The following is a 53,418-nucleotide window of genomic DNA, read 5'->3' as shown; positions in this document are numbered from 1 at the left end:
ATATTGATTTCCTTAATTAAAATCTATTATTAAAAGAATAATTTTAATAATATGATTACTATTGTAACGATATGGTTAAAAATTTTCTCTTTATAAACACGCTGTATCATTTAAGTTCATCCGGATTATTAAAACCATTCCTGCGTTGTATTCTGTGTTAATCCGAAATTCAAAAACAGTGATGTTTAACCAAAAAATTTCCAAAATACATTTATTACACTTACATTTGTAGAAATGGAATTTGTAGTTTTAGTAACCCCTGAAGATAAAGTTCTCGGCTCTATGGAAAAGCAGCAGGCCCACGTCAACGGCCTGTTACACCGTGCTTTTTCCGTATTTTTATTTAACGGCAAAGGCGAAATGCTTCTGCAGAAAAGAGCTTCCGGAAAATACCATTCCCCTTTAAAATGGACCAATGCGGTCTGTTCGCATCCAAGAATGGAAGAAACCTACCTTGAAGGTGCCCGGCGCAGGTTGAAAGAAGAACTGGGAATTGAAGTAGAACTTTCAGAAAAATTCAGCTTTATATATAAGGCGGATGTGGGAAACGGCTTATGGGAACATGAACTTGACCATGTTTTCACAGGGATTTTTGAAGATGCATTTATGCTGAATGAAGATGAAGTGGATGAAGTAAAATATATCACCATGGAAAACCTTGATAAAGAAATGGCTGAACATCCTGAAAACTTCACCGAGTGGTTTAAAATTATTCTGGAAGAATATAAGCACCAACTTTAGCACGATGAAAAAAATACTGTCAGCCTTATTTTTCTGTATCGGTTTTTTCCTTTTTGCACAATCGGTCCCTACAAAAGTATATGAAAGCCCGAATTACTCGGTTACGCTCCCGGACGGATGGAAAGTGACCAATGATAATGACATCGTCAACATTTTTCCTAACAACCATATCGGGGCCATCACCATCTCAGAATACCACGGCCTGAACCTGCCGAAAACAGAAACCAAAAAATTTATTCTAGCGCTTTACCAGTCTCCGGACGATGAAAAAAAGGTAACCAGCAGAAACGGTAAAAAAGGCTACACGGAGTATTTTTACGAATATACGGACGAAAAAGAAAAGCTGGTCTGGCTTACCCGGGTTTTCCAGAAAGACAAGGACCTTTTCCTGATCTCGGTAAACTGTAAAAAGCAGTACTGGAACGGAAATTATATGAAGCTTTTCAGGGAGGCTTTTGAAAGTTTTAAAATTAAACAATAGAAATAAAAATTAAATATGAAGAAAACAGCACTGTACGACAAACATGTTTCTTTGGGAGCTAAAATCGTACCTTTCGCAGGTTTTGAAATGCCTGTGCAATATTCCGGAGTTACTGAAGAACACTTTGCCGTAAGGGAAAAAGCAGGTATTTTTGATGTTTCCCACATGGGGCAGTTTTTTATTGAAGGCCCGGGATCCAGAGAACTTTTACAGTTTGTTACCACCAACAACGTAGATGCTCTTGAAAACGGAAAAGCCCAGTATTCATGCCTTCCGAACGAAGACGGAGGTATTGTGGACGACCTTATCGTTTACAAAATGGAAGATGAGAAATATTTTGTGGTAGTGAATGCTTCAAATATCGACAAAGACTGGAATCATATTTTAAAATACAATACGTTCGGGGCAAAAATGACGAACGCTTCCGATGATATGTCATTACTGGCAGTTCAGGGACCGAAAGCGACTGAAATCCTTCAGAAACTGACGGAAACCAATCTTTCTGAAATTCCTTATTATAATTTTACCGTAGGTTCTGTTGCCGGAGTGAGCGATGTTATCATTTCAAACACAGGCTATACCGGAAGCGGAGGTTTTGAGATTTATTTTAAAAATGAATCTGCTGAAAAACTTTGGGATGCGATCATTGAAGCCGGCGAAACGGAAGGTATTGTACCTTGCGGACTGGCGTCAAGAGATACCTTAAGACTTGAAAAAGGATTCTGTCTGTACGGAAATGATATTGATGATACCACTTCACCGATTGAAGCAGGATTGGGATGGATTACAAAATTCGATAAGGATTTTGTTTCCAAAGATACCTTTGCCAAGCAGAAAGAAGAAGGCATTACCAGAAAACTGGTAGGCTTCGAGCTTACTGACAAAGGGGTTCCGAGACACGACTACCCTGTTGTGGATGCTGAAGGCAATGTGATTGGAAAAGTAACTTCAGGAACACAGTCTCCGATGAAAAAAATCGGGTTAGGGTTAGCGTATGTAGATAAGCCTCACTTTAAATTAGGTTCTGAAATCTTTATCCAGGTAAGAAACAAGAATATTCCTGCAAAAGTGGTGAAAGCTCCTTTTGTATAATTAAGTTATCCTGACTTACTAAAAGTTAAAGGGCTTGAAAGTATAAAAAATCCGTCTGCACTGCAAAGTGAGACGGATTTTGTTTTAGTTACAGTTTACTGAACTGTTTTCTTCCTCAGATCCTATGTCAAAATACAGGGTGTTTTCATTCTTATCCACCATTGAATCATCGTAATTATCATAATTTTTATAATCCAGCAGCCCCTGGTTATTTATATAGGTAATGCACTTATTGGTGCTTTCAAACTTCAGGATCACTTTCGCAACAACTGCACTGTTATTGGAAAAAGGCCTGATGATTCCATTTTCAGGACCATCACTGGTGAATGATTCCATTTCAGTCTGTTGAGAGTTTATCGCAATTGTTTTTATCAGGATGCTATTCTCATCATACAGAGCAATATTTACTTTGGAAGCAGTTGAATTTTTATACAGATATTCTGTCGTAATCAAATAATCCACCTGCGAGTCACATGAAACAGTTATGAATAAAGGTATTAAGATGAATAAAAGCTTTTTCATATTTTATTTTTTTGCGGAAACCAATAATTGAAAACTACATGCACTCTTTTCGATGTTAATTTACAGTTACCGGTTTCCTGTTATTAATTTAATGAAATAAAGGTACCACAAAAACTAAGTCTTATTTAAACTTTCTAAATAATATCTCAAAAACTGATTCTCAATAATTTACTTTTACCGATGCTGATGAAATCTTTATAATCTACATAACTCAAGAGAAATGCGTAAAGCAAAGGTATTACCACAGAAAAATGGTCAAGAAGCTGTTTCATAATCTGTTAAGTCTCCTTTAAATTTATTATAACCACATGCAGTGGCATTTTAATTGTAGTACCACATTTTAAATAAATACGTATGAACACCATAAAAAAAGCATTGGCAGTTTCGGTTTTTTTCATCGGTTTACATTGGGCAGGTGCCCAAACCGGGACAAGCAGCCAGAACGGGAAAAGTATTGAAGTTAACGGTGTAGGAAACACAAAGACCTATTCTTCAGATGGCGGAAATGCCGTGATTGCAGGCGTTGAAAATGCAATTACGATTAACGGCCAGGTAGCCAGGCTTACAGTATCCGGTTCCGGCAATAAGGTGTATACCGATAAGGTATCCCGTATCATAATTGAAGGAACAGATAATAAGGTATTTTATAACACAGCACCTACCAAAACAGGAAAACCTGCTGTTTCTATTACGGGAGTGGGCAACGGTGTACAAAAAAGATAGTGGACTTTTTACAGTCCACTTTATTTATGCCGGCACTTGATCAGATAAAGTAAAGTACAGTATGTACATCTTATCTTTCAGGCAGAATATTCACATGTATCAGGAGGAAACCGATTCATCTGCGGCCGTGCTTCATTGTAACCTCAGCTGTAACACACCTGCATACAACAAATAACCGGTTTACTGTTTCCTGCTACTCTGCGGTTCCTTTAGAAAAAAGCTTTCAGGGCTTCCAGGTTTTTTTTGTCGTTGCCGATAAAAATATGGTCATCCGTAAGAAATACAGGACGCTTTAAAAAGGTGTAATGGTCCAGAAGCATTTCTTTAAAATCATTTTCCTCCAAAGTCTTCAGATCAAGTTCCCTTAATTTAATCTGTGTTGATTTTTTATTGATCAGTGCTTCATAAGACTGCGTAATGCTGTGCATGGCCTCCAGTTCCTCTTTGGTAATCGGTTCTTTTTTAATTTCGCGAAGCTCCCAGCCCGTTAAATTGAACTGCCCAAGAATCTTTCTGCAGGTATCGCATGTATTGAGATAAAATACTTTTTTCATTGATAATGATTTAATTTCCAAAATTAAGCTTAAATATAGGATTTTGAAAATTATTAAATATCTTTATTGAAATTTAAAAAATGGACAACAAACCGATTACCTTCCAGTTTATTTCCGAACCTTCTGATGTGAACTACGGAGGGAATGTTCATGGTGGCAGTGTAATGAAATGGATTGACCAGGCCGGATATGCCTGTGCAACCACCTGGAGCGGCAATTATTCGGTTACGGTATATGTCGGTGGCATCCGTTTTTATGAGCCCATTAAGATCGGGGAAATTGTAAAAGTGGAAGCCCAGGTTATTTATACCGGCTCTTCGAGCATGCATATTTCGATCAATGTTTTTTCCCGAAACCTGAAACAGCCGACTTTTGATAAAAAAACCCACTGCATTATTGTTTTTGTAGCGGTGGATGAAAACGGCAAAAAGCTTCCGGTACCGAAATGGATCCCCGAAACTGAAGAAGACCGGCAGAACGAGCATTATGCCATCCGCCTGATGGAGCTCAGAACGCAGATTGAAGATGAAATGAAACCTTTTTTATAAATAAATGCACAGAAGAGATTTTATACAGCTGTCCTCGCTGGGATTCTTGGGCCTGTATTCCTGCGGGATCACAAATTTCAAAAACAGAAAAAAAACATTGGGAATACAGTTATACACCGTCCGGGATGCAATTTCGGAAGATCTGGAAAAAACACTGGAAAGATTGGCAGGTTCGGGCTTTACAACGCTTGAAATCTACGGATACAACGGAACCTTCTTCGGAAAAACCAAAAATGAATTTCAGGCCATTTTAAAAAATACAGGACTGAAGGTAGTCAGTTCGCACCACACGAGCGGGATTCTCCATTCCGAAAAGGGAACGCTTTTAAACAGCTGGGAACAGTCGGTGGAGGATCTGCAGGCAATCGGGGCAAAATATATGGTCTGCTCTTATCTTTTTCCTGAAGAGCGGACAGTAAATAATTACCGGAAACTCCCTGAACTGCTCAACCGGTCCGGTGAAATCACCAAACAGGCAGGAATCCAGATGGCTTACCACAACCATGATTTTGAATTTGAAAAGTTTGATGACCGGCAGGTTGTGTATGACTATATTCTGGACAGTTCATCCCCTGAGCTGGTAAAAATGGAGCTTGACCTCTACTGGATTTCAAAAGCAGGATTCGATCCGCTGGCTTATTTTGAAAAATATCCGAAAAGATTCCCCTTATGGCATGTTAAGGATATGAAAGCCGGGTCGAAGGATTTTGCCGAAATCGGAAAAGGAACCATTAATTTTAAAAGGATCTTTGAAGCCGGGGGAAAGGCAGGCCTGGATTACTGGTTCCTGGAGCAGGACTCGAGTGACAAAGATATTTTCGAGAGTATCAAAATAAGCCGTGACTACATTACAGAAAACAGCTTTTTCTATAAATAAACCTTTATGCTGAAAATTAAAATCATACTGTTCCTTCTTATTTCTCTGCAGTTTTACTCGCAACCGCCGGATTCAATTAAATTTGATCTTCTTGATGAAGAGAGCAACGCAAGAGAATTATTTATCCGTACAATAATTAACAATGATAATGCTCAATATAAACAGCAGGACAATACTATACTGACTTCACTACAGAATTTTGACAAAAATAAAACAACAAGATACGGTTCTGAATTTGATATACATTCCGGACAACCGGACGAAGAAAACAGACCGGTTATCGGGAAAGCCTATGCGTTGGAACTTTATTCTGATGGGGTGTATACTTTTGAAGACCTGCATTTTAAACGCTTTACACTTTTTTCTAACCTTAAGAATAATCTCATTGGCTATGAGCTCTTTAATGATGAGGTAAAGCAGAGTGATATCGACCATTTTATTAAGGATTATTCTAAAAAGTATGAGCATGAAACGGATGATAATAAAACCCGGATATTACATTTTTTCGGAATGAAGAACAAAGATTTAATTTTCATCATAGAGAAGAATTATACCAAAACAGCAGGTGTTGCACTACCCGGTGAAAAAAATGAGACCGGGCATTCTGAACCAGTTAGGATATTTACCCTGTTTAAAAATGCAAGTCCTGAACAGGAAGATTTTATCTGGAGGGTAATAAACCGTTAACATGTACCGGAATAAAAATAATTATTGTAAAAAGATTATCTTTGCAACACAGGGAAATGGTGTTCTTCCTTACCCAACCGCCCTGTTTCAACGGGACTGATGACGCCTGATTAAGAGATTATGAACAGTAATTGAATCAGGAAATTATGCCTAAACATCAGAAAACAGTAAGCCATAAAGCAAGATTCCATATCCGTTTTTTCTTCAGGAAATACCCGGCGCTGCCTTATGTCATTAAATGGCTCTTTATCAGCCTTATGATCGGGCTGTCCGTAGGATCGGCTTCTGCAGGTTTCCTGCTGTCACTGCAATGGGCTACGGATTTCAGGGAACATCACCTCTGGCTGATTGGTCTGTTACCGGTTGCGGGTCTGCTGACCGGGCTTCTGTATCATTATTTCGGACAAGAAGTCGAGGCCGGCAATAACCTGCTGCTTGACACCATCCATCATCCGGAAAAAACAATTCCGTTTAAAATGGCACCTTTTGTTTACCTGGGAACGATGGCCACCCATTTTTTCGGAGGCTCGGCCGGCCGTGAAGGTACGGCACTCCAGATGGCCGGAGCCATTGCCTTTCAAATCAGCAGGCCTTTAAGGCTAATGCGGGATGAAAGAAGAACCCTGATTATCGCTGCTGTTGCTGCCGGTTTCGGTTCTGTATTCGGGACTCCGCTGGCCGGTGCGGTCTTCGGGCTTGAAGTATTTCTCGCGGGAAAAATCCGCTACCGGGCTATTTTCCCGGCTTTTGCATCGGCAGTGCTTGCTGACATTACCACTGATTTCTGGGGTGCCCGGCACACGCATTATCACATTGACAAGATTCCTGACCTTGGATTTCTGCCTGTTGTATACAGTGTCCTGGCAGGGATTATTTTCGGGATCTGTGCGGCAGCTTTCAGTCAATCCCTTCACAGGATGAGTGCCTTTTTCAGATTAAAGATCAGTTATCCTCCGTTCCGTCCGGTTACAAGCGGAATTATTGTAGCCGTGTTGGTATTTGCCATGGGAACCACCCGGTATATAGGTTTGGGGATCCCGGTGATATCAGAATCCTTTGAAAAACAGCTTCCGCTCTGGGATTTTGCTTTAAAAATGATGTTTACCGTCGTTACCCTTTCTGCGGGCTTTAAGGGCGGAGAAGTGACCCCGCTGTTCTTTATCGGGGCTACTTTGGGCAGTGCGCTTTCGTTGTTTATCCCGCTTCCGTTCGGTTTATTGGCCGGAATGGGATTTGTTGCTGTTTTTGCCGGGGCTACCAATACGCCGCTTGCCTGCCTGCTGATGGGCATTGAATTATTCGGGGCAGAATGCGGCGTGTATGTGGGTATTGCCTGCGTAGTTTCTTATCTTTTTTCCGGCCGCAACAGCATTTATTCCGGACAGAAAATCGGTGAGGCGAAAAACAGCCGGTATGATGCTGACTGTGATCAAAGCTTTTCGGATGTGTGATCCTGTTTTCCTGAAAGAAGTATCATTCAGAATGGTTTTGATCCCACCCTACGCCTAGCCCCGATTGTAATGAAAATCCTTTTTTGAAAAAAAAGATTGCAATGGAAAGCGGGAAACAGCTCCCAAAAATAAACAGAAAATATAAATCTGTAAAGCGGTTAACTGCCCTGACAGAAATTACAAAAACCTCCCGGAAGATCCGAAAGGCTTTTGCGTATTAAATGTGGAAATGTTTATTTCTTGTTGAAATAATTCTGAATATTCTGTTAGCAGGTAATAACCTGTGGACAGGCGATATACGTTGAGCAGTACTTAGGTCCGGTAACGGCTCCTGTACAGCTGCATCCGCAAAGTGAAAGATCCGGCGTACCTAATGAACCTCCTTTTCCTACACCTCCTACAATATTTTTCAGATCTTCTTTTCTAAGTTTCTTGGCGTTCTTTAAAATGTTGTTCTGCATTGTGACTTGTTTTTGATTAATATTATAATTTGGTTATTTCAAAGTTAAACAAATATTAATTATTCAAAGCATAATTTAATGTAATTTTTATAATTTATTTATTTTGTTGAACTTATTCATTTATTAAACGCAGCATCGGCTTATTTATTTCTTAAACACCTGAAATTATTCTGTAAATTCAAGGTCTTTGTCATGGGTTTCGGAGATGGTGAGGGAAGCGTAAAAGGCCAGCCCGAAGACAACAGCCCCTACAATGGCCGCACTTACCACTACTGAAAAATTATGCTTAAAAAAATCAAATGCGAAGATCATGACTGGAACCAGGCCGCGCACCATATTGGGAACGGTAGTGGTTGCCGTGTTCCGGATATTGGTCCCGAACTGTTCTGCGGCCAGGGTAACAAACATCGCCCAATATCCTGTTCCCAGCCCCAGCCATACGCAGAAAAAGTAATATCTGGTTTCTGTGTCGGTATTGCCGAAAAGCATTACGCCTGCTCCTACAATGGTAAAAACCAACATATAGAAAATAGCCATTTTACGGGATTTTAAAGCATGGGAAATGAACCCGCTCAGCAAATCGCCTACTGAAATCCCTACATAGGCCCACATGATGGCTTTGCCGGGATCAAGGTCTCTGATTCCCAGTTCGGGAGCGAACTGATTGGCAAGAACGGCCAGAATCCCGATGCAGAACCAGGTCGGCAGCCCAACGGCAATGCATTTCAGGTACCGTACGAGGCGGTCTTTATTGGTAAAGAAGGAAAGAAAGTTCCCTTTGGAAACTGATTGGTACTCTATATTTTTATAAATCCCCGATTCTGAAACGCTGATCCTTAAGAACAGAAGCATAATCCCTAAAATTCCGCCGATGATGTATGAAATATTCCAGCCGCCGGCTAATTCTACGGTAAGCTGGGCAACCACGGCACCCATCAGTCCGAAACCGGCGACTACGGAAGTCCCGATGGCCCGCAGATTCTTCGGCAGGCTTTCGGAAACAAGCGTTATTCCGGCCCCGAGCTCCCCGGCAAGGCCAATGCCTGCAATGAACCGTAATCCGGCATACTGATACACCAGATGCTCCTCCGGAAAATACGGCAGGAAACCGCAGGCAATGTTGGCTAAAGAATACACCAGGATAGACCCGAAAAGCACGGAAAGCCTTCCCTTCTTATCGCCGAAAATGCCCCAGAACACACCGCCGATAAGCAGGCCGATCATCTGGCAGTTGAGAATAAACGTTCCGTCGGTATCCGGATTCAGGCCTAATGCTTTAAGGCTCGGGATTCTTACAATACCGAACAGCAGAAGATCATAAATGTCTACAAAGTATCCCAGAGCGGAAATAATAACGGGAATGGAAAAGATAAGCTTTGCTTTGGCAGCTAATGAAGGTTCTTGCATCTTGATTTTAAGTTTGGCTAAAAGTAAAAATTAATTTTAAGCCTGCCGTATTTTCATTCCCATTAAATTAATTTAACCAAAAATGACTATTCCATTTAATATTTTGATCTGTATATCAATATTTTAAAACGTTTTTTACTGCTTTATATACGATAAGGTTAATGCTACCCGAATATTTTCAAAAATATTTACAATCCTCTTTTTTAAACCAAAAAATATATTTAAAATTGTAAAAACAATGAATAGTTGTTTTTATTACAATAAGGACTTTCCTGTTCAGGTTGGGTTATCATTTAATGGAACTATAAACAGGGTCCGCATTTTATCCCGGAATACTGATTGGCCAGGAATCTAAAAGATTTAATCATGGAGTATTTTGTAGTACGTAATACAAACGAAAGATGAATAAATACGCTTGCAAGCAGCACCAACAGAGATCTGATGTGTTTAAACTCTGATCTGCATATTAATTATAAACATTAGCAAAAATGAAAAAACAGTTAAAGTCCCTACAGGACAAAAAGTTAAATAGCAATGATATGATTTCTCTGAAAGGAGGAAAAAAGCGTCAGGAACCTGTGAAGACGATGGTAATGACCAATAGTGGCGGACATACTTCTGATGATGGCAATACTGATGATTCAGACTGGGCAACCGGTTCAGATTTATAGAATATGTTTTTGAAAAAAACAGCAGAAAGCCAATTCTTATTGGCTTTCGTTTCTTTAGCCTTGCTGATCTCGTGCTCCGGTTATCACGCAACCGTTTCTGATTCAAATAAGGATGACGAAAGGTACAGGTACGTGTTCCAAAATACAGATTATGACATTAAATTTCACAGCTATGGCGGAAGGCGTTTATGCCACCGTATGTTTTACCGCAAGTACGGAGAGCTGGTTTTCACCTACTATGACCGGTTAAGACAGGTTAAAAAGGAAAAAGGCAATGACGTGTATTACAGCTTTTTTATCGTAAAAGATATTCCGGAAAAGATTCTTCGGAAAAAGGATACGATAACGGTGAAGCTCTATAATAAGGAAGTCACCTGCTTCAGTGAAAACTACCGAAAAGGAAAGAGAAAAATATACAAAAGGTATTTTACTTCCGGGGATACGAACTACCTGTTTATCGGGGAGTATAAAAGATTTTATAAAGATAAACCTGCGATTTATGAATATCACATGTCCCAGGAAATGGAAGGATTGGAATTATGACTGAAATTTTAATTATCTCAAAAGCAGATCTGGAACTGACAACCAACAGCGTCTGCGACTGGCTGAATTATTACGAGGTTCCTTTTATTAGAATAAATGTGGATCAGATCACCGATCCTGCCTGTTATGACGTGTTTTTTAATCTGAATGATCATGAACTGGAAATTTTTGATAGAGTGAATAATAAAAAAATCGATCTGAAGAATATAAAAGTTGTATGGTGCAGGAGATTTACAGATATGGTGTATGATGATATCATTAAGCAGGAACATAAGATTGACCAGAACTTAATAAAATTCGCCAAGTTCCACGCCGCTGAAAGGAACAGGTTCTTAAGAATACTGTATGATTTTTATCCGGAATGGAAATGGTTCGACTATTACAAAGACTCCCTGAAAATTGATAAAATAGAGGTTTTAAGGCTGGCAAAAATACATAACCTGAATATTCCTGAGACGTATATTGCCAACAGTAAGAAATCACTGTTAAGAATAAAAAACCTGCATAAAAATCTTATTACGAAGCCGATTTTCGAGGGCATTGCTTTCTCTGATCCTGCAGGCATGTACGGTACCCATACACAAAAAGTCAAAAACCGGATGACCAAAGAATTTACCCCTTCTTTATTCCAGGAAAATATTGAGAAGAAGTTTGAGTTGAGGATTTTTTATCTGAATAACGAGTTCTATCCGATGGCCATCTTTTCTTCTAAAAGCAGTAAAACAAAAACAGATTTCAGGAATTACGATATTTTTAATCCTAACCGGTGTGTGCCTTATCACCTGCCGCAGATCATAAAAGAAAGCCTGACCAAACTGATGGCCTATCTAAATCTTTCCTCCGGCTCAATAGATATGATTAAAGATATAAACGGAAGATATGTTTTTTTAGAAGTAAACACAGTAGGGCAATTCGGGATGGTTTCCCTGCCGTGCAATTACCATCTGGAAAAAAAGGTTGCAGAATTTTTAATACAGAAAAAAGAGTATGCCTGATCATTTAAAAAACATAATCAAAAGAAATAAAGGGTCTTACATTCTGAGAGATCTGGACCCATTGTTCAGCCCGAATGAGAAGCTTCCTGATTACCGGAATTTAAATATAAAATCTTCTTTCCGGAATGGATCAGGAATATACCTCAGCAAAAAATTTTATAAAAGAATATCCAAATTTTAAAATAAAAGAATGGTTTATAAGCTGTACGCTGATATTATTCCTGTAAAAGGATATACGCGCTCCCTGTTGTTTGATCTGACAAAAAATAATTACTGGTATATTTCCAGTGAACTGTACGGGATTCTTACCAAAGAAATTGATTTTGAAAAATTACAGGATTTATACCTTGATAAAGCTGACCTGTTGAAGTCATATAAAAAATTCTTAGAGAAAAACGATCTCATTTTTCAGGTATCCCCCGATGAAATAAATGCTTTTCCCTCCATCAGTATGCAATGGTACAGCCCGAGCAGGATCACAAACATGATTATTGATGTTGATGCTGAAACCTCACTTGCTTCACTCCCAAAAATAAACCGTGAAATAGGAACATTAGGTGTTGAGGCTATATTATTCCGCTGCTTCAGCGAAAAAAAGCTGCAGGAGCTGAAAAAATATATTGTTTACCTAAGTGATGATCCACACAACAGATTACGTGACATTCAGCTTGAAATCAGCATCCCGGAAAAATCAAATTCAAAAAAAACAACTGCCGGCTTGAGGGAAATTTCAAAGTTTCCCATGATCAGTACGGTTACCGTGTATACTTTAAATGAAGAATTATTAAGCGATCCGGCGGAAGACCATAAGATCCAGTATATCCGACAATCAGTAGAAGGTCCTGAAAACTGCGGGATCATACATGGAAATATTGATTCGATCAACCTGGAAATTATTTCAGAATCAATCCATCATAATTCCTGCCTCAACTGCAAACTGTCTATTGACAGTGTCGGGAATATAAAAAATTGCCCTTCTATGGCAGAAAGCTTTGGAAATATTGAAGATACGACCTTAGAAGAAAGTCTTCAGCATAAAGATTTCAAACGATACTGGAATCTTACCAAAGATGATATCGACGGCTGTAAAGATTGCGAATTCAGATATGTATGTACCGACTGCAGAGCTTATACCGAACGTTCTTATACAAATAGAGAAGGACTTGACATTTCAAAGCCTTTAAAATGCGGCTACAACCCATATACAGGCGAATGGGAAGAATGGAGCACAAACCCTTTAAAACAAAAAGCAATTCAATATTATGGAATGGAAAAATTTATTTAAAATACTCATCTTCGTAAGCATGTTTTCTAATATAACCTATGCACAAAGCTATAAGATTTCTTACCGGATGAATTATAAACCGGACTCATTGTCTGAAGAGATTCAGACTAAGGATATGATTCTGTTGATTAAGAATAACCAATCAAAATTTTATTCTAAAGATCAGTATCTGAATGATTCTATCGTGATTGAAAAAGAAAAAGCCGGAGCGAACGTTCATAAAAAATACGATTACCATTTTATGGTGATCAAAGATAACCGAGAGAAAAAAACCAACAGATTTACTGTTTTGCTCAGGGATCTTTATAAAATTTCAGGGGCAAACCCTCTTTTTAAATGGGAAATAAGTAAAGTCACCAAAAAAATAGGTGATTACAACTGCCAGAAGGCAATGCTTACCTATTCCGGCCGTACCTGGGAAGCATGGTTCACCAACGATATCGCTTTACAGAACGGACCCTATGTTTTTGACGGGCTGCCCGGATTGATCGTATATATGAAAGACAGCGGAAACAACTATGAGTTTTCATTTACCGGAATAAAAAAAGATGAAACCACCGATATCCGTTATCTGTCTGCCAAACCTCTGGATATTACGGCAAAACAATGGGTAAAAGTCCAGAAAGACCACTATAATGATCCGTACAGGGAAATGAAAACAGGAAATGTAAAAGTCCGCTGGCAGGATAAAGACGGAAAGGAATTTGTACCGGATTATAAAGAGCTAACGAAAAACGAACAGCAGTATATCAAAAAGCATAACAACCCGATAGAATTAGCCGGTGCTGTCCGGTATCCTTAAATAAGCCAACAGCAATTTAACTGTTGTAAACTAAATTCTACAATTACAATAAGCATCCTGATACGGTGCTTATTTTAGTTTACTGATGGTTTGCAGCCTCAACCGTCCTATGCATTGGTGATTCCTTCCTAAGGTTCTCATTTTAGGCTGTTCCTGTCTGCAGTTTGTTATCTATTCTGCTCACTATGGCCAAATAAAAAAACCTTCCAATTTCTTGAAAGGTCTTTTAAAATATGTTTTTTCAGTGATTGATTATCTTGCGATATTTACGGCTCTGGTTTCCCTGATTACCGTTACTCTTACCTGTCCAGGATAGGTCAATTCATTCTGGATTTTTTCTGAAATGTCATAAGACAGCTGGGAAGCCACTTCGTCATTTACTTTTCCGCTTTCTACCATTACCCTCAGTTCCCGGCCTGCCTGGATAGCGTAAGCCGATGAAACACCGTCAAAGCTTAATGCTGCCGCCTCAAGGTCTTTTAGTCTCTGGATGTAAGATTCCAAAACCTGTCTTCTTGCTCCCGGCCTTGCTCCTGAAATAGCATCGGCTACCTGGATGATCGGGGATAGCAATGAGGTCATTTCCACTTCGTCATGGTGAGCTCCGATGGCATTCACCACTTCTGCATTTTCACCGTATTTCTCTGCCCACTGCATTCCTAATAAAGCGTGAGGAAGCTCTGATTCCTGCTCCGGCACTTTACCGATGTCATGCAGTAATCCTGCTCTTTTCGCCAGTTTTACATTCAGTCCCAGTTCAGCAGCCATGGTTGCGGCGATGTTTGCCACTTCTCTGGAGTGCTGTAAAAGGTTCTGTCCGTATGAAGAACGGTATTTCATTCTTCCTACAATCTTGATCAGTTCAGGATGTAATCCGTGGATTCCCAAATCGATGATCGTTCTTTTTCCTACTTCAATAATTTCCTCTTCGATCTGCTTTCTTGTTTTTTCCACCACTTCTTCAATTCTTGCAGGGTGGATCCTTCCGTCTGTTACCAGTCTGTGAAGGGAAAGTCTTGCGATTTCTCTCCTTACCGGGTCAAAACATGAAAGAAGAATGGCTTCAGGGGTATCATCAACAATGATTTCAACGCCTGTAACAGATTCCAGAGCACGGATGTTACGTCCTTCCCTACCGATAATCCTTCCTTTTACCTCATCCGACTCAATGTTGAAAACCGATACGGAATTCTCAATGGCCTGTTCCGTCCCGATTCTCTGGATGGTCTGGATAATGATTTTTCTTGCTTCGCTTTTCGCATTAAGCTGGGCTTCTTCCATAATGCTCTGAACGTGTGCCTGAGCTCTGGTTTTCGCTTCTGCCTTCATGGTTTCCACCAATTCTGCTTTGGCTTCTTCTGCGGTATAATTGGCTATTTTTTCAAGGACCTCTACTTTCTTAGCGGTTGCAGAATCCAGTTCCTGCTGTTTTCTTTCCAGGATCTCTGTTTTCTTGGCGTAATCTGCAATCTGCCTGTCCAGATCTTTTTCAAGCTTTCCGGTCCTGCTGAGCTCGTCATTCAGCTTGTGTTCTTTGTCTTTGGTTCTTTTTTCAACCTCCTGCATTCTCTTTTCGCGTGCCTGGATATCGGCATCATGCTGGGATTTCAGCTCCAAAAACTTTTCCTTCGCCTGAAGGTTCTTTTCTTTTTTTATGGATTCGGCCTGTACGTTAGCTTTTTCTATAAGATTTTCAGCATTTTTCTGTGCATCATCTATAATAAATTTTGCTTTGGTATTGAGTGAGCTCCTGGAGAAAAACATCCCTACTGCTGCACCGATTACCAGGCAAATAATGCCAATTATAATTTCTATCATAATTTATATTAAGTTTTAATTGTCTTCATATTAAATAAAAAAAGCCTACAACAATTCAGTGATATAGAGTAAACTCCTAATCAACACGATTTGAACTGATTTCCACTGTCTGTAATCCGGACGGACCGGCACGCCATTCGATGGACATTTGTTCGGTAATTGTTTAGCGTTGAGTTTACCTTTAATGTGTTAGAATTATTGTAGGCAGTTTTTGCGGGAAAAAAAATCTATTTCCCTGTTTATTTCATTTCATTCACTTCACCCATAGACTTGCTGATCTGCATCAATCTGTCTCCGGCAGAATGTATTGTTTTCTCGTAGTTTGCAGACACCACCTCGGCATTGGTTCCCAGTTTAAGGGCACACATGGCCAAAGCATCCTGTTTGTCTCTTACATCGAAATTCTGTTCAAAATCTTTAATCATATTCTCAATCTGCTTCCCTACCTTACGCAGTGTTTCTTCTTCTGCTGCCGGTACGTTTAGCGGATACACCCTTCCTGCAATGTTGATGGTTATTCTTCTTACCTCCATTATAATCCGCTGTTTTGAAGCTGTGCAATACAGAAATCCACTTCTTTTACCAGCCTGTTGATGTGGTTCTTCATCAACCGGTTATGTTCAGGGTTTCCTGATATTGCTGAATAAAGCTTTATATTTTTTTGTTCTTCTGCTAATACCTGACTTTTTTTTCTCTCCTCATCATATTTCTTCTTCAGTTCTTCATGCTCCTGGTTCAGTTCAGAAAATTTTTCAGCAAGATTTTTGTAATTCTTTTGTAACAGCAAAATCTTTTTCTCTAATTCTGAAAAATGGTTTTCTAAATCTTGAAGCATTCAGGTTTTGTATATTCTAACTGTTAGCAAAAATAACAAAATATTAATACTAACAAAAATAAAACGCGCTATATTTTGATTCAAAACAAAAAGGAGACACAAAATGCATCTCCTTTTTTTATCTTAAAAATATTTTTTATTCAAATTTCAGCACGAAAAATATCGCTCTTGTCTGTAATGTAGACATCGCTGATGTCCAGTACGGCGGCGTGGTAGCATTATCTGCAACAATCTCGTTATTCATGATGAAGGTACCTCTGATAGCCGGTGTCAGCTTAAATTTATTAAAGTAGAACTGGATCCCCATTTCCGCAGACCAAGCAAAGTTATGCGTGGTAGACCTGAATACCTGCTGAAAGTTATCATCCGTAGAATCTGAGTTGGACTGAAGGTTGACAATGTAGTTCACCCCTGCTGCCACATACGGCCTGGAGTTGTACCATCTCATTCCGTGAAACTCCAACAGTACAGGAACATCTACCAAAGTAGTTTTAATCTCCCTTACGCGGTCTCTTTCCGTTAAAGGGATAGGAATAAACGGATCATTCGTCAAAGTTCCCGCAGCATACTGGTCGTTTGACTGTGTGTTGAAGGTAAGCTGTCTCTGCCCAAATTGTAACCCCGGTTCCAGTCTTACATCCAGATAGTCATTCAGCCTCCATTTGGCAATCAGTCCGGCACCGAAGCTGTAGCTCGCTTTGGATGTAATAAGATTCTGGTTATTATTCATACCGTATCTCGGATCGAGAACGATACGGTAGCCAAGCCTGTTTCCGTTCAGGTAAAACCCCCAGCTGAATTTCTGCTCGTCAAAGTCTTCCAGCTTATCCATTCTGTTTCGGGTTCTGAATTGCGCGTTTGATAACACGGCAACATTTACTGAGGCTAAAACCAGTGCTTTTAATAAAAATTTACTCATAGGTTACTTTGTTGCTTTATAAATTGTGGCTATACCTAAACTTAGTTTTTTATATTCAACTTTTTTAAATCCTGTATCTAAAAGAATTTGTCTCATCTTCTCCCCGAAAGGAAAAGCGTTTACAGAATCCGGAAGGTATGTGTATGCCCTATTATCCTTAGAGACCAGTCTGCCGATGGCAGGCAATATATTTTTAAAGTAAAACATATAAAATGGTGCTAAGAAACCCTCAACCTTTGAAAACTCCAGTATATAAACACTCTTGTTATCTTTAACCACTCTTCTTAATTCTGCCAAACCTTTGGTAAGGTTTTCAAAATTCCTCACTCCGAATGCAACGGATACCGCATCGAACCTGTTATCCTCGTAAGGTAAGTTCTCCGCATCTCCTTTTTGCATGGAAATTTTGCCGTCTAATTTAAGTTTTTTTATTTTAATAACGCCAACATTTAACATTTGTTGCGATAAATCCAAACCAATCACTTTGGAGCCTGTTCCCTTTTCAATGGTGATGGCAAGATCGCCCGTTCCCGTAGCCACATCCAGCACTTCCTGCGGGTTATCATTTTTCATCCACTTCACCAGCGTATTCCTCCACAAAACATCAATTTTCATGGACAGTACATGATTCAGAAGATCATATTTCGGTGCTATGTTGTCAAACATATCTTCTACCTGGCTCTTCTTCGTTGCTTCAGAGTTGTAGGGCGTAATTTTGGTAATATCTTTTGTCAAAACTTAAAACTTGTAATATTCTTTATAATAATTAAGGTAATCCTGCTTCCTGAAGATCTTTGATCTGGATTCCACCTGCTGGATGTTTTTGACTACTCTGTCATAATCTTCATCCACATTGTAATAAAAATCATCCGTAAATATTTTGCTGAAGCGCCGGGCTCCCCCAAAATATGGTTTTCCGTCAATCACGGTTTTATCCAGTGCCAAAAGTAATGAATCTTTTTTAAGATTGTATCCGTAATACTGATCATTGATGTAATAATCCTGATGGGCGATATTAATCAGCCCGCGGACTTTGTTTACTTCAAAAGCAGAATCAAAGAGCATTTTCTTGTTACGGTCAAAAACTTTAATTGAATTTTTCCCCTTCTTAAGGTCAACGGGAACAGTCTGACCTCCTGCAATAGTACCTTCTGAACCGTTGTTGATCCTGTAATAATAGGTATCCGGCGTAGGGTTATCCACCACATAATAATTCTTCTTGGCTAAAAACAGGAAGTAAACTCCGAATGCAACGATAAACGCCACAACTGCAATAACTAAGCCTTTTAAAGACGCATTATTTTTCATAAGACTGTAAAGTACAATTTTTGCAAATTTAATAATATTTTTAATTCTTTGTTGTTAATATTAATTATTAACTTTGCCTCTTTAAAAAATCATATAAACGAATGCCGAATACGATCATTATTGGTTCTGGATCTTATCTTCCCAGCAAAATTATCGGGAGAGACTATTTCTTAGATTCAGAGTTTTATTCAGATGACGGAATAAAGATTGATAAACCCGCAGAAGAAACGATTGCTAAATTTGTTGAAATTACAGAAATAGAAAACAGAAGATTCATTGATGAAGGTCTTTCCAATTCACAAATCGGGTATGAGGCTGCAAAATTAGCGATTGCAGATGCAAAAATAGATCAGGAAGAACTGGATTACATTATCTATGCCAGTAATTTCGGGGAAGTGACCGTACACGGATACGCTGATTTCATGCCGACTATGGCTGCCAGGGTAAAAAATAAATTAGGGATTAAAAACAGGAAATGCATTACCTATGACATGCTTTTCGGATGCCCGGGATGGGTGGAAGGCATGATCCTCGCTGATAACCTGATTAAAGCCAAAGTTGCCAAAACCATTCTGATCATCGGTTCAGAAACACTGAGCAGGGTAACAGACCCGCACGACAGAAACAGGATGATTTTTGCAGACGGAGCCGGAGCGGTAGTGGTAAAGGCCACCGACGAAGAAAATGTAGGGATTATTGCCCATAACACAATATGTGACAACGGCCTGGAGCTGGATTATCTGGCTAACGGACCTTCCATCAACAAAGAATCTGACCAGAGCCGCCTGTATGTAAGGATGCAGGGAAGAAAAATTTACGAGTACGCTCTTAAAAATGTTCCTGCTGCAATCAAGGAAACGATTGACGATGCAGGCCTTTCCATTGAAGATATCAACAAGATCCTGATCCACCAGGCCAATGCCAAAATGGATTATGCGATGATCGAGAGGCTTCACAAGCTTTATAACATCAGAGAATATGACCATTCGGTTTCCCCGATGACGATCCAGGAATTCGGGAACTCTTCCGTTGCTACCATTCCTACGATGTATGATTTAATTATTAAAGGAAAAATGGAAGGTCATACGTTTAAAGAAAAAGGTAACATTGTGATGACTTCGGTAGGTGCCGGAATGAACATCAATGCGATCGTATACAGATTTCCTTAATCTATTTTAATCTAACAAAATAAATAAAAGCACAGGGAATCATTCTTTGTGCTTTTTTAAACCAGTTATGCAAAGAAATTTTTTTATCATTGCGGTGATCTTCCTTTTTCTGGAAGTCTATATTTATCAGGCCATCAGGACACTTACAGACAACTTCTGGCTGAGGACCGGCTACTGGGTTTTCTCGCTGGCTGTTTACGGGTTTTTCGCGTACGAAGTGACCCATTTCAGCAGGGCAGACAGAAGCATGGTAAGAGCCCAGATCATGATCTCGCTTTTTCTTGTTTTTATCCTGCCTAAAGTTTTCGTGGTTTTATTTTTGCTGATTGATGATATTTTCAGAACCGGCAGTTACCTGATCGGGCTTTCAAAACCGACGGAACATTTTTTTCCGGAAAGAAGGAAGTTTTTAAGCCTTGTGGGTTTGGGACTGGGAGGCGTGCTTTCTGCCCTGTTTATTGACGGGATTACCTTCGGACGTTACCGTCATAAAGTGAGAAAGGTAAAAGTAAAGCTGGCCAATCTTCCGAAAAGCTTCAAAGGATATAAAATCATTCAGATTTCAGATGTCCACAGCGGCAGCTTTTCAGATCCGTCCAAACTGCAGCATGCCATTGACCTGATCAACGAACAGAAAGCTGATCTGGTGCTGTTTACCGGAGATATGGTGAATAATGTGGCTGATGAATTCAAACCGTTTATCCCGCTGTTTTCCCAGATTACAGCGCAAGACGGCAAGCTTGCAGTTCTTGGCAACCATGATTACGGCGATTATGTAAAATGGGATTCCCTTGGTGACAAGAAAAAGAACCTTGATACGCTGATTGCGTATGAAAAGCAGGCCGGCTTCGATATGCTTCGGAATGAACATAGAATCATCGAAAAGAACGGTGAAAAATTATATATCCTGGGCGTTGAAAACTGGGGTTTAAAACCCTTCCCGCAATTCGGCAGACTGGATGATGCCTTAAAAGGCGTACCGGAATCTGCAGCCAAGATCTTGATGAGCCACGACCCTACCCATTTCGATTATGTCGTAAAAATGCACCCCGGAAATGTACACCTGACCCTCTCCGGACATACGCACGGAATGCAGTTTGGCCTGGACCTTAAAAATATAAAATGGTCTCCGGTTCAGTACCGGTATTCCAAGTGGGCCGATCTCTATGAAAGCGAAGGGAAAATGCTGTATGTAAACCGTGGCTTCGGGGTATTAGGGTATCCGGGAAGGGTTGGCGTTTTGCCGGAAATTACGCTTTTTGAACTGGCTTAATTTGTTATCAGATTCTTTATTTATTTTTGCACGTAAATCTGTATGAATCCATAGTTTTTTTAACGCAAAGATTTATTTTGACACTTTATAGTAGAGGGATCAAAGATGAATCAATATATTGATTTGATGAAGTATACTTTTCAGCTTTTCGAAGCAAGTTTATTTGTCTTTGCTATTCTGAAAATCAAGATTTGAATCATTAAATCTGTTACTTTTTAAAAGCAAAGATTTATTTTGAGCTTTAATAAAGGGAGCAAAGATGAATCAATATATTGATTTGATGAAGTATACTTTTCGGCTTTGCGAAGCAAGTTTGTTTGTCTTTTTTCTTCTAAAAATCAACTATTTAAATAATTAAATCTGAAACATTTTTTAACGCAGAGATTTATTTCGAAACTTTATATTAGAGGGGAGCAAAGATGAATCAATATATTAATTTGATTAAGCATACTTTTCAGCTTCGCGAAGCAAATTCATTTGCCTTTGCTTTCTGAATCAACATATTGAACAATTAAGCCTTTGCGTGTAAATTAATTCATAGCTAGATTTTAATATCAAATAAAAAATCCGTGAAATCCGTGGGAAATAAATCTAAAAAATATAATCTTTCATCCGGGAAGTAGCCATTTCTTTTTCATTGATCCAACTGAGGAGGGCATCCAGTTTATCCTCCATTTTCTTTCCTGAATTCAGTTTCCTGTAAAAAGGGATTTTAAACCTGTGTTTATTAAAATCGGTAAATTGCCAGGTACTGAGATAGATCAGCACAAATTCATCGTTTTTTAATGTTTCGAAAACCATATTCCGGTAATATTTCATCGGAAGCACCTGGAACACAAAATCATTATACGGCAGCTGGCTGTATGGGGAGATACTTTCCGGCACCCTGCTCAACCCGTTTTCTTCATGGATTTCCGTATCTCTTTTCAGCCGTTTGAAAGGGAAAAGAATATTGGCATTATCGATATCGGAAATGTAATTAAATTCCATCATTTTCAGGCTTTCCAAAGGAAGCTGGTGATCTTTCCGGCGAATGCCTCTGATCTGTTTTCCTAAAAATTCCTGCGCTGATTTCTTCGTGTTTTCAATTTCCTGAAGCGTGTCGTTTTTATGATAAAAAGCAATTTCATGCCCTTGGGATGAAATTGCTTTTATTAAATTCTGAAGGTTGCATACCAATGAAACTTCTACAAAAAAAGTAGCTTTAACATCATGAATATCTAAAATCCTCAGGATTGCTTTTGTATTATCAACGGTAATCTGTAATCGTTCTTCATCTGAAATATGCATACTGCTTTTTGACTCAGCTTCAATATTTACGATGTTAAAAGTTAATAATACCATTTAAATTAAATTTTAGATAAATCATATAATGTGTGCATTATCATATGTTAATATAATTTACATTAAAGTTAAGCTTGACCTATTGAGTCTTATTCAGTTTTACTTTGAGGTTTTTAATCATATCCTTGGTCATTTCAGAAATCCCGAAATCATAAGATAATCCCCAGTCATTTTTTGCTACGGAATCATCTATAGAAGCCGGCCAAGAATCTGCGATCTGCTGTCTGAAATCTGGCTTGTAATCAATTTCAAATTCCGGAATTTCTTTTTTGATTTCTTCTGCAAGTTCTTTAGGTGTGAATGACATTCCGCCAAGATTGTAAGAGGAACGGACAGTCAGGCTTTCTTTCGGAGCTTCCATTAATTTCAAGGTGGCATTGATGGCATCATCCATATACAGCATCGGCATGCCTGTATTCTCAGAAATAAAACTGGTATACTTTCCTTCTTCAATCGCTTCATAAAAAATTTCAACTGCATAATCCGTTGTTCCGCCGCCTGCAGGTGTTTTCCAGGAAATCAGTCCCGGATAGCGTATGCTTCTTACATCTACTCCATGCTTGTCAAAATAATACTCACACCATTTTTCACCGGCCATCTTTGAAATCCCGTATACGGTAGTCGGATTCAGAACAACATCCTGCCCTACGTTTTCCTTCGGAATTCCTTTCCCGAAAACGGCAATTGAACTCGGCCAGAAAATCTTCTGAATAAGACCTTCTTTTGCCAGCTCACAAAAATGAATAAGCGGTTCAAGATTCAGTTTCCATGCAAACAGCGGCTGCTTTTCTGAAGTTCCGGACAGCAGTGAAGCCAAATGGTATACAGTGGTGATATCATAGTCTTTAATCACCTGTTTTACCAATTGAGTATTGGTAACATCCATTCTTTCATAATAGCCTGCAGAAGTAAGGCCTTTCTGCCATCTGTCCAATCCTGAAGCAACAACATTTTCAGCTCCGTGAATTTCAACCAGCCTGTTTGTAAGTTCGGTACCTATCTGCCCTAACGCGCCGGTAATCAAGATTCTTTCCGTGTGGGATTCCATTTTTCTATATTATTATTGATCTTGAGCAAAAGTAAATATTTTCAAGCCTATCTTAAAACAAAATTGTAAATTCGGTTACAAAATCTGCCCATGAAAAAAACATTCATGCTGTTCATATTGCTTTCCTGCACATTTTCAGCACAATACACGGACATCAGCATTGTAAAGGAAGTCAAGGTAAAAAACAAAGGGGTCATTGTTTCGGCACATCCTCTGGCCAGTGAAGCAGGTGCCCGGATTCTTAAAATGGGTGGAAACGCCTATGATGCCATTGTTGCGACACAATATGCCTTGGCTGTGGTTTACCCGCAGGCAGGAAATATCGGCGGCGGCGGATTTTTGGTCGGTGTAAAAAACAACGGTGAGAAATTTACTATTGATTACCGTGAAACGGCACCTCAGAAAGCTTTTCATGATATGTATGTTGATAAAAACGGTAAAGCCGATACAGACCTTTCCCAAAACGGCAGACTGGCTGCGGGAGTTCCGGGAAGTGTCGCCGGCTTTTTTGCAACGTTAAAATACTGCAGGCTGCCGATGGACCAGCTTATCCGCCCTGCTATTGATCTCGCAGAAAAGGGATTTGCGATTACCGAACAGGAAGCCGGTTTATTAAATATGGGTAAAACCTATTTTCAAAAGCATAATACCTCTCCCATAGCCTTTGTGAAGAATACGCCATGGAAAACAGGTGATATCCTGGTTCAGAAACAATTGGCGGAGACCCTGAAATTAATCCGGAAACAGGGCATCAAGGGTTTTTATGAGGGCAGAACCGCAGAACTTCTGGCTGCTGAAATGAAAAAAGGAAACGGCATCATTTCGCTGCAAGATCTTAAAAACTACAAAGCCGTAGAAAGAAAAGCGCTGGAATTTAATTATAAAGGACATACGGTAGTTTCGATGCCGCTGCCTTCAAGCGGCGGAATTTTACTGGCACAGATGCTTACCATGGCGAGTTATGAAAATCTGGAAAAATACAGGCAGAATTCTACGAAAGCTGTCCAGATTATGGTGGAAGCAGAACGGCGGGCGTATGCCGACAGAGCTGAATATATGGGCGACCCGGATTTCATTGATGACCAGACCGCGTATTTAATTTCTGATCCTTATCTTAAAAACAGATGGAGAAGCTTCAGTTTCAGTAAAGCCACGCCAAGTTCTGAAGTCGGGAAAATTATAAAACAGCCGGGTGAATCCACGGAAACCACGCATATCTCTGTGCTTGACAAGGAAGGAAATGCAGCTGCGGTTACCACAACGCTGAACGGCCTATACGGAAGTAAAGTTGTGGTTTCGGGGGCCGGATTCTTTTTAAACAATGAAATGGATGATTTCTCCATAAAACCTGGCGTCCCGAACATGTTCGGAGCGGTTGGCGGTGAAGCTAATGCTATCCGTCCGAATAAAAGGATGCTTTCATCCATGACCCCGACAATTGTCCTGAAAAACGGAAAGCCGTACATGGTGGTAGGAACACCGGGCGGAACCACAATTCCAACGTCTGTTTATCAGTCTATTGTTAATGTAATTGATTTTAAATTGAATGCCAACACTTCTGTAAATGCTCCAAAGTTCCATCACCAGTGGCTTCCCGACACGGTGGCTTTTGAAAATAATTTTCCTGAGACAACCGTCATGGACTTGGAAAAACTGGGCTATAAAGCTGAAAGCTGGAATCAGATCGGCAGGACAGAAATGATTCTGGCTGATGATAACGGGATGGTTCATGCGGTTGCCGACGGCCGTGGCGACGATTCCGTGGCGGTGGAATGAGTGTGATTAATCAAGGCTTTTTGTACCTATTTGAATTAATTCAGGTTTTGATTTTTCAACAAAGTAAAACCTAAGGAATTCAAGGATCCCGATAACGGATATGTAATCCGCCAGTTTCGGCGGGGCTTCCAGCCCCGCCGAAACTTTCTGTTATAGTCTCAGGTAATTTTCTTATTTTTCAGAATTAAAACAGACTCATTGAAAACGAAAAAAATTTATCAGCAGCTTTATTTCCAGGTCATCATTGCTATTATTGCAGGGATTCTTCTAGGAAATTTCTATCCCGAACTGGGTGAAAAGATGAGGCCTTTAGGTGACGGATTTATCAAACTGGTAAAGATGATCATTGCACCTGTGATTTTCATTACCCTTACTTTGGGGATTGCACACATGACCGACCTTAAAAAAGTAGGAAGAATTGCGGTTAAGGCCATGATTTATTTTTTCACATTCTCTACGCTGGCACTGATTATCGGTTTGATTGTAGGGAATGTCCTGCAGCCGGGACACGGCCTTCATATTGACCCGGCGAGTCTTTCAGGAGATGTTTCACAGTATCAGCAAAAAGCCCATGAGTCTACCCTCACCGGCTTCATTATGAATATCATTCCTGAAACCTTATTCAGTCCGTTGGTTGGGGAAAATATCCTGCAGGTACTGCTTGTATCTGTTTTAATGGGTGTCGCCCTGGTATTGACGAAAGAAAAGAGCCATAAAGTAACCGACTTTTTACAGGACCTTTCGGCGCCGGTTTTTAAAATTGTACACATGCTGATGAAAGCAGCGCCTATCGGGGCTTTCGGAGCCATGGCCTTCACGATTGGGAAATACGGCCTTCAGTCTGTACTGAACCTTATTTTCCTGGTCGGTACTTTTTACATTACTTCTGCCTTATTTGTGGTGGTGGTGCTTGGCGCAGTTGCCTGGTACAATGGCTTTAATATATTCAAATTAATGTATTACCTGAAGGAAGAGCTGCTACTGGTTCTGGGAACAAGCTCTTCTGAATCTGCGCTTCCGGGAATCATGGAGAAGCTGGAAAGGGCAGGCTGTTCCAGAGCAATTGTCGGGCTGGTAATACCCACCGGCTATTCTTTCAACCTTGACGGCACCAACATTTACATGACGCTGGCTTCCCTGTTTATTGCCCAGGCCATGGATATCCACCTTCCTATTGAAAAGCAGATTATACTGTTGCTGGTGGCCATGCTGAGTTCCAAAGGGGCAGCAGGAGTTACGGGTGCCGGGTTTATAACACTGGCAGCTACCTTAGCCGTAGTGCCGGAAATTCCTATTGCGGGGATGACCCTTATTTTAGGGATTGATAAATTCATGAGTGAATGCAGGGCTCTAACCAATGTCATCGGGAATTCTGTAGCTACCGTAGTGGTTGCCAACTGGGAAAAACAGCTGGATAAAGACCAGCTCCGGTATTGTCTGGACCATCCGAATGAAATAGAGAAAAAGCTGGAAGTGTAATCTGAAAACAGATGGTCTTTTACAGACAAAATCCTAGCCCTGATTGCAGCAGAAATCCTTTTTTGAAGAAAAAGATTGCAGCGGAAAGCAGGAAAAAGCTTCTAAAAAAATAAGCGATAAGTAATTGGTAATGAGCAATATATTAATATTACAATCTACACTAAAATACACAGGCTTGAAGGCTGGACTTTGATATGAACGGGTGATTTTATTTTATTGAATTCCCCGTCCAGGTGCCAGTTTTTGGTATTTACTTTAAATTCTGCTTCCGAGACAGGCAGGTAGGTGATGTAATCATCTTCTTTCAGTTTTTTGGTAAACATCCTGAAGGCAAAAAGCGCAGAATAGGTTAAGGGGAATTTTTTCACCAGCACCATATCCACCAGGCCATCGCTTTTGCTTGCCTGCGGCGCGATATAGGCATGGTTGCCAAACTGCCGGGTGTTGGCGATGTTCACCATCAGGTATTTCCCGTTGTACTGCTTATATTCTTCATTCAGAAATTTAAGCTTGATCGGTTTATAGCTGAAAAATGTTTTCAGGGAAACTTTGATGTAATTTTTGAACCCGCGGGTTGTTTTTTCAAACTCCTTCACTACTTTTCCGTCAAATCCGGTTCCTGATACGTTGATGGAGAGCAGTCCGTTAACGGTAAACGTATCAATTTTTCTGGAATTTCTTACTTTGAGCTTTTCCAGCAGTTCGTCCAGGTTTTTGCTGAATCTGTTTTCGTTGGAGAAGCCGTTGCCGGAGCCGGCGGGGAAAATAGCCAGAACCTTTTCGGTGTGAATAATATTCCGTGCTACGGTTGAAATGGTTCCGTCCCCTCCGATAGCCACGAAAACGTCCACATCATTGAAATGAGCCTGAATAAATTCATCCGTTCCGGGAATGGATTCCGAAATATAATACAAAGGGTCTTTTACCTTCGCTTTCAATTCATTGAGAAACGGCTGATAATTTTTCTTTGCCGAAAAGGGATTGATGATGAAGGCAACTTTTTCCATTGGTGCAAAATTAAAAAATGCTTCCGGATGGGAAGCATTTATATCAGTTAATTTTCATTCTTTCTTTAAATGCAGGGTTTACCGTATCTTCAAGTTCCTGCCATGAAACCGGGATGGTAATATCGCCAGCGGCAAAAGCTGCTATTTCATACGGGCTGTAGTGGAAGTACAGGTTCTTTTCATCAAAATAAAAATTTTCCGTAGCCGGGATTATATCCACCAGGAGCATTTCTGAATTATTGACTTTCCCGTTGCTGTCGGTGGTCCCGCTATTTATTTTATTGATGTTTTTCATGAGGAGTGCTTCCAGCTTGCTTTTGGGCATAGAGGTAATGTCTTTCAGCACAACTTTTTTATTGTTTTCCAAGTCGAATACCCTTTCTGAGAAGCCGTAATTGTCATGCGCACCGCCTTCGTATGAACCCCAGACATATTCGATGTGGAGATACCCGTTTTTATTTGATTTCATGTTCATCCCCGTATCAGAATACCATTCCTGCGAAAATGTAAGGTCTGAAAGAAAGTCTTTTGAATCTTTTTTAACACTGGCAAAATATTCGTTTTTGTTTTTTTCAAGCAGTGCCTGAAGTCCGTTTTCAGAAAAATCCTGAATATTTTTATTGTCAAAGTAAATGCTGTCCAAGAGGTTTTTATCTTTAATTGTTGGAAAAACCAGCAGCCTGGAATAATATCTTATTTTAAGGGAATCACTCACCTGAACAGAATCTTTTACCTGTACAGAATCCACCGTAAATGCCTTCGGTTGATTTACTTCAGCTTTATCAGTACGATCCATATGGGTTTCAGACTTTTTACATGCAGAAAAAATAAAGAAAGAGGATAATGCGAGAACGGCGAAGGTATTTTTCATAATTGCAATTTCTTTCTTATATGCAAAAACCATTCAAAAAATGAATGGTTTTACTGTGATGTTTTAAATTTATTGGTTTTCTATTTTTTCACCAGGCTTATTACCTGGTTTTCCTGCTTGGAGGCAACGCCCCAGATCTGCTTAAATGCAGGATAATATTCCTTGGGATAATTAGGGCTCAGAATCTTTGTGGTAGAAATAACTTCTACGGTTCTGCCTTTCTGTTCTGCAATATAGCTGTACTCAATCTCCTTGTCATCGGTAACGATTTTTTTGTTTTTAGGCATTTCCTCAACGGTGTAGCCTTCCGGAATTTCGAGGACAATCTTTTTTACCCGGGTAAAGGGAGACGTGAAATCAATCAGGTATTTCCGTGCGTCTGCCTGGTCAAATTCATTGGAGCTTTTACTCAGGAACAGCATCGGGTTGATGATCATTTTCTTTCCGATTTTATCAATCAGGTTTTCTGAAGAGAACTTCATGGTGCTTTCAAAATCCCCACTTTCCAAGACCTTAGAATCTATATCATTGAAATCTATGGCAAAATTATCTTTGTACTGTTTCTTATACTTATCGGCATTGTCATCATAATTTTCTTTGGCAAACATCGCATAGGTTCCCGTATCGCGGTCCGAATAGGTTCCTGAAATACTTCCGTCATCATTAATTTTTGCCTGCGCCGTAAGGTAGGTAAAGCTTGTTTTGGCATTGATCATGGACAGCTGCTGTACTTTGTCTTTGGCCATTAAAACCCCGAACTGGTTCCAATCCCTCGGAGGCAGCTGGTCCATTGAAGACTGTTTTGCCGTAGCGTCATATAAATGGAAACCGTCTTTCGTCCTGATCGCCGCAATCACAAAGTTCATGTTTGAAACATTGGGCGAGGCAATGTTAATCAGCCCGTTGCTTACTGTGGAAATGGTAAGCGGATCTGCTTTGATTCCTGCTTCGCGCATCATCATCACCAGAAAAAGGTTGATTTCGGCAGCATTCCCGGTCTTTGTTTCCAGCATTTTTTTAATGCCGTCTTCTGTATAAATTCCGCGGTCTTTGTTCCAGGTGAAGGTGTTTTTCACATAGTTAAAAATAGCATTTGCTTTTGCTGTTTCATCCGTCATTCCGGGTATTCCGGCCGGCATATGCTCTTTAGCCAGTTTTGTCTTCTTTAATTCTCCCCCGAAGTCTTCATTTTCATACAGCCTTTCTTTGATCTGCTCCCAGGATGAGGAATACAGCTTCAGTTCCCGGAAATTGGTGGAATGCAGTTCGGCACTGATTTTTGTCCGGTAATTCATGTCATTATTAACAAACTTCTCACTTTTAAAGCCTTTTACATTTTCATAGCCAAACCGGTATGTCCTGTAATTTGCGCCATACATCGTCTTCTCCTCCACTTCCCGGTGCTTAGGGCTCAGAAAGCCGGTATAGTTCACATTATAAGCAATGTTGGAAGGGCTGTCCAGAACATATTCCGTATATAAGGAAGGCGTGTCGGTTTCAATTACGATCTCCGGCACGATAAACAGGAACGGAGAGTTCACTTCATACTGGTATTCGATTACCGATCCGTTTTTCACATTCGGAAAAGCAAATTTACTGATTGATACATACTTGCTTTCTTTACTTTTGTATTTTGAGCTTTTATCAACTTTTGTGGCCACTGAAACCCCGTTTTCAAGGTTATACGTAAAAGCCTTCATTTTGGAGAGTGTTTCCTGATTGCTTCCGTTCTGATAAAGAGGCACCTCAAGATTCAGCCAGTCTTCTGCTTTATCCTTGTCATAAATCTTTACCCTGTAAAACGCTTTTTTAACAAGGTTGCCCGTATTGTTGTCGATACTGAAATGCAGGGATTTGTATAAAATTTCTGCCGGAGCATTTTCATCCAGCGCCGATTTCTGTTTTGATAAATCGGCATCACTGAATTTAGGAGGTTCAAGGAACTGGTGTTTCTGCGCTTCAACAAATATAAAATTCACTGAACAGAATGCCAGAAAGAGGATTTTTTTCATGCTTAGATCTTAGAAATTAGAATTTTTGAGTTGTCTGTGTTGATTGTTTTTTTTCTGAAATTAACGTAATCGTTGTATTTTTCTTTCGGATACAGTCCTTTGTTGATTCTGATGGTTCTGTTCACCTTCAATTCACTGCCGTTCTTTACAAAAGTCAGTTTATAGGTTCCGAATTCGGAATTAAGCAAAACATTATCAGGGACTTCATCTATTTTATAATTTGCCGGAAGCGCAAAACTGATTTCATATTCATCCTCGAAAGCCTGTCTCAGCTCAAAAGGCAATGTCCTGTTTTCGTCGGTTTTGTATATCTGGTTGGAATAAATCGGGACGGCCCTGAAAATAATACTGCTGCCTGCATTTTTAGAGTAATTATTCGCTTTGAAATCAAGATCAAATTTTGCAACCGCATGGTCCCTGTCATTCAGGAAGTTTTTCATCTCAACTTTCTCGAAATGTAAAATATCCATCAGGTTTTTTACGGCTTCATTCCTATCTTTGGGAGCCATTGCAGATAGTACCAGGTTGTTGTCATACTGAATCCCGGTATATGAAAAATTGCCTTCTCCGGAAATGCTGTTGTCTTCGTTAAGCTTTATTTTTAACAGCTGCCGTTCTTTGCTCTGGTCTGCCGTATAGGAAGGGGTATCCATAATTTCAATTCCTTCTTTTTTCACCATCAGCACATTCCTGTCTGTTGTGGTATATCCTAAATGGTTAAAAGCGATCTGCTGAGAGGTATTTTCAAGCCAGATATTTCCTTTTTCAGTAGGGACCATCAGGATAATGTGGTTGCCGCCCATTTTAGGAAAATCAGGATCAAAAGAAATATTTGAAGGCCCCGAATTGATTTTGCAGTAATAGGAAGGTATGCCTGCTTCATCCAGCAGCGTCTTCATATACGTTGTCAGGCCTTTACAGTCACCGTATCCTTTTTTCTGAACCTCATCAGGCAGCATCGGCTGCCATCCGCCGATTCCCAGAGCAACAAAAATATATCTTGTTTTTCCCTGCATGTACTGGTACAGCTTTTTCACTTTGTCTTCCGTGCTTCCCTGCAGGTTCAGGGATGCCACTTCTGCTTTAATGGAAGGGGTAGACACAAAAACAGGCTGCAGGATATTCTGGTAATACCAGGTTCCGAAATCCTTCCAGTTGCTGATGCTTCCCTGCTTGCCTTCTAGATTAAACCTTGTGAGCGCAAAGCTTACTTTCGGCAGGATTTTTTCCGGCTGCGGCAACAGGCTGGCATCATCTATTGCTGGAACATTTTTGTAGCTGTAGAGTTTTTCGCCTGCATTTTCACTTTCGGTAACAGAAGCGTAATTGTATTTTGAAGGATATGTTTTTGTTTTAAGTTCTATCCCGGATTTATTAATAATTTTCATCTGCGATTCTTCCAGTGAAACCTTAGTAGATCTGAAAGGCATGAAATCCGGCAGGAAAACAGTGTTTTCATCACCGATCTGGTACGTAAATTCAACTGTATAAGGATATTGTGTAGGTGTATGTGATAAAGCCATCACCCTGTTATCCGAATAAAAGGTTCCCTGATTGTTATTCGCAAAATCCCCGAAATCCGATTTTGAATATGATTTTATTTTTTTCCCGGACTCATCATAGATATTGACTTTCACATCAGAAATATTATCTCCTTTTTCATAAGGAATAACCGCCTGCGCATCTGAATCACCGTCTTTGTTCAGCACTGTGGTTACCGTATAATACTGATACTTTATATCATCAATTTTATTGATCTGAATGGTTGTAAAATCTTTCCTGATAACGGCATCTGCATTCTTCTTTAAATGGTCCGGAATGGCAGAAACCGGGAAGTTCTGCGAGTGGTAAAAGGAAGCTATCGAAAGTGCCCCAATACAGAATATTTTCATCATGGTTATTAAAATTTAGCAAAAATAACGAAATCTAAAGGATTGCTGAAATTAATTTTAAATGAACATGGTATAAAATCCGGAAAGAACTGATAAATAAACTCTTAATTTTTAAAAAAATAGTTTGAAAATTTGATTAAAAGGTTTGATTTTTAACATTCACACAATGAATTCAGTTTTTAAGGCTCACAGTGAAATTATTACATAAAAAAAGACTCCATTTCTGAAGTCTTTATAATGTATGTCTGAAAGATTTACTTATGCGTCAATTTTTGCATATTTGGCATTCTTCTCAATGAACTCCCTTCTTGGCGGAACCTCATCTCCCATCAGCATAGAGAAGACACTGTCTGCCTCTACTGCATTATCAATGGTTACCTGCTTCAGGATCCTGTGCTCAGGGTTAAGTGTTGTTTCCCAAAGCTGTTCCGGGTTCATCTCTCCAAGACCTTTATAACGCTGAACTTCAACACCTTTTCCGTCCGGAGACATTTCTAAGGTAAATTCTTCACGCTCTTTTTCGTTATAGGCGTAAATTTTCTTGTTTCCTCTTTTTAAAAGATACAGAGGCGGCTGGGCGATATAAATATATCCGTTCTCAATCAGCTCTTTCATATACCTGAAGAAGAAAGTCAGGATCAATGTTGAAATGTGGGATCCGTCAATATCGGCATCGGTCATGATCACCACTTTATGGTATCTTAACTTAGCCATATTCAATGCTTTGCTGTCTTCTTCGGTTCCTACAGAAACCCCAAGAGCGGTATAAATATTCTTAATTTCCTCGTTGTCATATACTTTGTGAAGCATTGATTTCTCAACGTTAAGAATCTTACCTCTCAATGGAAGAATAGCCTGGAAAAAACGGTCACGTCCCTGTTTTGCCGTTCCCCCTGCGGAATCTCCCTCTACAAGGAATAGCTCAGATTCAGCCGGATCTTTGGACGAACAGTCAGACAGTTTCCCCGGAAGTCCGGAACCGCCCATCGGTGATTTTCTCTGCACCATTTCACGGGCTTTTTTGGCAGCCTGTCTGGCTTTTGCCGCTAAAACCACTTTCTGAACGATAATTTTTGCTTCAGTAGGATTTTCTTCTAAGAAATTAGTCAGCATTTCCCCTACAATTTTATCGACAGCCCCGGAAACTTCGGAATTTCCTAATTTCGTTTTGGTCTGCCCTTCAAACTGAGGTTCCATTACTTTTACAGAAATCACGGCGGTCAGTCCTTCACGGAAATCGTCTCCGGTAATTTCTACTTTTTCTTTTTGGGGAATGCCCAGATCATCAGCATATTTCTTTAACGTCCTCGTCAGTGCCCGTCTGAAACCGGCTAAGTGAGTACCTCCTTCATGGGTATTGATGTTATTGACGTATGAATGAAGATTCTCATTAAATGAAGTGTTGTAACGCATGGCTACTTCCACCGGAATATCGTCTCTTTCCCCTTCCATGAAGATGACGTTCTCCATAATAGATTCACGGTTTCCGTCGATATATTCAACAAATTCCTTCAGCCCTCCTTCTGAATGGAAAACTTCCATCTGGTAAGAACCGTCTTCATTCATATCTCTTTCATCCACAAGGGTAATGGTAATTCCTCTGTTCAGGAACGCCAGCTCTCTTAATCTTGTGGCAAGCGTATCGTAATTATACACTGTTTCCTGAAAAATAGTATTGTCCGGCTGAAAGAAAACTTCTGTCCCTCTCTCATCGGTAGTTCCTATTTCATCAACCTGCGTAAGTGCTTTTCCTTCTGAATATTTCTGCTGGTATTTTTTGCCTTCACGGCTTACCGTAGCAACCAGTAAAGTTGAAAGTGCGTTTACACAAGAAACCCCTACCCCGTGAAGCCCTCCGGAAACTTTGTAAGAATCTTTATCAAATTTCCCTCCGGCCCCGATTTTGGTCATTACCACCTCAAGAGCAGATTTCTGTTCCTTCTCGTGAAGGTCAACCGGGATCCCTCTTCCGTTATCTTTTACAGAGATACTTTCCCCTTTATGAATTGTTACTAAAATAGTATCACAGTATCCTGCTAAAGCTTCATCAATAGAGTTATCTACTACCTCATAAACCAAATGATGAAGACCTCTTACGCCTACATCACCAATGTACATAGATGGTCTTAATCGAACGTGCTCCATACCTTCTAAGGCCTGGATACTGCTAGCTGTATATTGTTTTTGACTCATATAAAAAATAATGTTTCTGCTTAATGCAAAGACCCACAAATATCGTGATTTTTTTCGGGATATGAAAGTTAAAATATGTCAAAAAAACAAGGCTTCTGCATAGAAATCAGAAGTGATTTATTGGGAAAGAAAACAAAGTTAAAACCTATTCTCTAAACGGGTACTGTTGTAAATCATACGGGATATCTTTAATTTATGCTTACATTTATTTGCTTAAAAGTTGATAGTATGGATGATTTTCTTGCAGCCCGCGCGCAGATGGCCATGTCGCTCGGTTTTCATATCATTTTCTCATGTGTCGGTATGGTGATGCCTTTCCTGATGGCCTTTGCACACTGGAAATATTTAAAAACAAAAAATGAAGTGTATAAAGGGCTTACCAAAGCCTGGAGCAAAGGAGTAGCGATCCTTTTTGCCACAGGTGCGGTATCCGGAACCATGCTTTCCTTTGAGCTGGGGCTGCTCTGGCCCAGCTTTATGAAACATGCAGGCCCCATTTTCGGGATGCCTTTTTCCCTGGAAGGAACGGCTTTTTTTATTGAAGCCATTGCCATCGGGTTTTTCCTGTATGGCTGGGACCGCTTCAATAAATGGTTCCACTGGTTCTGCGGATTCCTGGTGGGCGTGAGCGGGCTGGCTTCGGGGATCCTGGTGGTTGCCGCCAATGCATGGATGAATTCCCCTGCAGGGTTTGATTATGTTAACGGACAGTATTTAAATATAGACCCGATAAAAGCCATGTTTAATGATGCCTGGTTTTCGCAGGCCCTCCACATGACCGTTGCCGCTTTTTGTGCTACAGGATTTGCTGTTGCAGGCGTCCATGCCTATTTGATACTGAAAAAGAAAAATGTTGAATTCCACACCAAAGCATTCAGGATTGCAGCAGGTTTTGCATTGATCGGAGCTTTCGGAGCGCCTTTAACCGGAGACACTGCCGCAAAATCGGTAGCGGAAAGGCAGCCCATTAAACTGGCTGCCATGGAAGCGCATTTTGAAACAGAAAAAGGAGCCGCTTTTATTATCGGCGGGATTCCTGATGAGGAAAAGGGTGAAGTGAAATACGCCATAAAGATTCCGAAGGTACTGAGCTTTTTGGTCTCCAATGATTTCAACCATGAAGTAAAGGGCCTGAATGATTTCCCCCGCGATGAATGGCCGCCTGTTGCTGTGGTACACTATGCGTTCCAGACCATGATTTTCTTCGGTGTGGTGATGATTATCATCGGAACGATTTATCTGTACTCCCTGTTCTTCAAAAAGGAATGGCTGGACAGAAGATGGCTGCTGAAAACATTTTTAATTGCCATGCCTTTCGGGTATATCGCCCTGGAAGCAGGCTGGACCGTAACAGAAGTCGGCAGGCAGCCCTGGATTATCTATGGAATTATGAGAACTGTTGACGCAGTAACGCCAATGCCGGGAATACAGTATTCTTTCTATTTTTTCACGGCCGTTTTCTTCTCATTGTCTTTAGTAATTGCTTTCCTTTTAACAAGGCAGATCAAAATGGTTCCGAGATTGTATGATCCTAATGACCCTCAGTTTAATCCTAATGCTAAAAACAAAAAATCATGATTTACGTTGTTATAGGTTTTCTCTGGCTGTCTATCTGCTTGTATGTTATTTTGGGCGGGGCCGATTTCGGAGCCGGAATCGTGGAGCTTTTCACTAAAGATAAAAACCGTCCCAAAACACAGACCATCATGTATGAATCTATTGCTCCGGTCTGGGAAGCCAATCATATGTGGCTGATTATCGCGATTGTTATTCTTTTTGTGGGTTTTCCGGAAGTATACACTACCCTTTCCACCTATCTTCATATCCCTTTGGTTCTGATGCTTATCGGGATTATTGCCAGGGGAACGGCATTCACATTCAGGCATTATGATGCGGTAAAGGACGAGTGGCAGTCTGTTTACACCCAGATTTTCTATTTTTCAAGCCTGCTGACACCTTTCTTTTTAGGACTGATTGCAGCAGCAACCATTTCAAGGTCTATCAACCCGAATGCTGACAATTTTTTAGACCTGTATATTTTCAGCTGGCTGAACTGGTTTGGGGTTGCCGTAGGATTATTTACCGCCTCTATCTGCGCTTATCTTGCCTCAATATTTGCATTAAGGGAAACCATAGACCGTATGGAATTGAGCCTGATGATTAAAAAATCAAAACAAACCATGATTTTTGTAGTCATTACCGGGATTCTGGTTTTTTTCACGGCTTATATTTCTGACATTCCTCTGGTGATGTGGGTTTTTTCCAAGCCTCTGGGAATCATGGCCACTTTTTTCGCCACCATTTCTTTAGGGTTGATCCTCAGAGCAATGCACATCCGGAAACTGCTTCCCGTACGGGCTCTGGCCGGATTTCAGGTGATCATGATCCTGGTTGCAGCTACCTATCAGCATAATCCCAACATCATCCTGTTTTCCAACGGGCAGCACCTCTCTTTACTGGAACATATTGCCGCTCCGAAAACAATTTCAGCATTGGGATGGGCCCTGATATTAGGTTCCGTCTTCATTCTGCCGTTTTTATTTTATCTGATGTTTTCTTTCAGCAAGCAGCGGAGACAGTTAAAGGAAACAGCGAAACCTGAAACACCGATTAAGTAAAAATTAAACCTGTTTAGTAAATAAAAATCCTCTGCAGAATGAACTGCAGAGGATTTTTTTGTTATCTATGATTATGTATTAAACCAATTTCATCAATACATTTTCATCTATCTTCTCCACTTTTACCAGGTTATTCTTCGTTAAAGTTTTAGAAGCTTTATCCCACTTTTTACCGGATAACTGGCTTCTTTCTTTCACCTCGGCCAATGAAAACGGCTCTTCCTGAGAATTCAGGATTTCAAGGATTACTTTTTCATCCTCGCCCAGTTCAATCTGCGGAACTGTTTTCTCAGGTTTCATCTGAGGGAAGAACAGTACTTCCTGGATGGATGCGTTATTCGTTAAGAACATGATCAGCCTGTCCATTCCGATTCCTAATCCTGATGTTGGCGGCATTCCGTATTCCAGTGCTCTCAGGAAATCCTCGTCAATAAACTGTCCTGCTTCATCATCTCCTTTCTCGGCTAGTTTCAGCTGCTCTTCAAAACGTTCCCTCTGATCAATCGGGTCATTAAGCTCAGAATAGGCATTGGCAATTTCTTTACCGCAGACCATCAGTTCAAAACGCTCCGTAAGCCCTTCCTTGGTTCTGTGTTTTTTGGTTAAAGGCGACATCTCAATCGGATAATCCGTAATGAAAGTCGGCTGGATAAAGTTTCCTTCACATTTTTCGCCGAAGATTTCATCAATCAGTTTTCCTTTGCCCATTGTTCCGTTCACGTCAATCTCGATGGATTTTGCAAAATCAAATAATTCCTGCTCGGTTTTTCCTGTAATATCGAAACCTGTGAACTTCAGGATCGCATCCGTCATGGAAATTCTTTCGTACGGTGCTTTGAAATCAACCTCATATTCACCAAAAGTAGCTTTTGTGGTTCCGTTTACCTGAACGGCACAGAATTCCAACAGCTTCTCCGTGAAGTCCATCATCCAGTTGTAATCTTTATAGGCTACATAGATTTCCATAGCGGTAAATTCCGGGTTGTGAGTTCTGTCCATCCCTTCATTTCTGAAGTTTTTTGAGAATTCATATACTCCGTCAAAACCTCCAACAATCAGTCTCTTTAAATATAATTCATTGGCAATCCTTAAATATAAAGGGATGTCCAGGGCATTATGGTGCGTAATAAACGGCCTAGCCGCTGCACCGCCGGGAATCGACTGTAAGATCGGAGTTTCCACTTCAAAGTATCCTGCATCATTGAAGAACGTCCTCATCGCATTGAACAGTTTTGTCCTTTTCACGAAAACCTCTTTCACATGAGGGTTCACCGTTAAATCTACATAACGCTGTCTGTATCTTAATTCCGGATCGTTGAATGCATCATGCACTACGCCGTTATCATCTGTTTTTGCCTGCGGAAGCGGACGCAGAGATTTGGTTAAAAGGGTAAAGTTTTTTACCAGAACCGTTTTTTCCCCTACCTGCGTAGTAAACAGTTCCCCTTCTACACCAATGATATCACCGATATCCAGAAGATGCTTGTATACTTCATTATATAAAGTCTTGTCATCTCCCGTGCAGATCTCATCCCTGTTAAAATACACCTGGATTTTGCCCGTAGAATCCTGTAACTCAGCAAAAGAAGCTTTGCCCTGAATCCTTCTGGACATCAGTCTCCCTGCAATCTTCACCTGTTTACTTTCAGCGAAATCCTGTTTTATAGATTCTGTAGTATCTGTAATTACATATTCCTCTGCCGGGAATGCATTGATCCCCATTTCAACAAGCTTGTTCAGCTTTTCTCTCCGGATTATTTCCTGTTCTGATAATTGCATTGTATTTATTTAAAATAACGTGCAAAATTAACGATTTTTGAATTGATGGTCAATGCCTTTTCCCAGAAATATAATTTATTTCATATAAAATTAAAGCGGAATGATTTAACTGCAGTTAGAGGAACCAGTCTTTACGATGGCTTGGGGAAATAAAAGTCCAGGCCAGTATCCTGCTTATTTTCTGGCCCTGGGCCATATCTATAATTTTAAATTCTACAGCTTTGTGCTTTTTTAAAAGTGAAGTCAGCTTAAATAAGTTGTCTTTTTTTGAGACCAGACAGGTAAACCAGAGCATCTGTGAAGAATATAAAACACTTTCATTGATCATGGTTGTAATAAAAGCCAATTCGCCGCCTTCACACCACAGTTCAGAGGCCTGCCCCCCGAAATTAAGCAAAGGTTTGCGGATGTGTTTTTTATTAAGGTTCTTTGTTTTTCTGAGGTTTCCCTTTAAAGCGGCTTCTTCAGAATCATGAAAAGGAGGATTGCACATGGAAAATGCAAACCGGTCTTCAGTACCGATAATATGTGTAAAGATATGTTTGGGTTCGGGCTGGTATTTTAATGTGACTGCAGGTATGAAATCAGGATTGTGATCCAGGATCTTCCTGGCATTTTCCAACGAATCTTTGTTACTGTCAGTTCCGGTCATATTCCAGCCGTACGACCTGTAGGCAATTAAAGGATAGATAAGATTGGCTCCTACCCCGATATCCAGACCTTTTACAGCCGTTCCTTGAGGGATCCCTTGCTGATTCCCGGCGAGTAAATCTGCAATATAGTGTACATAATCTGCCCGGCCGGGAATGGGCGGACAAAGATTAGCCTCCGGGATATCCCAATCCTGAACCTGGTAAAAAGACAGCAGTAATGCTTTGTTAAGTAATTTTACAGCTTTCGGAAGGCTGAAATTGATGGTTGCCGTCTGATAGGAATTAATGAAAACATACGGTTTCAGCTCTGGCACACAAGAAATAAGCCGATCAAAATCATAGGGATCGCGATGCAGGTTTCTTGTGTGCAGACTGGATTTTTCGGCAGGCATATTTATTTTTTCTTCAAAGACAAAATATATCCCACCATTTTTTTAGCATCTTCTTTTGAAACCTGCGGATGGGCAGCCATCGGGACATTTCCCCAGACTCCGCTTCCGCCCTCAATAATCTTGGAAGCCAGCATTTCGGTATCCTGATCAGAATACTTGTCTGCGATTTCCTGGTAAGAAGGCCCCACCATTTTCTCATTAACAGAATGGCAGCCGGAACAGTCCAGGGTCTCAATGATCTGATCCCCAGAAAGGCTTTTACTTGCGGATTCCGCCATTCCTGCCGTTTCAGACGGTGTACCTTCAGCCGGCGTATTGTCTTTTTTAGAACAGGAGAAAACAAGCAGCGCCAGGCTTCCTGCCAAAAACAGTTTTTTCATTATTTTGTTAGGGTATCTGCTTTAGCCTCGTTAGGAGGAACCGACATGGCAGCATTTACGTCAGCCTCAGGAGTTTCACGGGTGGTTGCATTGGAATCCACTACAGTAGGGGCATCCGGTTCAGGCAGCATGGTGTTGCTGTCCTGTAAATTATTTTCAGTTTTTTTTGAGCAGCTTACCGCCAGTAAACCTCCGATAAATGCGATTGCTAATACTTTTTTCATTTTTTTCTCTATAAAATTATTAAGCAAAAATATAAAAAATAAACGTTAAAGATGATGACTCCGGTGTATTTTAAAAGATATTTACCTGTAACAGCAGTCATAGGTGAACAGATAAAAGGCCGGAATTTTATTTTCGCGTTTTTGTTTTTTGTATTGAAATTTTATTTATATTTGTCCTATGTTTACTAACAGCAATAATATTTGGTGGTGGCTTTCAAACTCCTCGTCGGGTCTGAAGCTATTGTCGTGCTGTTAATTCATCTTACACAAGAAAATAATAAAGCAATATAATAAAAGACTTTGACGGATCCCGTTGAAGTCTTTTTTATTTATACCATTAAAAAATACCTGTGATGTTCAGTAAAAAAATTAAAATTAAAACCGTCTCAAAAAAAACACTCGGTGACCTGCAGACTCCGATGAGTATTTACCTGCAGATGCGGGACCGGTTCAGGGACACAATTCTTCTGGAAAGCTCGGATGCCAAAAATATGGACAATAATTTTTCATTTATTGCCATTAATGCAATTGCCGGGATTGAAATAAAAAACCTCGCTGAATATGAGATAAAATTTCCCCAGCAGGAACCTGTAAAACAACAGATCGGCAGCCAAACCATTGCAGACGTTTTTGAACAGTTCTCCAACAGTTTTGAATGCGAAAAGACCCATGATTCCATAGAAGAAACCGCGCAGAGCCTTTTCGGATATACCAGTTTTGAAGCCGTACAGTTTTTTGAGAAACTTACCTTTAAGCCTCAGAGCCGGGAAGTTGAAATCCCTATTCTCCGCTACAGGCTGTATCAGTACGTTATTGCCATCAATCACTACAATGATGAGATGCATCTTATTGAAAACCAAATTGAAGGTGTGAAATCCGAACGGTATTTACTGGAAAGCCTTATGAAAAACCAGAATGCCGTTATTTATCCTTTCGAAAAAAACGGAACAGAGACTTCCAATCTTACGGATGAAGAATATATCGGACTGGTACAAACGGCACAGAAACACTGCATGAGGGGCGATGTTTTCCAGCTGGTGCTAAGCAGGAGGTTCCAGCAGAAATTTACCGGTGACGAGTTTAACGTGTACCGCGCTTTACGGAATATCAACCCCTCTCCCTACCTTTTCTTCTTTGATTACGGCAACTATAAACTGTTCGGATCCAGCCCTGAAAGCCAGTTAATTATTAAAGATAACAAAGCGGTTATCCACCCTATTGCAGGAACCTTTAAACGGACCGGAGACTTTGACACCGATCTTGAATCCATCGAATCCCTTAAAAATGATCCGAAAGAAAATGCAGAACATACGATGCTGGTAGACCTGGCCAGAAATGACCTGGGAAAAATGGGAAAGAATGTAACCGTTACCAAACTTAAGGAAATCCAGCTCTTTTCCCATGTTATCCATATGGTGAGCGAAGTTACTGCCGATTTACCGGAAAATACAAAACCGTTCGAAATGGTAGCCACTACTTTCCCGCAGGGAACATTAAGCGGGGCACCTAAGCATAGGGCACTCCAGTTAATCAATCAATATGAAAAAGATTCCCGCGGGTATTACGGCGGCTGCATTGGGATGATCGGGCTGAACGGCAGCTGCAACCAGGCCATCATGATCCGGACTTTCCTGAGTAAAAACAACACCCTGTATTATCAGGCCGGCGCCGGCCTGGTTGCAAAATCAGATCCTGAAAGCGAACTGCAGGAAGTAAACAATAAACTGAATGCCCTGAAAAGAGCCGTGGAAAAAGCAGAAAAGCTGGTTGAAAATTATTAAAAAACAGAAAAAATGAACAGCAATATAAAACAGATGAACGTACTGGTCTTTGATAATTACGACAGTTTTACCTATAACCTGGTCCAGATTATTGAACGGGTTCTGGAAATTAAGGTTGATGTCGTGAAAAATGATGAAATCAGCCTGGAAGATATCGGAAGATATGATAAAATTGTTCTTTCACCGGGCCCCGGGATTCCTGAAGAAGCAGGAATTTTACTGGACGTCATTAAAAAATACGCGCCTGAAAAAAGTATCCTGGGGGTTTGCCTGGGTCAGCAGGCCATCGCAGAAGCCTTTGGCGGAAGCCTGATCAATCTTTCAGAAATTTTTCACGGAGTAGCCACGCCTGCCGAACTGGTAAAAGAAGACACTAAAATTTTCAGGAACCTGTCAACCGGACTTGAAGTGGGACGCTATCACAGCTGGGTAGTAAATCCGGTCGGTTTTCCGGAAGAACTTGAAGTGACAGCCGTGGATAAAGACGGGATGATCATGGCTTTACAGCATAAAACTTATGATGTGCACGGCGTTCAGTTTCATCCGGAAAGTATTTTGACTCCGCAGGGCGCTGTGATCATTGAAAATTTCCTGCTGAATTAATCAATATCATTTATCATGAAAATCATCAGCTGGAATATTGCAAGGCCAAAAGTGAATCAGCATTCAAAGATTTCTTTTATTAAAAACATCATTGAATATTATGAACCTGATCTTATCGTCCTTACGGAAACCAGCCGCTGCCTTGACTTCGGGAAAGCATACCATGAACTACACTCTGAAACACTGCCCGCTCTTCATGAAAATCAAATTTATGAGGAAAAAGAAAACGGGTAAGTTTTTTCAGCAAGTATGCTATTGAAGAACAGTACACTACCTATGATCCGTATACCAGTATCTGCGGAAAAATTGCTACAGATTTTGGTCCGCTCACCATGTATCTGAGTATCATAGGAAGTTTCGGGGGCAGAGATTCCTATTTTACCCATGATCTGCACTGCCAGAAAGAAGAAATAAAAAACATGAAAGGAAATATTTGTTATTCCGGCGATTTTAATATTTCATTTTCAGGATGGAAATATCCGGGTAAAAAAATAATTGATGAAACAAAAACATTTTTCACTCACCACAATCTGGAGATCCTGACAGAAAAAAATGAGAACAGCGTCATCCATATTGTTATGAACAACAACTTTTTAAAAGATAAAACGGTAACACAGCACATGATCCCGATTGACCGGAAAATTTCTGATCATCATCTGGTAAGCTGTACCATTGAACCTATAAACCTTTAGATATGAAAGACATCCTGCAATACTTATTTAATCATCATACCCTGTCAAAGTCTGAGGCCAAGGCAATTATGATTGAAATTGCCCAAAATAAATTCAATGATACCGAGGTTGCCGCATTCATCAGTATTTTCCTGATGCGGAATATCACGCTAAAGGAGCTTGAAGGGTTCCGGGAAGCCCTTCTTAAAATGGCTGTTCCCGTGCATATTGATGCCACTGATGCCATTGATATCGTAGGAACGGGTGGTGACGGAAAAAATACGATCAATATTTCTACCTTAGCCAGCTTTGTGGTGGCAGGAGCCGGGCAGAAAGTCACCAAACACGGCAATTACGGGGCTTCAACGGTTACGGGATCCTCAAACGTCCTGGAAGAACTGGGCTATGAATTTAAAAACAGTTCAGACCGGCTTCAGGAAGACCTGGAAAAAGCCAGCATCTGCTTCCTGCATGCGCCTTATTTTCACCCTGCGCTGCAATCCGTCGGTGCCCTGAGAAAATCTTTAGGCCTGAGGACATTTTTCAACTTGCTCGGCCCGCTTGTCAATCCTGCAAAGCCGCAGTTTTCAATGATCGGGGTGTATAATCTGGAAATTGCCCGGCTGTACCAGTACCTTCTGCAAAAAGAAGAACGCCATTTCACCCTGGTTCACGGCATGGATGGCTATGATGAGATCAGCCTTACACAGGACAGCAAGATCATTACCAAAAACGGTGAAGAGATGTATTCGGCAGAAGACTTAGGATTTGTTTCCGTGACACAGGAAAGCATACAGGGCGGTAAAACAACCCATGAGACAGCAGCCATTTTCAAAAATATCCTGCTCGGAAAAGGTACGGAACAGCAGAATTCCGTGGTACTGGCCAATGCAGCAGTTGCACTTTCTCATACCGGTAAATTCGGGAGTTACAGCAATTGCGTGGCTATGGCAAAGGACAGCTTATATGGAAGAAATGCGTTGAAAAGCCTGGAACTGCTGCTGAAATAACGTTCCATTAATTGTCATAATCCCATTAAAAATACACAATGAATATACTCGATACCATCATACAGCGAAAAAAAGAAGAAGTTTCAGTTTCAAAATCAATGGTTTCCGTTCAGCAGCTGAAAGATGCTGAGCTGTTCGGACGGAAAAGCGTTTCTCTGAAAAAAAATATCATCACCGGAAGCGGAATCATTGCGGAGTTCAAAAGAAAATCACCTTCAAAAGGGATAATCAATGATATAATTTCTCCGTTGGAAGTTGTTTCAGCGTATGAAAAATCAGGAGCCGGTGGAATTTCGATTTTAACGGACCGTGATTTTTTCGGAGGAGCTTCGGATGACATCATCAGCGTAAGAAAACATATTGGAATCCCGATCCTGCGAAAGGATTTTATGATTGATGAATACCAGCTGTATGAAGCCAAAAGCATCGGAGCCGATGTTATTTTACTGATCGCCGCCTGTCTTTCTCTTTCTCAGGTAAAAGATTTTACAGGTCTGGCACATGAACTGGGCATGGAAGTTTTGCTGGAAATCCATACGGAAGAAGAACTGGAACATCTTAATCCGGATATTGATTTAGCCGGGATCAACAACCGAAATTTAAAAGATTTTAAAGTTGATTTACAGCATTCTGTCAACCTCAAAAATCAGTTACCGGAAAATGTTTTATCCATTGCAGAAAGTGGAATTTACAGTGTGGAGGATTTTAATTACCTGAAAGAACAGGGATTTGACGGCTTCCTGATGGGTGAATATTTTATGAAGAATGAAAATCCGGGAGAAAAATTTGCCGAATTTGTTTCCAAGATATCAATATAAGAATTTACCTGTTTAACAATGAATGAAAACCAGCAATTAAAACTCAAAGTCTGTGGTTTGACACAACTTCATCAGATTCATGAATTGATTTCCATGGAGACAGATTTTCTGGGATTTATTTTCTATGAAAAATCGCCGAGGTATGTTTTGAATCATTTGAGCCTGAGTGAAATCTCAGCGGTTCAGCATCACGGAAAAGTAGGTGTTTTTGTCAATGAAAATATAAATACGGTAATTGAAATAGCAGAAAAGGCGGGCCTTCATTTTATCCAGCTTCACGGCGATGAAGATGAAACTTTCATTGCTGAACTGAGAAAAAAATTACATCCGGGAACCGGAATCATCAAAGTTATCAGGATGGGAAACCGGAATGCGGAAAATGAAAGCCGTATACAACAGCGTATTAATAATCTCCTGAATGATGTTGACTATTTTCTTTTTGACACGGATTCAAAAGCTTTCGGAGGAACGGGGAAAACGTTCGACTGGACTCTATTGAATGAAATTAAGATCCCAATTCCCTATTTTTTAAGCGGCGGCATTTCGGAAGAGAATATTAAAAATATGGAAACACTGAACCAGAAACCTTTTGCCGCAGATATCAATTCAAAATTTGAAACCGGGCCGGGAATTAAAGATATTAACAGGATACGTGTACTTAAAGAAAAATGGCAATTCTAAGTCCCGAAGGGACGACCGATTAAAGAACAGGATAAAGTCCTGTCCATAAAGTATATTTAAAATTAATAAAAACACAAAAATGCCACAATCATTGGTAAAAAATTATGTCCATATTATTTTCAGCACGAAGTACAGAAATGATTTTATTGATGAAAATATTGAAGAAGAATTGTATGCCTATATTTCTTCTCTTTGTAAAAAATCAGAGAGTCCTGCATTGCCAATTGGTGGAATTGATCATCACATTCACATTTTGTGCCTGCTATCAGAAAAATTGCCCTGATGAAACTGATTCAGGAAATTAAAGCGGTTTCATCGAAATGGATAAAAACGAAAGGTACAAAATATGAGAATTCTTCTGGCAGGATGGATACGGTGCTTTTTCTGTAAGTCCAAACGCTGTTTTTACAGTCAGAGAATATATAAAAAATCAAAGAGCACATCATAAAGCGTTTGATTTTAAAAAAGAAATGATCAGCTATTACATAAAATACAAAATAGATTATAACGAAAAATATATTTGGGATTAACTGAATAGGAATAAGTTCCTCTTCTTTGTCAGGCCGTCCCTTCGGGACTTTTCAATACAATATATAACCAATTAATAATAAAAAATTACAAAATGAACTATAAAAACCCGGATCAAAACGGATATTACGGAGAATTCGGAGGGGCCTTTGTCCCCGAAATGCTCTACCCGAATGTGGAAGAACTTCAAAATAAGTATTTACAGATCATAGAATCCGAAGATTTTCAGGCTGAATATCAGGATTTGCTGAAAAATTATGTAGGCCGCGCCACGCCGCTCTATTTTGCGAAAAATATAAGCGAAAAATATAAGACTAAGGTGTATTTGAAACGTGAAGACCTGAATCATACAGGAGCCCACAAAATCAACAATGCTTTAGGGCAGGTTTTGCTGGCTAAACGTCTCGGGAAACACCGGATTATAGCCGAAACAGGCGCCGGGCAGCATGGCGTTGCCACCGCAACGGCCTGTGCGTTATTAGGACTGGAATGTATCGTTTACATGGGTGAAGTCGATATCGCAAGGCAGGCTCCGAATGTAGGGCGAATGAAAATGCTGGGAGCGGAAGTCATTCCTGCCACGTCAGGTTCAAAAACCCTGAAAGATGCCGTAAACGAAGCTTTGAGAGACTGGATTAACAACTCAACAACCACCCATTACGTCATCGGGAGTGTGGTCGGGCCGCATCCTTTCCCAGACCTGGTCGCAAGGTTTCAGAGTGTTATTTCAAAGGAGATCAAAGAACAGCTGTATGAACAGACAGGAAAGGAAAATCCGGATTACGTCATGGCCTGCGTGGGTGGCGGAAGCAATGCAGCAGGAACTTTTTATCATTTTGTTGAGGAAGAAAATGTAAAGCTTATTGCTGCGGAGGCCGGAGGTTTGGGCGTGGCTTCCGGAAAGTCGGCAGCGACAACTTTCCTGGGGACTTTAGGGGTTCTGCACGGAAGCAAAAGCCTGGTAATGCAGACCGGAGACGGCCAGGTAATTGAGCCCCACTCCATTTCCGCAGGACTGGATTATCCTGGAATCGGACCTTTCCATGCGCATCTGTTTCAGGAAAAACGCGCTGAATTTTTCAGCATTACTGATGAAGAGGCCCTGGCATCTGCTTTTGAACTGACCCGGCTGGAAGGAATTATTCCTGCACTGGAAAGTGCCCATGCACTGGCCGTTTTAAACAAGAAAAAATTCAGTGAAGATGATATTGTGGTCATCTGCCTGAGCGGCCGCGGCGACAAGGATATGGAAACGTATTTAAAAAATTTGTAAAATGTAAAAAGTATTGATGTAAAATGATTTTAAATATATTTTGCACCATACATTAATACAATAAATATGAAAAAACTAAACATATATTTCACCGCAGGGATTCCTGAATTGGAAGACACTGCAGATATTATAAAACTCATCCAGGATTCAGGGGCGGACATGATGGAAATCGGGATGCCTTATTCCGATCCTGTGGCAGACGGCCCGGTCATTCAGAAAGCCCATGAACAGGCCTTAGACAATGGAATGACCATTGAAAAACTGTTTTCCCAGTTAAAATCTGTAAAAGACGAAATCAGGATCCCGGTTATCTTAATGGGATATATCAATCCTGTCTTAAGCTTCGGTTTTGAGAATTTCTGCAGGGCATGTTCTGAAAGCGGTGTCTCGGGACTGATTATCCCGGATTTGCCGCCCGTGGAATTTGAGAAAAATTATCAGTCAATCCTGAAACATTATAATCTGGACTTCACTTTCCTGGTCACTCCGGAAACGTCTGATGAAAGAATTCTGTACCTGGATTCTTTAAGCTCAGGGTTCCTGTACGCGGTAAGTTCATCATCTACTACCGGAAATGCAAACGCAGTATTGAAAAATGACGGTTACTTAAACAGGCTTTCATCATTGCATTTAAAAAATCCCCTGATGATCGGTTTCGGTATCAAATCCAGAGAAGATTTTGAAAATGTTACCGAAAAAGCAGACGGCGGCATCATCGGGACTGCCTTTGTAAATATTCTGCTGCAGGATAGAAACTGGAGGAATACCGCGATAGATTTCATCCATTCCATCAAAGCGTAAAAATCACTAAATTTGTATCATTAAACAATGGAATGAACACACATCAAAATAAAGCCGTAGCATTTGAAGATCTGGGGATAAAAGAATATCAGCCCGCCTGGGATTACCAGGAACAGCTGATGAAAAATATCATCGATACCAAAATCAAAAACCGCGATTTACCTGCAGAAGAGCATATCATCACACCCAATCATTTTCTTTTGGTAGAGCATCCTCACGTCTATACACTGGGGAAAAGCGGGCATGAAGAAAATATGCTGGCCGGGATGGAACAGCTCAAAGAAATTGATGCGACTTTTGTAAAGGTCAACCGTGGCGGTGATATTACCTATCACGGATACGGACAGATTGTGGGCTACCCTATCTTGGATCTTGAAAATTTTTTCACGGACATTCACAAATACATGAGGAACCTGGAAGAAGTCATCATCAGGACCATTGCTGATTACGGTTTGAAGGGAGAGCGTTCACCAGGAGAAACCGGTGTCTGGCTGGATGTGGGAAAACCGTATGCCAGAAAAATCTGTGCGATGGGCGTAAAAGCTTCCCGCTGGGTTACTTTGCATGGTTTTGCATTAAACATCAATACCGACATGCGTTATTTTGAATACATCATTCCGTGCGGGATTAAAGACAAACAGGTGACTTCTTTAAAGAGAGAGCTGGAAAGGGAACTGACTTCCGAAGAAATGGAAGATATCAAAGCGAAGATCAGGAAAAATTTTGCGGAAGTTTTTGAAGCGGATTTACAATTTAAATAAGACATTCTGATTAAATACAGTAATTCAGTATGTTACAAACGATAATCATTATATTAAACCTCGCTTTAAGCGGGGTTTTAACATTTTGCATCATGACAACATCAATGATCTTAACATTACTTTAAATAAATTTAACACAATTAAATTGTACACAATTTAATTTGGCAATATATTTGCAATTAAGAATTCAATTAAAATTTATATCAAATGTCATTAATAGAAGACCTGAACTGGAGACATGCCGTAAAAGCATATGACCCGACGAAAAAAGTATCTGAAGAAGATCTGAATAAAATTTTAGAATCGGCAAGACTGGCCCCTACTTCATCCGGGTTACAGCCGTTCCGTGTTATTGTGGTGGAAAACCAGGAATTAAAGGAAAAAATGATTCGTGGGGCACTTAATCCTGAAGTGATGAGAGACTGTTCACATGTTTTGGTTTTTGCAGCCTGGGACAGCTATTCTGACGAGAAAATTGATAAAGTATATGATCTTCATACGGATGTAAGAGATTTGCCGAGAGGAAGATTCTCAAGTTATACCGATAAGATCAAAGAACTGTATGGAGCACAGACGCCCGAAGAACATTTTGCCCATACCGCAAGACAGACGTATATTGCATTAGGCCTTGCCATGGCTCAGGCAGCTGAACTGAAAATTGATACAACGCCTGCAGAAGGTTTCAGCAATGAAGTGGTTGACGAAATTTTAGAATTGGGTGAACTGGGACTGAAAAGTGTTTCCCTGTTGTATATCGGATATAAAGATGCCGAAAACGACTGGCTTTCCCACATGAAGAAAGTACGGATCTCAATGGAAGAATTTGTCATCAGAAAATAATTTTCACCTCATTTTTTTGAATTATGGAACATCAGAACCCGCCCAGATTAGGAAACCAGCTCTGTTTCCCGCTGTATGTCATTTCAAAAGAAATGACCGGACTCTACCGGCCTTTTCTTGACGAACTTGATATTACCTATCCTCAGTATCTGGTGATGATGGTGTTATGGGAAAATGACGGACTGACCGTTAACCAGATTGGTGAAAAACTGTATCTCGACAGCGGTACCCTCACTCCCCTTCTGAAAAGGCTGGAAAGCAAGCATTTCATTACAAGGCAGAGAAAAAAAGAAGATGAAAGGGTGGTTGAAGTATTTCTGTCCGAAACCGGAACCCTGCTGAAACAGAAAGCCTGTGAAATCCCACGAAAAATCCAGGAGAAACTTAACCTTACAGAGAATGACCTGGCAGAACTGAAAGAAACCGTTCAAAAAATATTAAACAAAATAGAAAATAAATGAAAACCTTATATACAACTAAAGTAACAGCAACAGGCGGCAGAAACGGCCATGTAAAAAGTGAAAACGGAGTTTTAGACCTTGAAGTAAGAATGCCGAAAGGATTAGGCGGCGCCAATGATGATTTCACCAACCCTGAAATGCTCTTCGCCGCAGGATATTCTGCCTGCTTTGACAGTGCATTGAACCTGGTCATCAGTAAATCTAAAATTAAAACCGGAGAAACTTCAGTTGCTGCAAAAGTAAGCATCGGGCAGAATGAAGACGGTGGTTTTGGCCTGGCTGCAGAACTGGACGTGAATATTCCGGGAGTTTCCATCGAAGACGCACAGGAATTGACAGAAAAAGCCCATCAGATCTGCCCGTATTCCAATGCGACGAGAAATAATATTGAAGTGAAGCTTTCGGTAACGAACAACTAAGATTTTTTCTCTTAAAATCATATAAATCTGTTTCTTTTAGAAGCAGATTTTTTTGTTAAAATAAAGTATGATTTACGCTGTTATTAACCGGAAGTTTTTAAAGCGTATACGAAAGTACAGATAAAATGTTTCATGTGTACAGATCAAAAAATATTAATTGACAGGTATAATTTCATATTTTTGATACTGAAAAATTAAAATATAAGCATCATGAAACAACTCTTCAGCCTGATTTTACTGTTTAGCATCCTGTTTTCATATGGGCAGAACTATCCCTTTGCCACAGCATTTGCCGGCGGAAAAGTTATCCTTAAAGATTCATCTGAACTGGACGGACAAATAAAATGGTATCCGAGCCAGAATGATAAATTAAGTTTCAGAACTGATGAAAACAAAAAACCTGTTAAATATACGCCTGATGAGATCGCAGGTTTTTCTTCTGAGGATCTGAAGTTTGTTCCTTTGCATCATTTTACAGCCTTTGCAGACAATTACGCGTTAATAGGCACTCCTACAAAAATCGAAAGCACGTTCGGACAGGTGATTTCAGAAGGAAAATTCAATATTTATCTCACTTCAATACGGGGATATAATGCAGTAGCAAGAACGGCAGAAGATTACCTGAATTTTGTATTCCAGGATTCTGCCGATCCTGAAAAGAAACTATATGCTTATCCGTATCTGATCAGAATGAAGGATAAGAAATATGAAAAAGCAAAAGAAAACCTGTACATACTTTTTAAGGATTACCCTGAAATTACCGAAATGATAAAGCAATTTAAAAAAGAAGGGAGTTTTTTGAAAATTATTGAAATGATTGAGAATATCGATAAAAATAAATCTTAGGTTTATTATCATTTCAGAGAATCACTCCTCTTATAGGCATCCACTTTAATATATTCACTGCTTCCCTCCTTTTCTTTTTTATCTGAAATCAGAATACCGTACAGATGGTCAATTTCATGCTGGAAAATAACGGCTGTAAACCCTTCCACAATTTCAGCGTGCTTCTGCCCTTTCAGATCAGTATATTCGAGCTGAATCACCTGGCTGCGGTAAAACAGGTCTCTGAAATCGGGAATTGACAGGTCTCCTTCCGGACCGAGGTTCTGCAGTTCAGACTTCCAGATAATCACAGGGTTGATGAAATATTCCAAAGGCTCTCCTTCTTTATCAAAACGCTGGACCCAGATGACTTTTCGGTTGATTCCGACCTGTGGCGCGGCAATCCCCACACCGCCGTCTGTTGAAAGAAGGGATTCTTTCATTCTGTTCACCAGTATCTCCGTATGCTTATCAAGCGGATCAATATCCTGTGAAAGACTTAACAACGTCTGATGCTGATGTGCTTCGGTGGTCTGATAAACAGGCAGTGCCGATGTTATATCACCCTGATTAATTAAAGAAATTTCAGCTGAAGTCAGTTTTTGGGCATTAATGAAACCGATAAAAAACAGGAAGAGTAAGGAAAGTTTTTTCATTTGTTAAAATCTCAATCAAAGATAAAAGATGTTTTTATGTTTTTGGCTAAATCAATTTAAATTATTTCCATTAAAAACGGGCCGGAGCTCGTTCCTAAGAATATATTCTTTATCTGTCTTCTTCTGCTGGTAAGCAAGCTGCGCCTGTTTTTAAATCTAATTATCAGTGGAAAGAGTTTTAATACGTCTTCGTCATATCAGCCGGGATTACCAGATTAAAATCGGTTGGCTTATACTCTTTCTCCGGGATTTTCAGTTCAGGATCTTCCGACTCGAAAACAGAAATCACCGCCATCTTCAGGGTTGGGTTTTTCTGCCTGATATACCAGTAAATGCCGCCGAATTCTTTGCTGTGGTAGTTTCCGTTGTAGTGGATAAAGGTCTTGCCGGACTGAAAATTTTTCAGAATAGATTCTGCCATAGTAGCATCTTTGATTGCCTGTGCAGCGATAAAATTCAT

General features: G+C 40.2%; 57 protein-coding genes and 1 riboswitch (1 of these 58 cut by a window edge). Of the genes, 34 read left to right on the top strand and 23 right to left on the bottom strand.

From position 1 onward, the window contains the following. Window positions 1-234: 234 nt before the first annotated feature. From idi to gcvT, 3 genes are read left to right on the top strand one after another with little or no spacing between them, the layout of a single operon-like run. Window positions 235-741 (top strand): isopentenyl-diphosphate Delta-isomerase, encoded by a 507-nt coding sequence (gene idi, locus ASE55_RS15760; RefSeq protein ID WP_056221769.1) that lies wholly within the window; start codon window positions 235-237, stop codon window positions 739-741. A 4-nt stretch (window positions 742-745) separates the two neighbouring features. After that, window positions 746-1,222 (top strand): hypothetical protein, encoded by a 477-nt coding sequence (locus tag ASE55_RS15755; protein WP_056221766.1) that lies wholly within the window; start codon window positions 746-748, stop codon window positions 1,220-1,222. Between the two features lie 15 nt (window positions 1,223-1,237). Beyond that, window positions 1,238-2,314 (top strand): glycine cleavage system aminomethyltransferase GcvT, encoded by a 1,077-nt coding sequence (gene gcvT / locus ASE55_RS15750; protein ID WP_056221762.1) that lies wholly within the window; start codon window positions 1,238-1,240, stop codon window positions 2,312-2,314. 84 nt (window positions 2,315-2,398) lie between these two features. Here the strand turns inward: gcvT and ASE55_RS15745 are convergent, their stop codons facing one another. Then, on the bottom strand, window positions 2,399-2,836 hold the full coding sequence (locus ASE55_RS15745; RefSeq protein ID WP_056221760.1) for a hypothetical protein: 438 nt from the start codon (window positions 2,834-2,836) through the stop codon (window positions 2,399-2,401). Window positions 2,837-3,190: 354 nt separating this feature from the next. Between ASE55_RS15745 and ASE55_RS15740 the strand changes: the two genes are divergently transcribed. Continuing rightward, window positions 3,191-3,559: a DUF3060 domain-containing protein gene (locus ASE55_RS15740; RefSeq protein WP_056221757.1), complete on the top strand. Its 369-nt coding sequence runs from the start codon at window positions 3,191-3,193 to the stop codon at window positions 3,557-3,559. A 209-nt stretch (window positions 3,560-3,768) separates the two neighbouring features. Here ASE55_RS15740 and ASE55_RS15735 read toward each other — a convergent pair whose 3' ends face one another. Continuing rightward, window positions 3,769-4,113, bottom strand: coding sequence for an arsenate reductase family protein (locus ASE55_RS15735; RefSeq protein WP_056221754.1), 345 nt, complete (start codon window positions 4,111-4,113; stop codon window positions 3,769-3,771). 80 nt (window positions 4,114-4,193) lie between these two features. Here ASE55_RS15735 and ASE55_RS15730 point away from each other — a divergent pair, with 80 nt between their 5' ends. The 4 genes from ASE55_RS15730 (at window position 4,194) to ASE55_RS15715 (ending at window position 7,676) form a co-directional block, all read left to right on the top strand. Beyond that, window positions 4,194-4,661, top strand: a complete 468-nt coding sequence (locus tag ASE55_RS15730; RefSeq protein WP_056221753.1) for an acyl-CoA thioesterase — start codon at window positions 4,194-4,196, stop codon at window positions 4,659-4,661. A 4-nt stretch (window positions 4,662-4,665) separates the two neighbouring features. Then, window positions 4,666-5,538 (top strand): sugar phosphate isomerase/epimerase family protein, encoded by an 873-nt coding sequence (locus ASE55_RS15725; protein ID WP_056221748.1) that lies wholly within the window; start codon window positions 4,666-4,668, stop codon window positions 5,536-5,538. Window positions 5,539-5,544: 6 nt separating this feature from the next. Further along, window positions 5,545-6,225, top strand: a complete 681-nt coding sequence (locus tag ASE55_RS15720; protein ID WP_056221745.1) for a hypothetical protein — start codon at window positions 5,545-5,547, stop codon at window positions 6,223-6,225. Between the two features lie 43 nt (window positions 6,226-6,268). Continuing rightward, window positions 6,269-6,341: riboswitch (Fluoride riboswitch) on the top strand. A gap of 30 nt (window positions 6,342-6,371) precedes the next feature. Next, on the top strand, window positions 6,372-7,676 hold the full coding sequence (locus tag ASE55_RS15715) for a voltage-gated chloride channel family protein (RefSeq protein WP_185116299.1): 1,305 nt from the start codon (window positions 6,372-6,374) through the stop codon (window positions 7,674-7,676). Window positions 7,677-7,942: 266 nt separating this feature from the next. Here the strand turns inward: ASE55_RS15715 and ASE55_RS15710 are convergent, their stop codons facing one another. After that, window positions 7,943-8,137: a hypothetical protein gene (locus ASE55_RS15710; protein ID WP_056221742.1), complete on the bottom strand. Its 195-nt coding sequence runs from the start codon at window positions 8,135-8,137 to the stop codon at window positions 7,943-7,945. Between the two features lie 165 nt (window positions 8,138-8,302). Further along, the gene (locus ASE55_RS15705; protein WP_056221739.1) at window positions 8,303-9,544 is read right to left on the bottom strand and encodes an MFS transporter; all 1,242 of its coding nucleotides are present in this window, start codon (window positions 9,542-9,544) and stop codon (window positions 8,303-8,305) included. Window positions 9,545-10,032: 488 nt separating this feature from the next. On the opposite strand from ASE55_RS15705, the gene ASE55_RS20685 reads away from it, so the two are divergent. The 5 genes from ASE55_RS20685 (at window position 10,033) to ASE55_RS15675 (ending at window position 13,840) form a co-directional block, all read left to right on the top strand. After that, window positions 10,033-10,215 carry a hypothetical protein gene (locus ASE55_RS20685; RefSeq protein ID WP_056221736.1) on the top strand — a complete coding sequence of 61 codons (183 nt, stop codon included), beginning with the start codon at window positions 10,033-10,035 and terminating at the stop codon, window positions 10,213-10,215. A gap of 9 nt (window positions 10,216-10,224) precedes the next feature. Beyond that, window positions 10,225-10,758, top strand: a complete 534-nt coding sequence (locus ASE55_RS15695) for a hypothetical protein (protein ID WP_128414594.1) — start codon at window positions 10,225-10,227, stop codon at window positions 10,756-10,758. Further along, window positions 10,755-11,753 (top strand): grasp-with-spasm system ATP-grasp peptide maturase, encoded by a 999-nt coding sequence (gene gwsG / locus ASE55_RS15690; RefSeq protein ID WP_056221730.1) that lies wholly within the window; start codon window positions 10,755-10,757, stop codon window positions 11,751-11,753. Before ASE55_RS15695 ends, gwsG begins: the two co-directional genes overlap by 4 nt. A 190-nt stretch (window positions 11,754-11,943) precedes the next feature. Further along, entirely contained in the window at window positions 11,944-13,038 is a 1,095-nt protein-coding gene (gene gwsS, locus ASE55_RS15680) for a grasp-with-spasm system SPASM domain peptide maturase (RefSeq protein WP_056221725.1), read from the top strand. Continuing rightward, a complete protein-coding gene (locus ASE55_RS15675) occupies window positions 13,016-13,840 on the top strand; it encodes a GLPGLI family protein (RefSeq protein WP_056221722.1) in 825 nt (274 codons plus the stop codon). Before gwsS ends, ASE55_RS15675 begins: the two co-directional genes overlap by 23 nt. A gap of 252 nt (window positions 13,841-14,092) precedes the next feature. On the opposite strand, the gene rny is transcribed toward ASE55_RS15675, so the two are convergent. The 6 genes from rny to ASE55_RS15645 form a co-directional block, all read right to left on the bottom strand. After that, window positions 14,093-15,658: a ribonuclease Y gene (rny, locus tag ASE55_RS15670; RefSeq protein ID WP_056221719.1), complete on the bottom strand. Its 1,566-nt coding sequence runs from the start codon at window positions 15,656-15,658 to the stop codon at window positions 14,093-14,095. Between the two features lie 239 nt (window positions 15,659-15,897). Continuing rightward, window positions 15,898-16,191 (bottom strand): cell division protein ZapA, encoded by a 294-nt coding sequence (locus ASE55_RS15665; RefSeq protein ID WP_056221715.1) that lies wholly within the window; start codon window positions 16,189-16,191, stop codon window positions 15,898-15,900. Next, entirely contained in the window at window positions 16,191-16,493 is a 303-nt protein-coding gene (locus ASE55_RS15660) for a hypothetical protein (protein WP_056221713.1), read from the bottom strand. The genes ASE55_RS15665 and ASE55_RS15660 overlap by 1 nt, the downstream gene beginning before the upstream one ends. 136 nt (window positions 16,494-16,629) lie before the next feature. Then, a complete protein-coding gene (locus tag ASE55_RS15655; protein ID WP_056221711.1) occupies window positions 16,630-17,412 on the bottom strand; it encodes a porin family protein in 783 nt (260 codons plus the stop codon). A gap of 3 nt (window positions 17,413-17,415) precedes the next feature. Then, window positions 17,416-18,147, bottom strand: a complete 732-nt coding sequence (gene ubiE / locus ASE55_RS15650; RefSeq protein WP_056221708.1) for a bifunctional demethylmenaquinone methyltransferase/2-methoxy-6-polyprenyl-1,4-benzoquinol methylase UbiE — start codon at window positions 18,145-18,147, stop codon at window positions 17,416-17,418. Between the two features lie 3 nt (window positions 18,148-18,150). Then, window positions 18,151-18,720: a hypothetical protein gene (locus ASE55_RS15645; RefSeq protein ID WP_056221705.1), complete on the bottom strand. Its 570-nt coding sequence runs from the start codon at window positions 18,718-18,720 to the stop codon at window positions 18,151-18,153. Between the two features lie 101 nt (window positions 18,721-18,821). On the opposite strand from ASE55_RS15645, the gene ASE55_RS15640 reads away from it, so the two are divergent. Together ASE55_RS15640 and ASE55_RS15635 are read left to right on the top strand one after the other, a co-directional pair. Then, complete coding sequence (locus tag ASE55_RS15640) at window positions 18,822-19,889, top strand: 3-oxoacyl-ACP synthase III family protein (RefSeq protein ID WP_056221703.1); 1,068 nt, start codon at window positions 18,822-18,824, stop codon at window positions 19,887-19,889. A 67-nt stretch (window positions 19,890-19,956) separates the two neighbouring features. Next, on the top strand, window positions 19,957-21,162 hold the full coding sequence (locus ASE55_RS15635; protein WP_056221700.1) for a metallophosphoesterase: 1,206 nt from the start codon (window positions 19,957-19,959) through the stop codon (window positions 21,160-21,162). Window positions 21,163-21,753: 591 nt separating this feature from the next. On the opposite strand, the gene ASE55_RS15630 is transcribed toward ASE55_RS15635, so the two are convergent. Next, window positions 21,754-22,506: a polysaccharide deacetylase family protein gene (locus tag ASE55_RS15630; RefSeq protein ID WP_056221697.1), complete on the bottom strand. Its 753-nt coding sequence runs from the start codon at window positions 22,504-22,506 to the stop codon at window positions 21,754-21,756. Window positions 22,507-22,585: 79 nt separating this feature from the next. Further along, on the bottom strand, window positions 22,586-23,554 hold the full coding sequence (locus ASE55_RS15625) for an NAD-dependent epimerase/dehydratase family protein (RefSeq protein ID WP_056221694.1): 969 nt from the start codon (window positions 23,552-23,554) through the stop codon (window positions 22,586-22,588). Between the two features lie 90 nt (window positions 23,555-23,644). Between ASE55_RS15625 and ggt the strand changes: the two genes are divergently transcribed. Together ggt and ASE55_RS15615 are read left to right on the top strand one after the other, a co-directional pair. Beyond that, on the top strand, window positions 23,645-25,330 hold the full coding sequence (ggt, locus tag ASE55_RS15620) for a gamma-glutamyltransferase (RefSeq protein ID WP_056221691.1): 1,686 nt from the start codon (window positions 23,645-23,647) through the stop codon (window positions 25,328-25,330). Between the two features lie 198 nt (window positions 25,331-25,528). Beyond that, on the top strand, window positions 25,529-26,809 hold the full coding sequence (locus tag ASE55_RS15615) for a dicarboxylate/amino acid:cation symporter (RefSeq protein ID WP_082474606.1): 1,281 nt from the start codon (window positions 25,529-25,531) through the stop codon (window positions 26,807-26,809). A 155-nt stretch (window positions 26,810-26,964) separates the two neighbouring features. On the opposite strand, the gene ASE55_RS15610 is transcribed toward ASE55_RS15615, so the two are convergent. The 5 genes from ASE55_RS15610 to gyrB form a co-directional block, all read right to left on the bottom strand. Beyond that, the gene (locus ASE55_RS15610) at window positions 26,965-27,816 is read right to left on the bottom strand and encodes a diacylglycerol/lipid kinase family protein (protein WP_056221686.1); all 852 of its coding nucleotides are present in this window, start codon (window positions 27,814-27,816) and stop codon (window positions 26,965-26,967) included. 43 nt (window positions 27,817-27,859) lie between these two features. Further along, window positions 27,860-28,687 carry an RsiV family protein gene (locus ASE55_RS15605; protein WP_056221785.1) on the bottom strand — a complete coding sequence of 276 codons (828 nt, stop codon included), beginning with the start codon at window positions 28,685-28,687 and terminating at the stop codon, window positions 27,860-27,862. A gap of 80 nt (window positions 28,688-28,767) precedes the next feature. Next, complete coding sequence (locus tag ASE55_RS15600) at window positions 28,768-30,699, bottom strand: transglutaminase-like domain-containing protein (RefSeq protein WP_056221684.1); 1,932 nt, start codon at window positions 30,697-30,699, stop codon at window positions 28,768-28,770. Between the two features lie 2 nt (window positions 30,700-30,701). Continuing rightward, window positions 30,702-32,594 carry a DUF3857 domain-containing protein gene (locus ASE55_RS15595; protein ID WP_056221679.1) on the bottom strand — a complete coding sequence of 631 codons (1,893 nt, stop codon included), beginning with the start codon at window positions 32,592-32,594 and terminating at the stop codon, window positions 30,702-30,704. Window positions 32,595-32,849: 255 nt separating this feature from the next. Continuing rightward, entirely contained in the window at window positions 32,850-34,784 is a 1,935-nt protein-coding gene (gyrB, locus tag ASE55_RS15590) for a DNA topoisomerase (ATP-hydrolyzing) subunit B (RefSeq protein ID WP_056221676.1), read from the bottom strand. Window positions 34,785-35,012: 228 nt separating this feature from the next. Between gyrB and ASE55_RS15585 the strand changes: the two genes are divergently transcribed. Together ASE55_RS15585 and ASE55_RS15580 are read left to right on the top strand one after the other, a co-directional pair. Next, complete coding sequence (locus tag ASE55_RS15585) at window positions 35,013-36,362, top strand: cytochrome ubiquinol oxidase subunit I (RefSeq protein ID WP_056221672.1); 1,350 nt, start codon at window positions 35,013-35,015, stop codon at window positions 36,360-36,362. Continuing rightward, on the top strand, window positions 36,359-37,402 hold the full coding sequence (locus ASE55_RS15580; RefSeq protein WP_056221669.1) for a cytochrome d ubiquinol oxidase subunit II: 1,044 nt from the start codon (window positions 36,359-36,361) through the stop codon (window positions 37,400-37,402). Before ASE55_RS15585 ends, ASE55_RS15580 begins: the two co-directional genes overlap by 4 nt. Window positions 37,403-37,480: 78 nt before the next feature. Here the strand turns inward: ASE55_RS15580 and lysS are convergent, their stop codons facing one another. The 4 genes from lysS to ASE55_RS15560 all read right to left on the bottom strand — a co-directional run bounded on the left by lysS (window position 37,481) and on the right by ASE55_RS15560 (window position 40,830). After that, window positions 37,481-39,181 (bottom strand): lysine--tRNA ligase, encoded by a 1,701-nt coding sequence (gene lysS, locus ASE55_RS15575; RefSeq protein WP_056221667.1) that lies wholly within the window; start codon window positions 39,179-39,181, stop codon window positions 37,481-37,483. Window positions 39,182-39,296: 115 nt separating this feature from the next. Beyond that, window positions 39,297-40,226, bottom strand: a complete 930-nt coding sequence (gene rlmF / locus ASE55_RS15570; RefSeq protein ID WP_056221664.1) for a 23S rRNA (adenine(1618)-N(6))-methyltransferase RlmF — start codon at window positions 40,224-40,226, stop codon at window positions 39,297-39,299. 2 nt (window positions 40,227-40,228) lie between these two features. Next, on the bottom strand, window positions 40,229-40,606 hold the full coding sequence (locus ASE55_RS15565; RefSeq protein WP_056221661.1) for a c-type cytochrome: 378 nt from the start codon (window positions 40,604-40,606) through the stop codon (window positions 40,229-40,231). Then, window positions 40,606-40,830: a hypothetical protein gene (locus ASE55_RS15560; RefSeq protein WP_056221658.1), complete on the bottom strand. Its 225-nt coding sequence runs from the start codon at window positions 40,828-40,830 to the stop codon at window positions 40,606-40,608. Before ASE55_RS15560 ends, ASE55_RS15565 begins: the two co-directional genes overlap by 1 nt. A 353-nt stretch (window positions 40,831-41,183) precedes the next feature. Here ASE55_RS15560 and ASE55_RS15555 point away from each other — a divergent pair, with 353 nt between their 5' ends. The 15 genes from ASE55_RS15555 to ASE55_RS15485 all read left to right on the top strand — a co-directional run bounded on the left by ASE55_RS15555 (window position 41,184) and on the right by ASE55_RS15485 (window position 52,323). Continuing rightward, window positions 41,184-42,611 carry an anthranilate synthase component I family protein gene (locus tag ASE55_RS15555; protein ID WP_056221656.1) on the top strand — a complete coding sequence of 476 codons (1,428 nt, stop codon included), beginning with the start codon at window positions 41,184-41,186 and terminating at the stop codon, window positions 42,609-42,611. A 33-nt stretch (window positions 42,612-42,644) separates the two neighbouring features. Beyond that, complete coding sequence (locus ASE55_RS15550; protein WP_056221784.1) at window positions 42,645-43,214, top strand: anthranilate synthase component II; 570 nt, start codon at window positions 42,645-42,647, stop codon at window positions 43,212-43,214. A 15-nt stretch (window positions 43,215-43,229) separates the two neighbouring features. Continuing rightward, complete coding sequence (locus tag ASE55_RS15545) at window positions 43,230-43,448, top strand: hypothetical protein (protein WP_056221653.1); 219 nt, start codon at window positions 43,230-43,232, stop codon at window positions 43,446-43,448. Window positions 43,449-43,546: 98 nt separating this feature from the next. Next, the gene (locus tag ASE55_RS15540; protein WP_056221650.1) at window positions 43,547-43,906 is read left to right on the top strand and encodes a hypothetical protein; all 360 of its coding nucleotides are present in this window, start codon (window positions 43,547-43,549) and stop codon (window positions 43,904-43,906) included. 2 nt (window positions 43,907-43,908) lie between these two features. Next, on the top strand, window positions 43,909-44,895 hold the full coding sequence (gene trpD / locus ASE55_RS15535; RefSeq protein ID WP_056221648.1) for an anthranilate phosphoribosyltransferase: 987 nt from the start codon (window positions 43,909-43,911) through the stop codon (window positions 44,893-44,895). 38 nt (window positions 44,896-44,933) lie between these two features. After that, window positions 44,934-45,713: an indole-3-glycerol phosphate synthase TrpC gene (trpC, locus tag ASE55_RS15530; RefSeq protein WP_056221645.1), complete on the top strand. Its 780-nt coding sequence runs from the start codon at window positions 44,934-44,936 to the stop codon at window positions 45,711-45,713. Between the two features lie 18 nt (window positions 45,714-45,731). Next, window positions 45,732-46,394: a phosphoribosylanthranilate isomerase gene (locus tag ASE55_RS15525; RefSeq protein ID WP_056221642.1), complete on the top strand. Its 663-nt coding sequence runs from the start codon at window positions 45,732-45,734 to the stop codon at window positions 46,392-46,394. A 79-nt stretch (window positions 46,395-46,473) separates the two neighbouring features. Beyond that, window positions 46,474-46,677, top strand: coding sequence for a transposase (locus ASE55_RS20555; RefSeq protein WP_202967114.1), 204 nt, complete (start codon window positions 46,474-46,476; stop codon window positions 46,675-46,677). A gap of 339 nt (window positions 46,678-47,016) precedes the next feature. Further along, window positions 47,017-48,195, top strand: coding sequence for a tryptophan synthase subunit beta (gene trpB, locus ASE55_RS15515; protein ID WP_056221639.1), 1,179 nt, complete (start codon window positions 47,017-47,019; stop codon window positions 48,193-48,195). Window positions 48,196-48,261: 66 nt separating this feature from the next. Beyond that, window positions 48,262-48,996 carry a tryptophan synthase subunit alpha gene (trpA, locus tag ASE55_RS15510; protein ID WP_056221637.1) on the top strand — a complete coding sequence of 245 codons (735 nt, stop codon included), beginning with the start codon at window positions 48,262-48,264 and terminating at the stop codon, window positions 48,994-48,996. A 32-nt stretch (window positions 48,997-49,028) separates the two neighbouring features. Then, complete coding sequence (gene lipB, locus ASE55_RS15505) at window positions 49,029-49,757, top strand: lipoyl(octanoyl) transferase LipB (protein ID WP_056221633.1); 729 nt, start codon at window positions 49,029-49,031, stop codon at window positions 49,755-49,757. Between the two features lie 207 nt (window positions 49,758-49,964). After that, window positions 49,965-50,597 (top strand): NAD(P)H-dependent oxidoreductase, encoded by a 633-nt coding sequence (locus tag ASE55_RS15500; RefSeq protein WP_056221630.1) that lies wholly within the window; start codon window positions 49,965-49,967, stop codon window positions 50,595-50,597. 23 nt (window positions 50,598-50,620) lie between these two features. Beyond that, entirely contained in the window at window positions 50,621-51,058 is a 438-nt protein-coding gene (locus ASE55_RS15495) for a MarR family winged helix-turn-helix transcriptional regulator (protein WP_056221626.1), read from the top strand. Then, window positions 51,055-51,477, top strand: a complete 423-nt coding sequence (locus ASE55_RS15490) for an organic hydroperoxide resistance protein (RefSeq protein WP_056221621.1) — start codon at window positions 51,055-51,057, stop codon at window positions 51,475-51,477. The genes ASE55_RS15495 and ASE55_RS15490 overlap by 4 nt, the downstream gene beginning before the upstream one ends. A gap of 210 nt (window positions 51,478-51,687) precedes the next feature. Then, window positions 51,688-52,323: a hypothetical protein gene (locus ASE55_RS15485; RefSeq protein WP_056221618.1), complete on the top strand. Its 636-nt coding sequence runs from the start codon at window positions 51,688-51,690 to the stop codon at window positions 52,321-52,323. Between the two features lie 8 nt (window positions 52,324-52,331). On the opposite strand, the gene ASE55_RS15480 is transcribed toward ASE55_RS15485, so the two are convergent. Together ASE55_RS15480 and ASE55_RS15475 are read right to left on the bottom strand one after the other, a co-directional pair. Next, window positions 52,332-52,958 (bottom strand): peptide deformylase, encoded by a 627-nt coding sequence (locus ASE55_RS15480; protein ID WP_056221615.1) that lies wholly within the window; start codon window positions 52,956-52,958, stop codon window positions 52,332-52,334. Between the two features lie 178 nt (window positions 52,959-53,136). After that, window positions 53,137-53,418: the 3' end of a ChaN family lipoprotein gene (locus tag ASE55_RS15475; RefSeq protein ID WP_056221611.1), read on the bottom strand. The gene runs 591 nt beyond the window's last position; only the last 282 of its 873 coding nucleotides appear in the window; its start codon lies beyond the right edge, outside the window — the gene reads right to left on this strand; it ends in the stop codon at window positions 53,137-53,139.

The organism is Chryseobacterium sp. Leaf201 (assembly GCF_001421435.1).
In the GTDB taxonomy this organism is placed as follows: Bacteria; Bacteroidota; Bacteroidia; order Flavobacteriales; family Weeksellaceae; genus Chryseobacterium.
This window is presented reverse-complemented; position numbering and strand designations above follow the sequence as displayed.

What these genes read in the sequence shown, in the direction of transcription:
- idi (WP_056221769.1), top strand. Translation starts at nt 235, where the DNA reads ATGGAATTTGTAGTTTTAGTAACCCCTGAAGATAAAGTTCTCGGCTCT.
- ASE55_RS15755 (WP_056221766.1), top strand. Translation starts at nt 746, where the DNA reads ATGAAAAAAATACTGTCAGCCTTATTTTTCTGTATCGGTTTTTTCCTT.
- gcvT (WP_056221762.1), top strand. Translation starts at nt 1,238, where the DNA reads ATGAAGAAAACAGCACTGTACGACAAACATGTTTCTTTGGGAGCTAAA.
- ASE55_RS15745 (WP_056221760.1), bottom strand. Translation starts at nt 2,836, where the DNA reads ATGAAAAAGCTTTTATTCATCTTAATACCTTTATTCATAACTGTTTCA.
- ASE55_RS15740 (WP_056221757.1), top strand. Translation starts at nt 3,191, where the DNA reads ATGAACACCATAAAAAAAGCATTGGCAGTTTCGGTTTTTTTCATCGGT.
- ASE55_RS15735 (WP_056221754.1), bottom strand. Translation starts at nt 4,113, where the DNA reads ATGAAAAAAGTATTTTATCTCAATACATGCGATACCTGCAGAAAGATT.
- ASE55_RS15730 (WP_056221753.1), top strand. Translation starts at nt 4,194, where the DNA reads ATGGACAACAAACCGATTACCTTCCAGTTTATTTCCGAACCTTCTGAT.
- ASE55_RS15725 (WP_056221748.1), top strand. Translation starts at nt 4,666, where the DNA reads ATGCACAGAAGAGATTTTATACAGCTGTCCTCGCTGGGATTCTTGGGC.
- ASE55_RS15720 (WP_056221745.1), top strand. Translation starts at nt 5,545, where the DNA reads ATGCTGAAAATTAAAATCATACTGTTCCTTCTTATTTCTCTGCAGTTT.
- ASE55_RS15715 (WP_185116299.1), top strand. Translation starts at nt 6,372, where the DNA reads ATGCCTAAACATCAGAAAACAGTAAGCCATAAAGCAAGATTCCATATC.
- ASE55_RS15710 (WP_056221742.1), bottom strand. Translation starts at nt 8,137, where the DNA reads ATGCAGAACAACATTTTAAAGAACGCCAAGAAACTTAGAAAAGAAGAT.
- ASE55_RS15705 (WP_056221739.1), bottom strand. Translation starts at nt 9,544, where the DNA reads ATGCAAGAACCTTCATTAGCTGCCAAAGCAAAGCTTATCTTTTCCATT.
- ASE55_RS20685 (WP_056221736.1), top strand. Translation starts at nt 10,033, where the DNA reads ATGAAAAAACAGTTAAAGTCCCTACAGGACAAAAAGTTAAATAGCAAT.
- gwsG (WP_056221730.1), top strand. Translation starts at nt 10,755, where the DNA reads ATGACTGAAATTTTAATTATCTCAAAAGCAGATCTGGAACTGACAACC.
- gwsS (WP_056221725.1), top strand. Translation starts at nt 11,944, where the DNA reads ATGGTTTATAAGCTGTACGCTGATATTATTCCTGTAAAAGGATATACG.
- ASE55_RS15675 (WP_056221722.1), top strand. Translation starts at nt 13,016, where the DNA reads ATGGAATGGAAAAATTTATTTAAAATACTCATCTTCGTAAGCATGTTT.
- rny (WP_056221719.1), bottom strand. Translation starts at nt 15,658, where the DNA reads ATGATAGAAATTATAATTGGCATTATTTGCCTGGTAATCGGTGCAGCA.
- ASE55_RS15665 (WP_056221715.1), bottom strand. Translation starts at nt 16,191, where the DNA reads ATGGAGGTAAGAAGAATAACCATCAACATTGCAGGAAGGGTGTATCCG.
- ASE55_RS15660 (WP_056221713.1), bottom strand. Translation starts at nt 16,493, where the DNA reads ATGCTTCAAGATTTAGAAAACCATTTTTCAGAATTAGAGAAAAAGATT.
- ASE55_RS15655 (WP_056221711.1), bottom strand. Translation starts at nt 17,412, where the DNA reads ATGAGTAAATTTTTATTAAAAGCACTGGTTTTAGCCTCAGTAAATGTT.
- ASE55_RS15645 (WP_056221705.1), bottom strand. Translation starts at nt 18,720, where the DNA reads ATGAAAAATAATGCGTCTTTAAAAGGCTTAGTTATTGCAGTTGTGGCG.
- ASE55_RS15640 (WP_056221703.1), top strand. Translation starts at nt 18,822, where the DNA reads ATGCCGAATACGATCATTATTGGTTCTGGATCTTATCTTCCCAGCAAA.
- ASE55_RS15635 (WP_056221700.1), top strand. Translation starts at nt 19,957, where the DNA reads ATGCAAAGAAATTTTTTTATCATTGCGGTGATCTTCCTTTTTCTGGAA.
- ASE55_RS15630 (WP_056221697.1), bottom strand. Translation starts at nt 22,506, where the DNA reads ATGGTATTATTAACTTTTAACATCGTAAATATTGAAGCTGAGTCAAAA.
- ASE55_RS15625 (WP_056221694.1), bottom strand. Translation starts at nt 23,554, where the DNA reads ATGGAATCCCACACGGAAAGAATCTTGATTACCGGCGCGTTAGGGCAG.
- ggt (WP_056221691.1), top strand. Translation starts at nt 23,645, where the DNA reads ATGAAAAAAACATTCATGCTGTTCATATTGCTTTCCTGCACATTTTCA.
- ASE55_RS15610 (WP_056221686.1), bottom strand. Translation starts at nt 27,816, where the DNA reads ATGGAAAAAGTTGCCTTCATCATCAATCCCTTTTCGGCAAAGAAAAAT.
- ASE55_RS15605 (WP_056221785.1), bottom strand. Translation starts at nt 28,687, where the DNA reads ATGAAAAATACCTTCGCCGTTCTCGCATTATCCTCTTTCTTTATTTTT.
- ASE55_RS15600 (WP_056221684.1), bottom strand. Translation starts at nt 30,699, where the DNA reads ATGAAAAAAATCCTCTTTCTGGCATTCTGTTCAGTGAATTTTATATTT.
- ASE55_RS15595 (WP_056221679.1), bottom strand. Translation starts at nt 32,594, where the DNA reads ATGATGAAAATATTCTGTATTGGGGCACTTTCGATAGCTTCCTTTTAC.
- gyrB (WP_056221676.1), bottom strand. Translation starts at nt 34,784, where the DNA reads ATGAGTCAAAAACAATATACAGCTAGCAGTATCCAGGCCTTAGAAGGT.
- ASE55_RS15585 (WP_056221672.1), top strand. Translation starts at nt 35,013, where the DNA reads ATGGATGATTTTCTTGCAGCCCGCGCGCAGATGGCCATGTCGCTCGGT.
- ASE55_RS15580 (WP_056221669.1), top strand. Translation starts at nt 36,359, where the DNA reads ATGATTTACGTTGTTATAGGTTTTCTCTGGCTGTCTATCTGCTTGTAT.
- lysS (WP_056221667.1), bottom strand. Translation starts at nt 39,181, where the DNA reads ATGCAATTATCAGAACAGGAAATAATCCGGAGAGAAAAGCTGAACAAG.
- rlmF (WP_056221664.1), bottom strand. Translation starts at nt 40,226, where the DNA reads ATGCCTGCCGAAAAATCCAGTCTGCACACAAGAAACCTGCATCGCGAT.
- ASE55_RS15565 (WP_056221661.1), bottom strand. Translation starts at nt 40,606, where the DNA reads ATGAAAAAACTGTTTTTGGCAGGAAGCCTGGCGCTGCTTGTTTTCTCC.
- ASE55_RS15560 (WP_056221658.1), bottom strand. Translation starts at nt 40,830, where the DNA reads ATGAAAAAAGTATTAGCAATCGCATTTATCGGAGGTTTACTGGCGGTA.
- ASE55_RS15555 (WP_056221656.1), top strand. Translation starts at nt 41,184, where the DNA reads ATGTTCAGTAAAAAAATTAAAATTAAAACCGTCTCAAAAAAAACACTC.
- ASE55_RS15550 (WP_056221784.1), top strand. Translation starts at nt 42,645, where the DNA reads ATGAACGTACTGGTCTTTGATAATTACGACAGTTTTACCTATAACCTG.
- ASE55_RS15545 (WP_056221653.1), top strand. Translation starts at nt 43,230, where the DNA reads ATGAAAATCATCAGCTGGAATATTGCAAGGCCAAAAGTGAATCAGCAT.
- ASE55_RS15540 (WP_056221650.1), top strand. Translation starts at nt 43,547, where the DNA reads ATGTATCTGAGTATCATAGGAAGTTTCGGGGGCAGAGATTCCTATTTT.
- trpD (WP_056221648.1), top strand. Translation starts at nt 43,909, where the DNA reads ATGAAAGACATCCTGCAATACTTATTTAATCATCATACCCTGTCAAAG.
- trpC (WP_056221645.1), top strand. Translation starts at nt 44,934, where the DNA reads ATGAATATACTCGATACCATCATACAGCGAAAAAAAGAAGAAGTTTCA.
- ASE55_RS15525 (WP_056221642.1), top strand. Translation starts at nt 45,732, where the DNA reads ATGAATGAAAACCAGCAATTAAAACTCAAAGTCTGTGGTTTGACACAA.
- ASE55_RS20555 (WP_202967114.1), top strand. Translation starts at nt 46,474, where the DNA reads ATGCCACAATCATTGGTAAAAAATTATGTCCATATTATTTTCAGCACG.
- trpB (WP_056221639.1), top strand. Translation starts at nt 47,017, where the DNA reads ATGAACTATAAAAACCCGGATCAAAACGGATATTACGGAGAATTCGGA.
- trpA (WP_056221637.1), top strand. Translation starts at nt 48,262, where the DNA reads ATGAAAAAACTAAACATATATTTCACCGCAGGGATTCCTGAATTGGAA.
- lipB (WP_056221633.1), top strand. Translation starts at nt 49,029, where the DNA reads ATGAACACACATCAAAATAAAGCCGTAGCATTTGAAGATCTGGGGATA.
- ASE55_RS15500 (WP_056221630.1), top strand. Translation starts at nt 49,965, where the DNA reads ATGTCATTAATAGAAGACCTGAACTGGAGACATGCCGTAAAAGCATAT.
- ASE55_RS15495 (WP_056221626.1), top strand. Translation starts at nt 50,621, where the DNA reads ATGGAACATCAGAACCCGCCCAGATTAGGAAACCAGCTCTGTTTCCCG.
- ASE55_RS15490 (WP_056221621.1), top strand. Translation starts at nt 51,055, where the DNA reads ATGAAAACCTTATATACAACTAAAGTAACAGCAACAGGCGGCAGAAAC.
- ASE55_RS15485 (WP_056221618.1), top strand. Translation starts at nt 51,688, where the DNA reads ATGAAACAACTCTTCAGCCTGATTTTACTGTTTAGCATCCTGTTTTCA.
- ASE55_RS15480 (WP_056221615.1), bottom strand. Translation starts at nt 52,958, where the DNA reads ATGAAAAAACTTTCCTTACTCTTCCTGTTTTTTATCGGTTTCATTAAT.